The sequence below is a fragment of the Amycolatopsis sp. VS8301801F10 genome, from assembly GCF_046195355.1.
In the GTDB taxonomy this organism is placed as follows: Bacteria; Actinomycetota; Actinomycetes; order Mycobacteriales; family Pseudonocardiaceae; genus Amycolatopsis.
The window spans coordinates 6,231,855-6,288,143 of record NZ_CP176065.1 but is presented as its reverse complement, the minus strand read 5'-3'; the positions used below and the strand labels follow the sequence as shown (position 1 = coordinate 6,288,143).

Annotated in this window: 52 protein-coding genes, 1 tRNA gene and 2 pseudogenes (2 of these 55 running past the window's edge); 23 read left to right on the top strand and 32 right to left on the bottom strand. The window is 70.5% G+C overall.

What is annotated here, in order from left to right; all coding sequences use genetic code 11:
• A protein-coding gene (locus F9C11_RS29700; protein ID WP_409180650.1) for a hypothetical protein crosses the window boundary here: on the bottom strand, nt 1–94 show its beginning. Its footprint begins 836 nt before the window's first position; the window shows 94 of its 930 coding nt (coding positions 1–94); the start codon lies at nt 92–94; its stop codon lies beyond the left edge, outside the window.
• A gap of 610 nt (nt 95–704) precedes the next feature.
• A complete protein-coding gene (locus F9C11_RS29695; protein ID WP_409180649.1) occupies nt 705–1,043 on the bottom strand; it encodes a hypothetical protein in 339 nt (112 codons plus the stop codon).
• Between the two features lie 366 nt (nt 1,044–1,409).
• Here F9C11_RS29695 and F9C11_RS29690 point away from each other — a divergent pair.
• From F9C11_RS29690 to F9C11_RS29680, 3 genes and pseudogenes are all read left to right on the top strand, one after another.
• Nucleotides 1,410–2,610 (top strand): annotated as a pseudogene (locus F9C11_RS29690) (helix-turn-helix domain-containing protein).
• Entirely contained in the window at nt 2,526–3,614 is a 1,089-nt protein-coding gene (locus F9C11_RS29685) for a hypothetical protein (RefSeq protein ID WP_409187001.1), read from the top strand. The pseudogene F9C11_RS29690 and the gene F9C11_RS29685 overlap by 85 nt, the downstream one beginning before the upstream one ends.
• A 183-nt stretch (nt 3,615–3,797) precedes the next feature.
• Nucleotides 3,798–5,006, top strand: coding sequence for an MFS transporter (locus F9C11_RS29680; protein WP_409180648.1), 1,209 nt, complete (start codon nt 3,798–3,800; stop codon nt 5,004–5,006).
• Nucleotides 5,007–5,232: 226 nt separating this feature from the next.
• On the opposite strand, the gene F9C11_RS29675 is transcribed toward F9C11_RS29680, so the two are convergent.
• Nucleotides 5,233–6,543 (bottom strand): hypothetical protein, encoded by a 1,311-nt coding sequence (locus tag F9C11_RS29675; protein WP_409180647.1) that lies wholly within the window; start codon nt 6,541–6,543, stop codon nt 5,233–5,235.
• A 1,080-nt stretch (nt 6,544–7,623) separates the two neighbouring features.
• On the bottom strand, nt 7,624–8,049 hold the full coding sequence (locus F9C11_RS29670; protein ID WP_409180646.1) for a hypothetical protein: 426 nt from the start codon (nt 8,047–8,049) through the stop codon (nt 7,624–7,626).
• Nucleotides 8,050–8,071: 22 nt separating this feature from the next.
• Between F9C11_RS29670 and F9C11_RS29665 the strand changes: the two genes are divergently transcribed.
• Nucleotides 8,072–8,806, top strand: a complete 735-nt coding sequence (locus F9C11_RS29665) for a hypothetical protein (protein WP_409180645.1) — start codon at nt 8,072–8,074, stop codon at nt 8,804–8,806.
• Here the strand turns inward: F9C11_RS29665 and F9C11_RS29660 are convergent.
• From F9C11_RS29660 to xsc, 6 genes are all read right to left on the bottom strand, one after another.
• Nucleotides 8,788–8,871, bottom strand: a tRNA-Leu gene (locus F9C11_RS29660). The two genes, F9C11_RS29665 and F9C11_RS29660, sit on opposite strands and share 19 nt — an antisense overlap.
• Nucleotides 8,872–9,182: 311 nt before the next feature.
• Complete coding sequence (locus F9C11_RS29655) at nt 9,183–9,902, bottom strand: sulfite exporter TauE/SafE family protein (RefSeq protein ID WP_409180644.1); 720 nt, start codon at nt 9,900–9,902, stop codon at nt 9,183–9,185.
• Between the two features lie 214 nt (nt 9,903–10,116).
• Entirely contained in the window at nt 10,117–10,863 is a 747-nt protein-coding gene (locus F9C11_RS29650) for a sulfite exporter TauE/SafE family protein (RefSeq protein WP_409180643.1), read from the bottom strand.
• Between the two features lie 186 nt (nt 10,864–11,049).
• Nucleotides 11,050–12,411 (bottom strand): amino acid permease, encoded by a 1,362-nt coding sequence (locus F9C11_RS29645; RefSeq protein WP_409187000.1) that lies wholly within the window; start codon nt 12,409–12,411, stop codon nt 11,050–11,052.
• Nucleotides 12,412–12,706: 295 nt separating this feature from the next.
• Entirely contained in the window at nt 12,707–14,071 is a 1,365-nt protein-coding gene (locus F9C11_RS29640; protein ID WP_409180642.1) for an aspartate aminotransferase family protein, read from the bottom strand.
• Nucleotides 14,072–14,278: 207 nt separating this feature from the next.
• Nucleotides 14,279–16,087: a sulfoacetaldehyde acetyltransferase gene (xsc, locus tag F9C11_RS29635; RefSeq protein ID WP_409180641.1), complete on the bottom strand. Its 1,809-nt coding sequence runs from the start codon at nt 16,085–16,087 to the stop codon at nt 14,279–14,281.
• A 144-nt stretch (nt 16,088–16,231) separates the two neighbouring features.
• On the opposite strand from xsc, the gene F9C11_RS29630 reads away from it, so the two are divergent.
• Genes F9C11_RS29630 through F9C11_RS29620 form a run of 3 tightly spaced genes read left to right on the top strand, consistent with a single transcriptional unit; the run spans nt 16,232 to nt 19,711 of the window.
• Nucleotides 16,232–17,077 (top strand): IclR family transcriptional regulator, encoded by an 846-nt coding sequence (locus tag F9C11_RS29630; protein ID WP_409180640.1) that lies wholly within the window; start codon nt 16,232–16,234, stop codon nt 17,075–17,077.
• Nucleotides 17,078–17,090: 13 nt separating this feature from the next.
• Nucleotides 17,091–18,035, top strand: coding sequence for an AAA family ATPase (locus tag F9C11_RS29625; RefSeq protein WP_409180639.1), 945 nt, complete (start codon nt 17,091–17,093; stop codon nt 18,033–18,035).
• On the top strand, nt 18,032–19,711 hold the full coding sequence (locus F9C11_RS29620) for a cobaltochelatase CobT-related protein (protein WP_409180638.1): 1,680 nt from the start codon (nt 18,032–18,034) through the stop codon (nt 19,709–19,711). Before F9C11_RS29625 ends, F9C11_RS29620 begins: the two co-directional genes overlap by 4 nt.
• Here the strand turns inward: F9C11_RS29620 and F9C11_RS29615 are convergent.
• From F9C11_RS29615 to ald, 5 genes are all read right to left on the bottom strand, one after another.
• Entirely contained in the window at nt 19,708–21,147 is a 1,440-nt protein-coding gene (locus F9C11_RS29615) for a sodium:solute symporter (RefSeq protein ID WP_409180637.1), read from the bottom strand. The two genes, F9C11_RS29620 and F9C11_RS29615, sit on opposite strands and share 4 nt — an antisense overlap.
• Nucleotides 21,141–21,380: a DUF3311 domain-containing protein gene (locus tag F9C11_RS29610; protein WP_409180636.1), complete on the bottom strand. Its 240-nt coding sequence runs from the start codon at nt 21,378–21,380 to the stop codon at nt 21,141–21,143. Before F9C11_RS29610 ends, F9C11_RS29615 begins: the two co-directional genes overlap by 7 nt.
• Nucleotides 21,377–23,041 carry an amidohydrolase gene (locus tag F9C11_RS29605; RefSeq protein WP_409180635.1) on the bottom strand — a complete coding sequence of 555 codons (1,665 nt, stop codon included), beginning with the start codon at nt 23,039–23,041 and terminating at the stop codon, nt 21,377–21,379. The genes F9C11_RS29610 and F9C11_RS29605 overlap by 4 nt, the downstream gene beginning before the upstream one ends.
• Before the next feature lie 107 nt (nt 23,042–23,148).
• Nucleotides 23,149–24,612 (bottom strand): PLP-dependent aminotransferase family protein, encoded by a 1,464-nt coding sequence (locus F9C11_RS29600; RefSeq protein WP_409180634.1) that lies wholly within the window; start codon nt 24,610–24,612, stop codon nt 23,149–23,151.
• Nucleotides 24,613–24,705: 93 nt separating this feature from the next.
• The gene (gene ald, locus F9C11_RS29595; RefSeq protein WP_409180633.1) at nt 24,706–25,821 is read right to left on the bottom strand and encodes an alanine dehydrogenase; all 1,116 of its coding nucleotides are present in this window, start codon (nt 25,819–25,821) and stop codon (nt 24,706–24,708) included.
• Nucleotides 25,822–26,025: 204 nt separating this feature from the next.
• On the opposite strand from ald, the gene F9C11_RS29590 reads away from it, so the two are divergent.
• Together F9C11_RS29590 and F9C11_RS29585 are read left to right on the top strand one after the other, a co-directional pair.
• Entirely contained in the window at nt 26,026–27,015 is a 990-nt protein-coding gene (locus F9C11_RS29590; RefSeq protein WP_409180632.1) for a phosphotransacetylase, read from the top strand.
• On the top strand, nt 27,012–27,689 hold the full coding sequence (locus tag F9C11_RS29585) for a phosphonatase-like hydrolase (protein WP_409180631.1): 678 nt from the start codon (nt 27,012–27,014) through the stop codon (nt 27,687–27,689). Before F9C11_RS29590 ends, F9C11_RS29585 begins: the two co-directional genes overlap by 4 nt.
• 14 nt (nt 27,690–27,703) lie before the next feature.
• Here F9C11_RS29585 and F9C11_RS29580 read toward each other — a convergent pair whose 3' ends face one another.
• Nucleotides 27,704–28,267, bottom strand: coding sequence for a TetR/AcrR family transcriptional regulator (locus F9C11_RS29580; protein ID WP_409180630.1), 564 nt, complete (start codon nt 28,265–28,267; stop codon nt 27,704–27,706).
• A gap of 72 nt (nt 28,268–28,339) precedes the next feature.
• On the opposite strand from F9C11_RS29580, the pseudogene F9C11_RS29575 reads away from it, so the two are divergent.
• Both F9C11_RS29575 and F9C11_RS29570 read left to right on the top strand, forming a co-directional pair.
• Nucleotides 28,340–28,777, top strand: a pseudogene (locus F9C11_RS29575) (FAD-dependent oxidoreductase); the annotation flags it as partial.
• Nucleotides 28,778–29,000: 223 nt separating this feature from the next.
• A complete protein-coding gene (locus tag F9C11_RS29570; protein ID WP_409180629.1) occupies nt 29,001–29,522 on the top strand; it encodes an FAD-dependent oxidoreductase in 522 nt (173 codons plus the stop codon).
• A gap of 82 nt (nt 29,523–29,604) precedes the next feature.
• Here the strand turns inward: F9C11_RS29570 and F9C11_RS29565 are convergent, their stop codons facing one another.
• The 3 genes from F9C11_RS29565 to F9C11_RS29555 all read right to left on the bottom strand — a co-directional run bounded on the left by F9C11_RS29565 (nt 29,605) and on the right by F9C11_RS29555 (nt 32,114).
• Nucleotides 29,605–30,243 (bottom strand): cysteine hydrolase family protein, encoded by a 639-nt coding sequence (locus F9C11_RS29565; RefSeq protein ID WP_409180628.1) that lies wholly within the window; start codon nt 30,241–30,243, stop codon nt 29,605–29,607.
• A 75-nt stretch (nt 30,244–30,318) separates the two neighbouring features.
• Nucleotides 30,319–31,245: a LysR substrate-binding domain-containing protein gene (locus F9C11_RS29560; RefSeq protein WP_409180627.1), complete on the bottom strand. Its 927-nt coding sequence runs from the start codon at nt 31,243–31,245 to the stop codon at nt 30,319–30,321.
• 35 nt (nt 31,246–31,280) lie between these two features.
• The gene (locus F9C11_RS29555) at nt 31,281–32,114 is read right to left on the bottom strand and encodes an alpha/beta hydrolase (RefSeq protein WP_409180626.1); all 834 of its coding nucleotides are present in this window, start codon (nt 32,112–32,114) and stop codon (nt 31,281–31,283) included.
• Nucleotides 32,115–32,271: 157 nt separating this feature from the next.
• Here F9C11_RS29555 and F9C11_RS29550 point away from each other — a divergent pair, with 157 nt between their 5' ends.
• Genes F9C11_RS29550 through F9C11_RS29525 form a run of 6 tightly spaced genes read left to right on the top strand, consistent with a single transcriptional unit; the run spans nt 32,272 to nt 36,720 of the window.
• Nucleotides 32,272–33,729, top strand: coding sequence for a 2-hydroxymuconic semialdehyde dehydrogenase (locus F9C11_RS29550; protein WP_409180625.1), 1,458 nt, complete (start codon nt 32,272–32,274; stop codon nt 33,727–33,729).
• Complete coding sequence (locus F9C11_RS29545; RefSeq protein WP_409180624.1) at nt 33,726–34,460, top strand: 2-keto-4-pentenoate hydratase; 735 nt, start codon at nt 33,726–33,728, stop codon at nt 34,458–34,460. Before F9C11_RS29550 ends, F9C11_RS29545 begins: the two co-directional genes overlap by 4 nt.
• A 2-nt stretch (nt 34,461–34,462) precedes the next feature.
• Nucleotides 34,463–34,891 (top strand): RidA family protein, encoded by a 429-nt coding sequence (locus F9C11_RS29540; protein WP_409180623.1) that lies wholly within the window; start codon nt 34,463–34,465, stop codon nt 34,889–34,891.
• Complete coding sequence (locus tag F9C11_RS29535) at nt 34,888–35,412, top strand: 3-hydroxyanthranilate 3,4-dioxygenase (protein WP_409180622.1); 525 nt, start codon at nt 34,888–34,890, stop codon at nt 35,410–35,412. Before F9C11_RS29540 ends, F9C11_RS29535 begins: the two co-directional genes overlap by 4 nt.
• Nucleotides 35,413–35,414: 2 nt before the next feature.
• Entirely contained in the window at nt 35,415–36,389 is a 975-nt protein-coding gene (locus F9C11_RS29530) for an amidohydrolase family protein (RefSeq protein ID WP_409180621.1), read from the top strand.
• A 34-nt stretch (nt 36,390–36,423) separates the two neighbouring features.
• Nucleotides 36,424–36,720 carry a hypothetical protein gene (locus tag F9C11_RS29525; protein WP_409180620.1) on the top strand — a complete coding sequence of 99 codons (297 nt, stop codon included), beginning with the start codon at nt 36,424–36,426 and terminating at the stop codon, nt 36,718–36,720.
• A 6-nt stretch (nt 36,721–36,726) separates the two neighbouring features.
• Here F9C11_RS29525 and F9C11_RS29520 read toward each other — a convergent pair whose 3' ends face one another.
• Together F9C11_RS29520 and F9C11_RS29515 are read right to left on the bottom strand one after the other, a co-directional pair.
• Nucleotides 36,727–38,064, bottom strand: a complete 1,338-nt coding sequence (locus F9C11_RS29520; RefSeq protein WP_409180619.1) for an NtaA/DmoA family FMN-dependent monooxygenase — start codon at nt 38,062–38,064, stop codon at nt 36,727–36,729.
• A gap of 16 nt (nt 38,065–38,080) precedes the next feature.
• Complete coding sequence (locus tag F9C11_RS29515) at nt 38,081–39,196, bottom strand: LLM class flavin-dependent oxidoreductase (RefSeq protein WP_409180618.1); 1,116 nt, start codon at nt 39,194–39,196, stop codon at nt 38,081–38,083.
• A 142-nt stretch (nt 39,197–39,338) separates the two neighbouring features.
• Here F9C11_RS29515 and F9C11_RS29510 point away from each other — a divergent pair, with 142 nt between their 5' ends.
• Nucleotides 39,339–40,196, top strand: a complete 858-nt coding sequence (locus F9C11_RS29510; RefSeq protein ID WP_409180617.1) for an aminoglycoside phosphotransferase family protein — start codon at nt 39,339–39,341, stop codon at nt 40,194–40,196.
• Nucleotides 40,197–40,243: 47 nt separating this feature from the next.
• On the opposite strand, the gene F9C11_RS29505 is transcribed toward F9C11_RS29510, so the two are convergent.
• Both F9C11_RS29505 and F9C11_RS29500 read right to left on the bottom strand, forming a co-directional pair.
• Nucleotides 40,244–41,023 (bottom strand): nitroreductase/quinone reductase family protein, encoded by a 780-nt coding sequence (locus tag F9C11_RS29505; protein WP_409180616.1) that lies wholly within the window; start codon nt 41,021–41,023, stop codon nt 40,244–40,246.
• A 17-nt stretch (nt 41,024–41,040) separates the two neighbouring features.
• A complete protein-coding gene (locus tag F9C11_RS29500; RefSeq protein WP_409180615.1) occupies nt 41,041–42,063 on the bottom strand; it encodes an LLM class flavin-dependent oxidoreductase in 1,023 nt (340 codons plus the stop codon).
• 101 nt (nt 42,064–42,164) lie between these two features.
• Here F9C11_RS29500 and F9C11_RS29495 point away from each other — a divergent pair, with 101 nt between their 5' ends.
• Complete coding sequence (locus F9C11_RS29495) at nt 42,165–43,136, top strand: zinc-binding alcohol dehydrogenase family protein (RefSeq protein ID WP_409180614.1); 972 nt, start codon at nt 42,165–42,167, stop codon at nt 43,134–43,136.
• Between the two features lie 2 nt (nt 43,137–43,138).
• Here the strand turns inward: F9C11_RS29495 and F9C11_RS29490 are convergent, their stop codons facing one another.
• From F9C11_RS29490 to F9C11_RS29475, 4 genes are read right to left on the bottom strand one after another with little or no spacing between them, the layout of a single operon-like run.
• On the bottom strand, nt 43,139–44,722 hold the full coding sequence (locus tag F9C11_RS29490; protein WP_409180613.1) for a dipeptide ABC transporter ATP-binding protein: 1,584 nt from the start codon (nt 44,720–44,722) through the stop codon (nt 43,139–43,141).
• Between the two features lie 3 nt (nt 44,723–44,725).
• Nucleotides 44,726–45,550: an ABC transporter permease gene (locus F9C11_RS29485; RefSeq protein WP_409180612.1), complete on the bottom strand. Its 825-nt coding sequence runs from the start codon at nt 45,548–45,550 to the stop codon at nt 44,726–44,728.
• On the bottom strand, nt 45,543–46,502 hold the full coding sequence (locus tag F9C11_RS29480; protein ID WP_409180611.1) for an ABC transporter permease: 960 nt from the start codon (nt 46,500–46,502) through the stop codon (nt 45,543–45,545). Before F9C11_RS29480 ends, F9C11_RS29485 begins: the two co-directional genes overlap by 8 nt.
• Nucleotides 46,499–48,076, bottom strand: a complete 1,578-nt coding sequence (locus F9C11_RS29475; protein WP_409186999.1) for an ABC transporter substrate-binding protein — start codon at nt 48,074–48,076, stop codon at nt 46,499–46,501. The genes F9C11_RS29480 and F9C11_RS29475 overlap by 4 nt, the downstream gene beginning before the upstream one ends.
• 324 nt (nt 48,077–48,400) lie before the next feature.
• Here F9C11_RS29475 and F9C11_RS29470 point away from each other — a divergent pair, with 324 nt between their 5' ends.
• Nucleotides 48,401–49,621 carry an MFS transporter gene (locus F9C11_RS29470; protein WP_409180610.1) on the top strand — a complete coding sequence of 407 codons (1,221 nt, stop codon included), beginning with the start codon at nt 48,401–48,403 and terminating at the stop codon, nt 49,619–49,621.
• Nucleotides 49,622–49,625: 4 nt separating this feature from the next.
• Here the strand turns inward: F9C11_RS29470 and msrA are convergent, their stop codons facing one another.
• Together msrA and F9C11_RS29460 are read right to left on the bottom strand one after the other, a co-directional pair.
• Nucleotides 49,626–50,126, bottom strand: a complete 501-nt coding sequence (gene msrA / locus F9C11_RS29465; protein WP_409180609.1) for a peptide-methionine (S)-S-oxide reductase MsrA — start codon at nt 50,124–50,126, stop codon at nt 49,626–49,628.
• A 38-nt stretch (nt 50,127–50,164) separates the two neighbouring features.
• Nucleotides 50,165–51,052 carry a LysR family transcriptional regulator gene (locus tag F9C11_RS29460; RefSeq protein ID WP_409180608.1) on the bottom strand — a complete coding sequence of 296 codons (888 nt, stop codon included), beginning with the start codon at nt 51,050–51,052 and terminating at the stop codon, nt 50,165–50,167.
• Between the two features lie 84 nt (nt 51,053–51,136).
• Between F9C11_RS29460 and F9C11_RS29455 the strand changes: the two genes are divergently transcribed.
• Both F9C11_RS29455 and F9C11_RS29450 read left to right on the top strand, forming a co-directional pair.
• Nucleotides 51,137–51,997 carry an EamA family transporter gene (locus F9C11_RS29455; protein ID WP_409180607.1) on the top strand — a complete coding sequence of 287 codons (861 nt, stop codon included), beginning with the start codon at nt 51,137–51,139 and terminating at the stop codon, nt 51,995–51,997.
• A 54-nt stretch (nt 51,998–52,051) separates the two neighbouring features.
• The gene (locus tag F9C11_RS29450) at nt 52,052–52,681 is read left to right on the top strand and encodes a DsbA family oxidoreductase (protein ID WP_409180606.1); all 630 of its coding nucleotides are present in this window, start codon (nt 52,052–52,054) and stop codon (nt 52,679–52,681) included.
• Between the two features lie 33 nt (nt 52,682–52,714).
• On the opposite strand, the gene F9C11_RS29445 is transcribed toward F9C11_RS29450, so the two are convergent.
• A complete protein-coding gene (locus tag F9C11_RS29445) occupies nt 52,715–53,203 on the bottom strand; it encodes an ATP-binding protein (protein ID WP_409180605.1) in 489 nt (162 codons plus the stop codon).
• A gap of 162 nt (nt 53,204–53,365) precedes the next feature.
• Between F9C11_RS29445 and F9C11_RS29440 the strand changes: the two genes are divergently transcribed.
• A complete protein-coding gene (locus F9C11_RS29440) occupies nt 53,366–53,821 on the top strand; it encodes a nuclear transport factor 2 family protein (RefSeq protein WP_409180604.1) in 456 nt (151 codons plus the stop codon).
• A 161-nt stretch (nt 53,822–53,982) separates the two neighbouring features.
• Here the strand turns inward: F9C11_RS29440 and lepB are convergent, their stop codons facing one another.
• Both lepB and F9C11_RS29430 read right to left on the bottom strand, forming a co-directional pair.
• Complete coding sequence (gene lepB, locus F9C11_RS29435) at nt 53,983–54,867, bottom strand: signal peptidase I (RefSeq protein WP_409180603.1); 885 nt, start codon at nt 54,865–54,867, stop codon at nt 53,983–53,985.
• Between the two features lie 307 nt (nt 54,868–55,174).
• On the bottom strand, nt 55,175–56,289 hold the 3' portion of the coding sequence (locus F9C11_RS29430; protein WP_409180602.1) for a glycosyltransferase family 4 protein. 19 nt of this gene lie beyond the right edge of the window; the window shows 1,115 of its 1,134 coding nt (coding positions 20–1,134); its start codon lies beyond the right edge, outside the window; it ends in the stop codon at nt 55,175–55,177.

Genomic DNA, 56,289 nt, shown 5'->3' with positions numbered 1-56,289 from the left:
TGGTGAGGATCCACGCCTCCCAGTTCGCGAAGTCGGTGTCTCGGTCGTCAACGTGAAGGCAGCCGACTCCGAGGTCGGAGCCAACCGCGTTCATCCACAGCGGCTCCTGCCTGGATCCGATGAACCCGACGGCGTAACAATGGTCGACCGTATTGCAAGCCGCTGACGGGCCCGCGGAAGTTGCCTGAGCTGATCCCGTGGCGAACAACGAGGAAAGGACAACTGAAATCCCCAGCGATGCTAGAATGCGCGTATTACTCGGCATTTATTCTCCTGTTATCGTGATGTATTACGGGCTGTCCAATTTCCTGTCTTCCTTCTTCCGTGCGGCAATCGAGGGATGGGGGCGTCGGCAAGCGGCGCTGGAGCGGCCCCTGGCAGGGCAGGTGCCGGAATCGACGGCCTGGTCCGCTCAGAGGCCGTGCGACCGCGAGTCGTGCCGATTTCGGATTCTGGAACTCGGGTCGGATCTGCTGGCTGCGGGGCGGCTGTGCGAAGGGTTGTGTCGCAGCCAGGAGCGTTGTCGCGGAGCGCGCGACGGCGGCTGCCGTTGTCGGTGAGGTTCCAGGGCGATCGGAGAGGTTGCTTCGGCTGTGGTCGCTCACACGGGGCCGAGTGCCATGGGCGCTGCGGCGGCGTGGTCCGGGAGCACCGCGCGGACCGCTCTGTTCCTGTGTCGTCCGGCATTCGTCCGCGTGCTGTGTTCAGCAGTTGAGGTACTGGCTGTCGATCCAGTAGAAGCTGGTGTAGTCCGGGCCCCACAGGTGGCCCGCCGACCAGTGTCCGCGGCGTTCGACGACGTCGAAGCCTTGGCCTTTGTTGACCCAGCCGGCGATGAGGTATTCGGTGCCCGGCCCGTAGCGGTAGTCGATGTTGTAGGCGTTGACGAAGCACACCTGGGCGGGCTTCGCCTGGCCGACTGCCGCGAGGACGGCTGGTGCGGCGGCGGAAGCGGCGGTCGGCACTGCGCCGAAACAGAATCCGGCGATGGCTGCTGTGCCGGTGATCCGTGCTGCGCGCCGGCGTGCGGTCTGGGACGGCATGACGATGGTCTCTCCGATCAGGTGTTGTTTCGAGCGGGATTTCGGATCGCCGCCGCGGCGCGGTGGAACGCGGGTTCTCCGGCGGAATCCGCAGGACGGTTCCAGATATAGCCGGTCGTTCATGTCCGGTGTCGCCGTGCGTCGCACCGGACAACAGTTCCGGACAACGACTCCCGGGCCTGGTCGGGCCGCGATCCCGTGGCATGAGCGCATAGACGCAGGAACGCCATGACGCGGCCGGGAGAGTGTTGCCCGAACGACAGGAAACTGCGTGCTGCGGGTTTGGTCCGTTCGGGGATGTCCGCCGGACAGCCGTTGCGCAGACGTCCGCAGTTTTGGGACCGTCGGTGACGGGGAGGGGACGCGATGCCGCGCGCGGAACAGCCGTTGCTCGACGATGGTTCGGTGCTGACCGAGTTCGCCCAGGCGCTGCGCCAGGTCCGGACTGCGGCGGGGAATCCGTCGTATCGGGCGTTGGCGGTGCGTGCGCATTATTCGTCGACGACGTTGGCCGACGCGGCGGGCGGAAAGAAGCTGCCGAGCCTCCCGGTCACGCAGGCGTTCGTGCGCGCCTGCGGCGCGGACACCGCTGAGTGGACGCGACGGTGGCAGGAGACCGCGGCCGCTCTCGCGGCGGAGGCATCACCGCAGGACGCGGCTGCCCGATGCCCGGACGATGACGACGCCGCGCCGTACCTCGGGCTGTGCGCCTATCAGCCGGGTGACGCCGCGCGTTTCCACGGGCGGGACGAGCTGGTCGCGCAGGTTCGTGCGGCGGTCGCGGATCACCGGTTCGTCACGGTGGTGGGTGCCTCGGGCGCGGGGAAGTCGTCGTTGCTGCGCGCGGGCCTGATCGCGCAGGCTGGCGAAGCCGGTCAGCCGGTCGTTGCCCTCACACCGGGTCGGTGTCCAGCGGAGGAGATCGCGGTCGCGTTGGCCGCGGTGTCCGGTGGATCGGCGACGACGTTGCGCCAGGACATCGTCAACGAGCCCGCCGGGCTGCATTACGCCGCCCGGCAACTGCTGGCGGGCTGTGAGGCCGAGATGGATCTGCTGGTGGTGGTCGACCAGTTCGAGGAACTGTTCACCGTGTGCCAGGACAGCGCCGAGCGCGCGGCGTTCCTGGCCGCGCTGATCACCGCCGCGACCGCCGAGACCAGCCGCGTCCGCATCGTGATGGGGCTGCGCGCGGACTTCTACGCGCACTGCTGCGCTCACTCCGAACTGGCGCGAGCGATGAACGGCACGCAGGTGGTGGGCGGGCCGATGACCTCCGACCAGTTGCGCGGCGGTCGCTGGCCCGGCGTCCGCCGCCGGGCTCAGCGTCGAGAGCGCCTTGTTGGCCGAGGTGACCGCCGACGCGCTGGGCGAGTCCGGGGCGCTGCCGCTGGTGTCGCACGCCCTGTTGCAGACGTGGCGGCGTCGCCGCGGCACTGCGCTGACCCTGAGCGGTTATCAGGCGGCGGGCGGGATCGCGCACGCATTGGCCCAGACCGCCGAGACGGTGTTCACCCGCCTCAGCTCCGCACACAGCAGCGCGCGGCGCGGGAGCTGTTCCTCCGGCTGACCGCGCTGGGCGAAGGGACCGAAGACACCAAACGCCGCCTGCATCGCAGTGAACTCGACCTGCCCGACAGCGATCTCGAGGCCGTGCTCGACGCACTCAGCATGGCGCGGCTGATTGTGCTCGACCGCGACACCGTCGAGATCGCCCGCGAAGCCCTTATCCGCGCCTGGCCCCGCCTGCGCGACTGGCTCGACGCGGACCGCGACGGACTGCGGCTGCATCGCCGCCTTACCGGCGACGCGAGCGACTGGGCCGACCTCGACCGCGACCCCGGCACCCTCTACCGGGGCCTGCGCCTGGCCGCCGCCTGCGACTGGGCACAGGACGCCGACGTCGGTCTCACAACGCGGGAGCGGGAGTTTCTCGACGCGAGCCGAGCAACCGAAGCACGCGAACACGCGCGCCGCCGCCGGTTTGGCCGTGCTGCTGGTCGCCGCGGTCGCCGTCGCGTTCGTCGCCCTGCGGCAGCGCGAACACGCCCTCGCACAGGAACGCATCGCCACGTCACGGCAACTCGCCACGGCTGGGCTTTCTGTTCTGTGACGGACGAGCAGACGACCGCCGAGGCGGTCACGTCCTATGTCACCGGCGGTCCCGAGCAACTGTTGGAGGCCATAACCAGAATCACCCTGTTCGAGACCGACGCACAGACCGAATTCGAAGCCGAGCCCGACGTCTACCGCTGGTTCTTCCATCGGCGCCTGAACGCGGTCGCCATCCGGCTTGTCCACGCGGTCGACTTGACGGCACCGCAGCACGCCGGAACTCTGATCTGGCACAGCCAACGACGACGCTCGCCAAGGCGGCGCTCAGGGCGTTCGACGCCCTCGTCGCGGACCTGGGCGAGGTCGGCTACGAAGCTCAGTGGGGCCGTTCCTTTCCCCGGCACGAACTCGAAGCACTTCGAGCGACCTGGCGCACAATCCGAGTCAGCGACGATTCGGCTGCGTCCTGAACAACCTCGCCGCCACGCCGCACCGCACGAGGTCGTCCGAAGACGGTAGTACGACGGCGTGCCAAGGGCTGGTTGCCGCAGCTGGGCAGCGTCGACGGGCAAGGAGTTCGTTGGCTGACGTAGCGGAGATCGCTCGGACTGTTGGAGCGCGGCTAGCGGTGTTCTTCTGGTGTTTTCCGTCCTGTGGCAGGAGTACACGATGATAGGAAGACCGGCGAAACGTGGATCGGGCATGATCCGGGACCGGGTGACGGTTTCGGCGATCTTCGTCATCCACGGCATGGTCCCTGGCACCCTCGCGACTCGTATACCGTTCATTCAGGAACGCGTGCACGCTGACATCGGCGGCCTGGGCATCGCGCTTCTCGCACCCTCCGCTGGTGCGCTTGTCGTGATGCCGTTCGCCGGTGCGCTCTACCGTCGAATGGGCGCGAGGTCCTTCACCGGACTCGCGATGGCGATGTGGGCAGCAGCGCTCGCGCTTCCGGCGCTGGCGACCAATCTGGTCGTGCTGTGCGGGTTGCTCGCCGTGTATGGTGTCGCGGCTGGGCTGTCAGACATCGCGATCAACGCGCAGGGCGCTGCGGTGGAGCAGGCCGTGGGTCGTCCCATCATGCCAGGACTTCATGGTCTGTGGTACGTCGGCGCGCTGCTTGCTTCCGGGGTCGGCGCATTGGCTGTCGGTCAGGACATTGACGGACGAGTCCATCTCGGTGGCATGGCCGTGGTTCTGCTGGCGGCGCTGGGGCCGATATGGCGGCGACTTCCGCTCCCCGTAACGGATCGGCTGCCTGACGAACCAGCTTCTCGTCGCTTGAGCTGGCCTACTCGCGCCATTCTGGGCATCGGGCTTCTTGGCTTCTGTGCGGTCTTCGCCGACGCGACCAGCACGAACCTGTCCGTCGTGTACATGGTGAAGGTTATGGGTGCCAACCCCGCGCTGGCGGCGGTGACTTTTACGATCTACAGCTGCGCACTCGCCGGCGCACGTATCTTGGGAAACGGTGTTGTCCGCAGAATGGGCGCCGTTAATGCGGTGCGTGCCGGGTCGGTCATCGCTACTATCGGCGGGGTTGTGCTCGTCGTGTCACGCACGCCTGTTCTGGGCATCGGCGGTTTCGTGCTGCTCGGTATCGGAATCGCGGTGACTTTGCCAGTCGTGTTCGCCACTGTCGGCGCACCGGGCCCGCACGCCGGAGCCGCCGTGGCGAGGGTCGCGACGTTGACCTACGGTGCGGGTCTTGCCGCGCCGGCTGCGATCGGCGGCCTCGCCCAGGTTACGTCGATGCCGTTGTCCTTCGTCTTGGTCGTGCTGGCTGTCGCCGCGGCGTTCTTTCTCGCGCCGCAGATGAACCGGTATCAGGAGATGACACGGAATCAGGAAGTTTTGGCCAAGGAGAGGCAGTCTGACGAAATGCCCGCAGAGCGCCCTGAGCCTTGATCGTCGTCGGCCGGTGGCGCGTTCGCGGACCAGCCTCCAGTCAACTCATTGCCGGAAGACCGAACTGTCCATGATTGTCGGTTGACGCGCACGTGTGCGTCCTTCTCATGCCGTGCCGGGGGCAGGAGCGACGGCGATCGTGCCGACTGACAGCGGGTTCATCCGCAGCCTGGCCACCCTTCGGAGGAGCTGTGTGAATACGGTGCGGAAACTGCTCGTACCGCGTTCAGGCGTTGCCTGAATCGTTGGTGTGCCGGTGGATGTGCACCCCGCCGTGGATGGTGGCGGCCTGGACGACGTGCCCGCCGGCGGTCCCGTCCACCCGGTTCGCAGTGGTCGTCGACGCCGCACCGGTGCTGCGCGGCCGCGAGGTCGGCTCACGGGCGGCCAGCACCTCGGTCGGCCAGGCCAGTTCCCGCCACGGCAGGAGCCCCTGGGAACCGACGGGCTCAATCCCGAATTCGCCGGCGGCCGCGACGAGCGCAGCGCCGAGATGCAGTTCCCGTTCGCAGTCGTCTATCTGCGTTTTCAACTGCCCGATCCGGCGCTGGAGCGCGGATATCTCGTCGGCGACCGCCGCCAGCCGCGTCACCACGTCGTGCGTGTCCGGGTAGCCGGCTGCGATTTTCGCAAGGGTGCGTTTCAATCGCTGAGGGACTTTTCCATGAATGCCGGCCGCGCCGAAGGCGCGGGCCAAGGCTTGCGCCGACGCCTGCTTCTCGGCGGTAAACTGCTTAGTGCCGGCGAGGTAGGACGCGACGCTGCGGCAGAGGGCGGCGTCATCTTCGGGCAGGCTTCCGGCGACGACGCTCAAGTCCTGTGCCAATCTGTCCAACTGCCGGTGCCAGTCCCAGCCGACCCTCTGGGCTTTTGTACGCAAGTCGCCGATCCGGCGCTGGTGGTCCTGTCGGGCTGCCTTTGCTTTCTCGAGTTCCGCATCCACCCTGTCGATCGTGGTGAGGACCGGCTCCAGCCCGATCCTGATCCGCTTCAGCAGCGGGTAGAGGGTGGGCGTGCCGTCGAGTGCGACGACGACCGCTTTCCGCTCCAGCAGGCAGACGAAGACCGCGCAGGGAAGTAGCGCCTCGGAGACGCCGAAGAACCTGCGCATCTCGCTGGCAGCGACGGTGAGAGCGTCGCGGTGGCCGGCCACCTCTCCGGGCAGGGTTGGGGCCAGGGCGATCTCGTTGCCTTGCCGCGTGTTCATAGCGACCTTTGAATACGCGTTGACCGCTGGCGTGTTCAGTCCTCTGCTGTCGCTCAGGCACTCCACCCCGCGGATGACAGGACTGTCCTCCCTGAGGTGGGGACTCTGGCTGTCGAGCCGGATGACGCTCGGAGCGGGTGTGATGACGGCCAGGTAGCGGCGCGTCACATCGTGCATGTCGGTCCATTCGGTGAAGAACCGCTCGTGCAGCGCGGGGCTGTCAGCCGGGCGCGCTAGAAGGAACACCAGGCCGGCGTAGCCGCCGTCGCTCAGACGCCGGAACCGGCGGCGGAGGAACTCGCTGACCGACATGTAGGACACGAATCCCATGCTGTCTCCCTGTCCGCTGGCTTGAGCGTGGTGTGCGTGCCGCTCCAGAGTGGCACACAGCGAGTGAGGCACAGCCTCGCGTCGCCCTGGCTTCCGGTCGCTTCACCGCCAAGCTCGCGTTGGTTGGTCGGCGATGGCTACCGGGCGGCGTGCATGCAGGTCGCCGTGCGACTGTACGTGTCCTATTCCGGGACCTCGACACCGTGGAGACGACTGACCTGGCCTGCTCTGTGGGATCGCTGCCCGGGCAACCGCACTCACTCCGGTGACGCGGGAGGCCATCCTCGAAGCTGGCTCTCTGCTCCTGAGGCATCGGTATTCCGCTGCGTGCGATTTCACCACGAGCTGCCGTAGACGTGAACGTCACTGACCCGCTACCTGGATTCCGGAGCACTGAGCCTGCGGACCATCCGCACGATTCTCGCGGAGCAGAACGGCCCTCTCCTTGTCGTGGGGACCATGTGGCTCGCAGAGTTCGACCGGTTCTGCCTCCCGCCTGCACAGGACCACCTGATGGATCCCCACGCCGACGCCGGGGCGATCCTCCGCCTCGCCACCCGGTTCGATCTTGCCCCTGCCTTCACGGAGTCCGAAATCCGGCGGGCTGGAGTGATCGGCGAACGGATCCTCGCGTCCGCGAGGCGATCGAACGCTCGGAGGACGCGGCGATTCCGTCGTGCCTGGCGTGCGCGCCGGAACTGATCCGCCGCTGGGAACAGCCGAGCGACCCGGGCGACGGCGTCCGGGGTGACCGTGCCGGTCAAGAGCAGCGCGCCCTCGTCGCTGCCCGGGCACCGGTTTTCGACGACGGCCTGGACGCGAATGAGGCGGCGGGCGCCGCCGGAAGCGACACTCGCGGTGACGGTCGGCCACGGCCCGGCCCAGTTCCGGAGCGCAACTATCGACGGACAGGACGATCTCTCCCGGGCGGCGGGTTCCCCGGGTGCGCGGCGGCGGATCTGCTCCCGCCGTGTTCTGTCGCGTGCGGACAGTCGGATCCGCCGGTCATTCGCCGGTCGTCTTTGCGCCGGGCTCGGAGGTCGGCGGGAGGTCGCGTGTCCCGGTGCCGGTCGGGCGCGTTCATCCCGCGACGACGGTCATCGCCGGGCGGCGCTCCAGCTCGGGCTCGGCCTCCGGGGCGGCGAGCGCTCGGCCGGGCCCGGGGAGGTGGACGGGGACCGCGGTCTCCGCCGCGACGCGTCTGCCGTCGCGGTGCACCACCGCGTCGCGGCGGGCGAGGAACCCGTGCCCGCCGGTGCCGACGCCGTGCCACTGGCCGGGTGTGCACCGGAACCGGACCTCGGCTCCGAGCCATGCGCCTGCCGCGACCAGGAGCGCGGACCGGTTCCTGGCGCGGCGGCTGAGCCGGTGCGCGATCGAGGGCGGGATCTCGCGGCACAGGTCGGGACCGAGGACGACGATGTCCACGCCGTCGAGCAGCGCACCGACGACGGCGGCCGGGTCCCGGCCCGGAGAGGGAACCAGGGCCAGGCGCTCGAGCGTCACTCCGAGCTCTTGGGCGGCCACGATGCCCAGCGACGGCATCCCCACCACGGCAGCCCAGGATCCTGCGGCGACCGGCGCCGCCAGCAAGCTCAGCAGCAGAGACGTCGAGCCGGCCACGGACACGGTGGTGCCGCGCCGGAGCCCGCCGAGCGCGGCCAACGGGGCCGCCACCGGCAGCGTGTTGCCGTCTGCCGCGGCCGATCCTCGTTCGCCGGCCAGGGCTGTCGCTTTAGTTGATCACCCGAAGAACATCTGCCTGCCCGAAGCGGCGTTGATGGAGCCGCTGAACAGTTACATCCATCGCGCATTCTCAGAAGACCAGCGCGACGCAACCGTGGACGCGATGCTGGGCGTCGCTGGCGACGTGAACGTCAACCCGCAACGCATGGCGGATGCTCAGCGGCGGCTGACTCAAGCAAAGACCCGATTGGCGAGGCTTACCCAGGCCATCGAGGCCGGTGCGGACCTGGAAGCCCTGATCGAACCGTTGAACCGCGCACGGGAGGAACGCGACGCGGCAGCAGAGGAACTGGAGAGAACTCCAGCCGGTTCAGAGCTGGTGAGAGCGGACGTCGAAGCGCTGGTCGACTCGCTGGCAGATGCCGGACGGCAGGTGATCAGTGCGAGCCCGGCCAGGCTGCAAGAGCTGTACGAGGAGATCGGCCTGGAACTGGTCTATAACGCAAAAGAGCGGATGGTCGCTGTGACCATCCGCCCACCCCGTAGGGTTAATACGTGTGTCCGAGGGGGGACTTGAACCCCCACGTCCGTTAAGGACACTAGCACCTCAAGCTAGCGCGTCTGCCATTCCGCCACTCGGACTTGCTGATGAAGAGAGTATACGACGGCGGGGCACGCCTTTTCAGGGGGGTGTGGAACCGCTCCGATGGACCGCATGAGATGATCATCTGTTCTTGACATTCGGCAGCGTGGCGGAATATTCGCAGGTCAGCGAGGTATCCAGGTCCGTACAGGGCATGGGCTCCCGCGACCGGGGCGGGCAAGCCGCCGATCTGCCAGGTCCGATCCAGCGGGACAGGGCTCCAGCTGAGGCGATAGGACCGGGAGCGGTGCAGGGGCTTGGCCGACGGCAGTCCCCAAAACCAACTGGCCAGGGGAGCGAGAACGCCGGGTCAGGAGCTGATCATCGTCACCACGCCGGACACCACGATCAACCCGACAATCGCCCGGTCGAACACTGTGCGCGGGACTCGGCCGATGAGGCGGCCGCCCAGGATGTTGCCTGCCAGGGCGGTCAGGACGAGGAGCGGGAGCTGCGGGCCCAAATCCGCGGTATGGAACTGGCCCGCGGTGAGCAGGAGCAGCAGGGACAGGCAGTTGGTCACCACGAAGTAGCCGGCCAGGTCGCCGACGAAGGTTCGGGGCGGGACTTTTGCCGAGGCGAGCAGGACGGCTGGGGGTGCGCCGTTCAAGGACGTCGTGGTGGAGAGGTAGCCGCCCAGGAGGCCGGCGATTGTTTGTTTCGCCGTGGTGGCTGGGTGTGGTTCGCGGGTGGGGCGCAGGAGCAGGCGCAGGCCGGAGAGTACGACGACGGTGCCTGCCAGGATGCGGAGCGCGTGGGGCGGGAGCAGGTGCAGGGTGAGGGCTCCCGCGGCGGCGCCGGGGAGGCTTGCGGCGCCCAGGACGGCTACTCGCCGCCAGTCGATGTGGTGTCGTTCGCGGTGGAGCACGGCGAGTCTCGTGATCATGGTGGCGATCAGGTTGATGACCACCACTTGCGGCAGCGGGAAGCCGATGAGCAGCAGCAGGGGAGTGCCGACCAGCGAAGCGCCGAATCCGGTCAGGCCGCCGATGAAGCCGGCGAAGGCTACGGCCAGTGCGCCTAGGATCATGCGGTCGCCAGGCCGGTGTGGGGCTTGCGGGGGCCCGGGCGGATCACGCGGCTGCCTGGCGGGTGCGGGGGAGTGGGGCGAGGGGCGATTCTTGGTGGGTGTGGCGGCTTCCTGGCCGGTGAAGGGCCCGCGGGGAACGAGCCCGGGCGGATGACGCGGTCGCCTGGCAGAGCAGGGGCTGGCGTGCCGGATGCGGGCGACGGCGTCTGGCATGTCACGCGACCACCGCTTGTCCCACCAGCGCCAGGGACAACACAGCGAGAATCCCCAGCACGATCCGGCGGACGTCGCCGCGGGCGTGGTGGTACAGCCAGGTTCCGGCGGCTACTCCGGCGAGCGCGACGGGGAGGAAGAGGGCGGTTTGCCAGAGGACCTCACCGGTGAGCAGGCCGCCGGCGGCCGCGGTCGCGACTGTCATCGAGTCGGCGGCCAGGAAGAAGACCACGAGGCTCGCCCGGCTCATGGCCATGGGCAGCGGGGAAGCCAGGTACATCAGGACAACTGGCGGGCCGCCCATGCCGCAGGCGCCGTTCAGGGCTCCGAAGGCGGTGCCCATGCCCGCGCAGGCGGCGCGGCCGGGCAGGCGGTGGGTTCGGCGGCTGAAAGCCAGCGCCAGCGCGGAGAGCCCGACTACCAGTCCGACGGTCAGCCTGGTCGCGCGTTCCGGCAGGGCCGCCAGGAACCAGATTCCGGTCGGCAGTCCGAGGAGCGCGCCGGTGAGCAGCCAGCGCACTGACGGGCGGTGGGCGTCCGGCCAGGACTTCGGCAGCAGGGTCACGCTGGAGGCTACTTCCAGCAGGAGCGTGCTCGGGATGACGGCGGGCGGCGGGAGCACCAGGCACAGGCAGCTCACCCACACCAAGGACGCGCCGAAGCCCGAGTAGCCGCGGATCAGGCCTCCGGCCAGCAGGGCGGCGACGGCGAAGGCCATCGCCGCGGGAGATAGGTGCCAGAAGGTCATCGGCGGGCTGGGGACGAGCGCGGCATCGGACCTCCACGGCGCGGGCGGGTCGCTCCACCTTGCGGCATGGCTGGTCGTGGCGGTAGGTCCAGAAACGCGGCATCGCAGGGCGCCAGACGGGCGGGCGGGGAAACCGGCGCGGCCCAGCCGGGCAGAGCGCCCGGCTGGACCGAAAAGGCCGAGTCGTCAGGGGGAGGCGACCCCGGCTTCACCTCGCGAAGCGTCCCTCTGCGCGGCCGCCTCGGGTCCGGGGCGGCGCTTCCGGAACTGGTACGCGATCAGGATCAGCGTCAGAGTCACCGCGCTGAGCCAGAACTGCGAACGGGTCGTCGGGAGGAACGCCATGGCCAGGATGACCGCGGCCATCAACGCGATGGTGGCGTAGCTGAGCCAAGGGAACAGCCACATCTTCAGGCCCAGCGCGCCGGGATCGGTGTTCTGCAGGCGCTTCCGCAGGCGGACCTGGGCCAGTGCGATGGCGAGGTACACGAACAGCGCGACCGCGCCGTAGGAGTTCACCAGGAACTGGAAGATCAGGTTCGGCGAGGTGTAGGCGGCGATGACGGAGACGTAGCCGATGACGGTCCCGGCGATGATGGCTCGGCGGGGGACGCCGCTGCGGGACAGTTTCGTGAACATCTTCGGGGCGTCGCCGTTGCGGGTCAGGGCGAAGAGCATCCGCGACGACGTGTACAGCGCCGAGTTCAGGCAGGAGAGCACGGCGGTCAGGACGATCGCGTTCATGATCGTCGAGACGGCGGGGATGCCGAGCACGTCCAGGACCGCGGCGTACGGGCTGACGGCGGTGTCCGGCGAATTCCAGGCCTTCACCGCGACCACGACGAAGACCGAGCCGACGTAGAACAGCACGACGCGGAACACGATCGAGCGCATGGCCTTGGCGATCGCGCGCCGGGGCTCGGCGGATTCGGCGGCGGCGATGGTGACGATCTCGGCGCCGGTGTAGAAGCCGACGCAGGGGACGACCGCGGCCAGCACCGCGCCGATGCCCATCGGGGCGAAACCGCCGTGCGAGACCAGGTTGCCGACGCCGCCGTGCGAGCCCGGCCAGACGCCGAACAGGTACAGGGCTCCGACCACCAGGAACACCAGGATCGCGATGACCTTGATGGACGAGAACCAGTACTCGAACTCCCCGTACGACCGCGCGGAGACCAGGTTCGTGGCGGTCAGCAGCAGGAGCAGCCCGAGGCTGAGCACCCACAGCGGCACGTTCGGCAGCCACAGCTGCAGGATCCGGCCGCCGGCGACCGCCTCGACGGCCACCACGATCACGAAGAAATACCAGTACATCCAGCCGACGGTGAAGCCGGCCCGGTTGCCCATCGCCTCCCTGGCGTAGACGTAGAACGAGCCGAGCGCGGGCCGCGCGACGGTCATTTCGGCCAGCATCCGCATGATGAGCACGGTGATCAGCCCGGCGATCAGGAACGAGACCACCGCCGCGGGCCCGGCCGACTGGATGACCACGCCGCTTCCGACGAACAGGCCGGCGCCGATCACGCCGCCCAGTGCGATCAGATTCATGTGGCGTTGCTTGAGGCCCGGTTTGAGGCCGCTCTCGGCGGCTGTTTCCGGTGCAGAACCCACGTCTCCTCCTTCCGGCGGCGCCGGGGGACCTCGATGTCCCCGCGCCGGCCGCCGCCGCGATGTCGCTGAGAGCTGCTGTGTGGTTCCCGTCACCGTAAGAAGGAACAGGCCCCGCCGCGAGAGCCAGATGCTAGCCATGCTCCGGTACCAGAACCGCCTGATCCCGGACAGCAGGACGGGCGCCGGGCACCCTCGGAACAATGAGGTACCCAGCGCCCGTCCCGGCCATCCGTCAGGGCTGGATCGCCTTCTCCACGTCGGTGAGCATGCCGTCGACGCCGTGCAGGAGCTCGTCCAGCACGTCCGTGCCGGCCACCAGCGGCGGCGAAATCATCAGCATGGTCGCGCCCCGGTCGTCGCCGCGGAGGATGACCCCGGTGCGGCGGAACGACTCCGGCAGGACCTCCCGCAGGACCGTCAGCGACTCCTGGTCGGTCAGCTCGCGGCCGCCGTCGCGGTCGGCCATCAGCTCGATCGCGTAGAAGAACCCGGTGCCGCGGACGTCCTTGACGCACCGGTGCGCGTCCTTCAGCGACTCGAGCGCCGCGTGGAGCTTCGGGCCCTCGGAGAGGACGTGCTCGGGCACCTTCTCGTCGCGCATCGCGCTGATGTTGGCTACCGCGATGGCCGTCGAGACCGGGTGGCCGCCCCAGGTCGCGCCGTGGGTGAAGACGCCGCCCTTCGGGGAGTCGTACAGCTCGGTGACCAGCTGCTCCCGCACGATCACGCCGCCGAGCGGGGCGTAGCCCGAGGTGGAGCCCTTGGCGAAGGTGATCAGGTCGGGGACCACGCCGGTCAGGCCGTGGCCGAAGAAGTGGCCGAGGCGGCCGAACGAGCAGATGACCTCGTCCGAAACGAGCAGGATGCCGTACTTGTCGCACAGCGCCCGCAGCGCCGGCCAGTAGCCGTCCGGCGGGACCAGCGCGCCCCGGCCGTTCTGGACCGGCTCGGCGAAGACCGCGGCGACCGTCTCCGGGCCTTCCTCGAGGATGACCGCCTCGATCGCGCGGACGCAGTCCAGCTGGTCGGCCGGGCCGCAGTCGCCGGTGAAGCCGAGGGTGTTCGGCACGTGCCGGACGCCCGGCAGCAGCGGGCCGAACGGCTCCTTGATCTTGGGCAGGCCGGTCACCGACAGCGCGCCCATGGTCGTGCCGTGGTAGGCCATTTCGCGGCTGATGATCTTCGTCCGCTCCGGGGCGCCCTGGCTGCGGTGGTACTGCCGGACGAACTTCAGCGCGGTCTCGACCGCCTCGGAGCCGGAGTTCACGAAGAACGTGGTGCCGAGGTCGCCGGGGGCGAGGTCGGCGATGATCCGGGCGGCCTCGATCGACGGCGGGTGCGCCGAGCCCCAGTTGCTGGCGTAGGCGAGGGTGCCGACCTGCTCGGCCGCGGCCTTGGCGATGTCCGCGCGGCCGTGGCCCATGTTGACGCAGAACAGCCCGGCGAGGCCGTCGAGGTGGCGGCGGCCCTCGGTGTCGATGAGATAGCTGCCCTCGCCGCGGACGAACACCGGGAAGTCGCTCTGCCAGGTGTCCTTGCGCGTGAAGTGCGGCCCGAGGTGTCGGCGGGCAGTGGCCCGCAGCTCCGTGACGTTCACCTGGCGACCTCCTGTGTGTGCGAGAACGGGAATGTGTCGACGATCGCAATCTTTCTGGCACTGGCCCAGAGCCAGAAAGCGGCCGGTCGCCGGTGCCAGATTCCGCGCGGGGCACGAAAAAGCCCGGCCGGGCGCAAAGGGCTCGGCCGGGCAGGGGGTCGTGAGTGTTCATCACGGTTCTAACCGTGATGAACACTCACGAGGCGATTACACGTAGTCCTGGTACTTCTCCAGGAACCGCACCGGCTTCGACAGCGCGTCGCGGCGGAACGGGTCGCCCAGCTCGCGGGTGCACATGATCTCGATGACCGTCGTGCGGCCCTCGTTCATCTGCGCGTCCACGGCCTTCTTCAGCGCCGGGCCGACGTCCTCGAGCTGGTCCACGACGATGCCGTCCGCGCCCATCGCCCGCGCGATCCCGGCGAAGCTCTCGCTTTCCAGTTCGCCGGCGACGAACCGGCGGTCGTAGAAGTCGACCTGGTTCTTCTTTTCCGCGCCCCACTGGCGGTTGTGGAACACGACCGCGGTCACCGGGATGTCATGCCGCACCGCGGTCATGACCTCGCCCATGCTCATGCCCCACGCGCCGTCGCCGGCGTACGCGATCGCCGGCCGGTCCATCGCCGCGGCCTTGGCTCCGATGATCGTCGGCAGCGCGTACCCGCAGTTGCCGAAGGACATCGGCGCGAAGAACGACCGCGGCTCCTCGAAACGCAGGTAGCTGTGCGCCACGGAGTTGATGTTGCCGATGTCGGTGGAGACCATCACCCGCGGCGGCATCGCCTTCTCCAGTTCGCGCAGGACCTGGCGCGGGTGCAGCCAGTTGCCCTCCTCCTGCTCCTGCTCGGCGATCATGTCGAGCGAGTACGGGTCCTTCTCGTGGGTCCACTCGGTGAGTTCTTGTTCCCACGCGTCCTTTTCGGCCTTGGTGCGCGCGGCGCGTTCGCCGCGGGTGGCGTCGCAGGCGAGGGTGCGGTCGGCGAGGCGTTCGGTCAGCGCCGCCGCGGCGGCCTTGGCGTCGCCGCAGATGCCGACGGTGATCTTCTTGACCAGGCCGAGCATCTTGTGGTCCGCGTCGATCTGGATGATCTTCGCGTTCTTGGGCCAGTAGTCCATGCCGTGCTGCGGCAGGGTGCCGAACGGGCCGAGCCGGGTGCCGAGCGCGATCACCACGTCCGCCTGCGAGATCAGCTTCATCGCGGCCTTGGAGCCCTGGTAGCCGAGCGGGCCGCACCACTGCGGGTGGCTGGCCGGGAAGCTGTCGTTGTGCTGGTAGCTGTTCACCACCGGCGCGCCGAGGCGTTCGGCGAGGGCCTTGCATTCCTCGACGCCGTCGGACATGACCACGCCGCCGCCGGAGATGATGACCGGGAACTCGGCGGTGGCCAGCAGTTCGGCGGCCTGGGCGAGGCTCTTTTCGCCGCCGGGGCCGCGGTCCAGCCGCTGCGGCTCGGGGATCTCGGTCTCGATCTCGCCGTAGAAGAAGTCGCGCGGGATGTTCAGCTGCGTCGGGCCGATCTCCGACAGCGCCCGGTCGAAGGCCCGCGCGGTGTACTCGGCCATCCGCTTCGGGTTGTTGACGTGCGCCTGGTACTTCGTGAACTCCTGGAACATCGGCAGCTGGTTGGCCTCCTGGAAGCCGCCCAGCCCGGTGCCCATCGTGCCCGCCTCGGGCGTGATCATCACGACCGGGCTGTGCGCCCAGAACGCCGCGGCGATCGCGGTGACGCAGTTGCTGATGCCCGGGCCGTTCTGCCCGATGACCACGCCGTGGCGGCCGCTGACCCGGGCGTAGCCGTCGGCCATGTGCGCGGCGCCCTGCTCGTGCACGACCGGGACGAGGCGGATGCCGGCCGGCGCGAAGATGTCCATCGCGTCCATGAACGCCGAGCCCATGATGCCGAAGATGTCGGTGACGCCGTTGGCCACCAGCGTCTCGACGAAGGCCTCCGACGGGGTCATCTTCGCCGTCCCGCTGACGACGGTGCGGCCGTCGCCCGTCTTCCTCTCCGCCATGGTGAACTCCTTCGACGCTGAAAGTCTTGGTTTTCGGTACGTGGTGTTCGTAAAACCTGAACGCGATGGACGATAGGACGCCGCGGACGGGAGGTCAACCGGCAGTTGATGGAAAACGAGACAGGATGTGCTAGTTTTCGGAACGTGAGTGAGTTGCGGAAGAGCGGCGCCGTGGAACTCGTGCGCGAGCCGGACGGCGCGGGCCTCGACGGAGACACCCCGACCATGCGGCTGTTCTCGCTGCTCGAGCTGATCGCGGCGAAGGACCAGCTGGTGACGCTGCAGAGCCTGGTCGAGGAGACCGGCCTGCCGAAGCCGACGCTGCACCGGATGCTGCAGCAGCTGGAGGGCGCGGGGCTGCTCGTGCGCCAGGCCGACGGGCGGCATTACGGCACCGGCGACCGGCTGCGCCGGCTCGCGGAGAACCTGCTGCTCAACGCCACCCACCACGGCGCGCGCCGCGCGGTGCTCACCCATCTGGTCGACGAGCTGGGGGAGAGCTGCAACATCACCGCGCTGTCCGGCAGCGAGATCGTCTACCTCGACCGCGTCGAAACGCCCGAGCCGCTGCGGTTCTACCTGCGGCCGGGTTCGCGCGTGCCGATCCACTGCTCGGCCAGCGGCAAGATCATCCTCTCGCAGATGAGCCCGGCGCAGCGGCGCAAGCTGCTCGCGCACGCCCCGCTCAAGCGGTACACGCCGAAGACGGTCACCGATCTCGACGCGCTCGAGGAGGAGTTCGCCCGCATCCGGCGCGACGGGTTCGCCCTCGACGACGAGGAATTCCTGCCCGGGCTCGTGTGCGTGGCGGTGCTGGTGCCCAGCCGCGGCGGGCGGTCGAACCTGGCGGTGGCGGTGCAGGCACCGGTCATGCGGCTCACCGCCGACAAGGCTTTGCAGGCGCTGCCCGCGTTGCAGCGGGCCGCCGAAGCGATCATGCGGGTCGAGGCCGAGGGCGCGGCCGACGACGCCGACAGCATCCCGTCCTGACGGAGGTCCCCCGATGAACCCGTTGTGCGGCAACGGTCCCGACGCCCGGATCGCCGTGCGCGACGCGTTCGGTCTCGACTCGGACCTGGTGGTCCCGGGCTTTGCCGAACCCGACGAGCACGTTCCCGAGATCGATCCGGCCTACCGGTTCAACCCGGACGTGACGCTCGCGTTGCTGGCCGGGTTCGCGCACAACCGGCGCGTGCTCGTGCAGGGACTGCACGGCACCGGCAAGTCCACGCACGTCGAACAGGTCGCCGCGCGGCTGAACTGGCCGTGCCTGCGGGTGAACCTCGACGGGCACCTCAGCAGGCTCGACCTCGTCGGCAAGGACGCGGTGGTGCTGCGCGACGGCAAGCAGGTCACCGAATTCCGCGAGGGCATCCTTCCGTGGTCGCTGCGGCGGCCGACCGCGCTGATCCTCGACGAGTACGACGCGGGACGGCCGGACGTCATGTTCGTCATCCAGCGGCTGCTCGAACGGGACGGAAAATTCACGCTGATCGACAGCAACACCGTGCTGCGGCCGCATCCGGGGTTCCGGGTGTTCGCCACCGCCAACACCGTCGGGCTGGGCAATCTCAACGGGCTCTACCACGGCGTCCAGCGGCTCAACCACGCGCAGATCGACCGGTGGAACATCGTCGCGGCGCTGGATTACCTGGCTCCGGAGGAGGAAGCCGCGATCGTGCGGGCGCGCGTGCCGCGGCTGTCCGGGCAGTTCGCCGAGGCGATGGTGGCGGTGGCCGGGCTGACCCGCGAGGGGTTCCGGGCTGGCGACCTGTCCGCGCTGATGTCCCCGCGCACGGTCATCACGTGGGCGGAGAACTGCGAGATCTTCGGCGATCCGGCGCTCGCCTTCCGGTTGACGTTCCTCAACAAATGCGACGAGGCCGAGCGCCCGGTCGTCGCGGAGTACTTCCAGCGCTGCTTCGACCTGGAGCTGGCCGCGGCGTGAGCACGCCGGAGACCCGGCATCGCCGGCAGGTCGAGGAGCTGTCCGCGGCGGCGATCCGGGCGGTCAGCGGGTCGGCGGACGCGCATTTCCGGGGCGGGCGCCTGCATCGCGGCACCCGTCCGGTGCCGATGCCCGCACCGCATTTGCGCGCCGAAGACGAGGATGTGCTGTCCTTTCGCGGCGCGGCGGACGGGATGGCGCTGCACCTGAGCCGGTCGGATCGCGAGCTGCACCAGCGGTTGCGGCCGGACGGCGGGGTCGAGCGGCTGCTGTTCGAGCTGCTGGAGCAGTTCCGGGTCGAGTCGCTGGTTCCGGCTGGATTGCCTGGCGTGACGGCGAATCTGCGGCGGCGGCACGAACGCTGGTCGCTTTCCGCGCACCACAATGGACTGACCGAGACCGCGCGCGGCGTGCTGATCTACACCGTCGCGCAGGTCGCGCGGGCGCGGATCACCGGCGAGCCGGTCGTGGAGGAAACCGAGGACCTGATCGAGGCCACCCGGGCGGCGATCGCGCCGATGCTCGGAGCGCACTTGGCCGGGCTTCGGCGGAATCGGGCCGATCAGGCGGCGTTCGCCGAGCATGCGCGGGCGCTGGCGGAGGCGGTCGCCGGACTGCTGGAGCCGGAGAAGTCCGAAGACTCCGAGGACGAAGAAGACACTGCGGCGTATGCGTTGCTGCTGGATTTCGACGACGAAACCGGCAGCGAGGAAGGCGGTACCGCAGGTCTCGGCGACCACAAAGGACCGGTGGCGGCCGGGTCGTATCGGGTGTTCACCACTGCGTACGACCGCGAGGACCGGGCGGGACCGTTGGTGCGTCCGGAATTGCTGCGGGAGTTGCGCGAACGGCTGGACGCGCGGGTGTCGAAGCAGGGCGTGAACGTGGCTCGGCTCGCGCGGGAACTCACTGCGGTACTCGCCGAGCCGGAACGGTCCGGTTGGGACGGTGCGCAGGAGGAAGGCCAGATCGACGGCCGGGCCCTCGCGCGGCTGATCGCGACGCCTGCGGACCATCGGGTGTTCCGGGTCGAGCGCACCGAGCCGGTCGCCGACGTGCTGGTCACCTTCCTGATCGACTGCTCGGGTTCGATGAAGGCGCACCGGGAAACCGTTGCGGTGCTGGTGGATCTCTTCGCTCGCGCGCTCGATCTCGCCGGGGCCAGGTGCGAAATCCTCGGCTTCACCACCGGTGCCTGGCACGGCGGGCGGGCGCGGCGGGACTGGCTGCGTGCCGGACGGCCGAAGCAGCCGGGGCGGCTCAATGAGCGTCGGCACCTGGTGTTCAAGGACGCGGCGACACCGTGGCGGCGCGCTCGGCGGGATGTCGCGGCGTTGCTCAAGGCTGATCTGTTCCGCGAAGGCATCGACGGCGAGGCGTTGGCTTGGGCGGCGGAGCGGGCGCGGGCCTGCGAGGCTCGGCGGCGGCTGGTTTTCGTGCTGTCGGACGGGAGCCCGATGGACGGGGCGACCGCGTTGGCGAATGAGGAGCGATACCTCGACCGCCATTTGGTGCAGGTGGCCGATGGGGTGGAGCGGGGCGGCACGGAGGTGTACGGCATCGGGGTCGGGCTGGATCTCAGTGCGTATTACCGGCGCAGCGTGGCTTTGGACGCCGCGGAAGGCACGGGGTTCCGTGCCTTCCGCGAGATCCTTGGCCTGATCGCCCGCCGCTAGGCCGCTGGCTGCGCGACCGGCGCCGCTCCAGCGGGTTCGCTGCGCTCCAAGGCGATCGGAGACCGCTTCGGGCCGGGCGCGAGCAGGCTCCAGCCGAATACGATCACCAGGTTGACGCCCATCGACACCAGGCCGGTGTTGAGGCCGCCCAGCTTCACGCCGGTGACGTACAGGACGACGGCGGTCACCACTCCGACCACCATCCCGGTCGCGATCGCGGCCGTGCGGACCCGCCGCGCGAAGAGGATCGCCAGCCAGCCCGGGACCACCTGGGCCAGCAGGTTGTAGGTCAGGTTCAGCACGGTGAGCATGAGCGTCGAGGCGGTCAGCGTGAGCACCGCGGCGAGCACCAGGAACACCGCCACCGCCACGACCGTCCAGCGCCGTTGTGCCGCGGGCCGGACGTTCGGGGCCAGATTGCGGCTGACCATGCCGCCGATCGCCAGCGCGGTCGCGGACAGCACCAGCACGCCGGACAGCGCGGCGCCGGCGGCCACGAGGCCCAGAACCGGTTCCGGGAGAAGACCTTTCGCGGTCACCATGAAGACCGTGTTCGGGTTTTTCAGCCCGGGGTGCTGCTTCAGCCCGTAGTAGGCGGCGAAGACGAGGAACGGGTAGATCAGCATGTACAGCGGCATCCACACCGTCGAACTCTTCACCGCCCGCTCCGAACGCGCCGGGAACACGTACGCGCCGCCGAAGCCGAGGTAGAAGACCACGCTCTGGAACAGGATCGTGGTCATCGCGAACCACAGGTCCTGGCCGCCCATCGTGGTCTGCGCCCGGGCCAGCGCCTCCGGCCCGGTCACGCCGGACGTCCCTCCGGCGACCAGCACCGCGGCGAGGCCGACGAGCACCACGCCGAGCAGCATGAAGACGTCTTTGAGGATCGACACGAACGCGGGGGAGCGGATGCCGGACACCGCGATGTAGGCGAACGCGATGATCCCGGCCAGCAGCACGCACTGCACGGGCGTCAGCTTCAGGCCGAGGTTGCTCAGCACCACTTGCAGGCCGATGAACTGGTACTGGCCCCACGGAACGAGCGCGATCAGCATCGTGACGCAGGTGATCAGCTCCAGCGTCCGGCTGCCGTAGTGGCGGCCGAAGACGTCCGGGACGGTCATCGCGTCGTGCTTGCGCGCGGCGCGCCAGACCAGCGGGGCGAGGAAGTAGCCCAGCGAATAGGCGAGCAGGATGTAGCCGAGGAACCAGATTCCGTAGCTCGCGCCGTGGGCGTAGATCCCGCTCGGGAAGCCGATCATCGTGCCGATGCTGTACACCTCGCCGACCGCCAGGAAGTACAGCAGCCAGGGCGGGAACGAGCGGCCGCCGACCAGGAACTCGGAAATCCCGCCGCCGCGCGACGAACGGCCCGCCCACAGCGCCAGCAGGATCGACAGTCCCATCACGACCGCGACGATGAGAATCAGCATTGCTGGTCCTCCTTCTTGGCGGGCGTGTCCGCCGGGTAGTGCTTGCGGTCGAAGAACCGCCAGCTGACCCACAGGCACAGGGTGGTCAGCGGGAAGCAGAGGAACATCCAGAAGAACACCAGCGGGAACCCGGCCACCGTCGCGGGCGAGCCCGCCACCAGCGGGATGCCGCCGAGGATGGCGACCGCGGGGATGCCGAGCCCGATGCACAGGCTCGGCCAACTCCGGATCATCGGACACCTCCCGTCTCGGCCGGATCGCGTTGCCAGACCAGCTGTCCGCCGATCACCGTGGCGTCGACGGTCAGGTCGCGAATGCGGCTCGGGTCCACTGTGGTCGGATCCTCGGACAGCACGATCAGGTCCGCGAGCTTGCCGACTTCGAGGCTGCCCTTGATTTCTTCCTCACCGGCGAGGTAGGCCGCGTCGATGGTGTAGCCGCGCAAGGCGGCTTCCACGTCGATCGCCTGCTCCGGCCCGAGGAGCTGGCCGCTGCTGGTTTGCCGGGCGACGGCGCACCAGATGCCTTCCAGCGGCGGCACCGGCGTGACCGGGGTGTCGGAGTGGAGTCCGAAGCGGATTCCGCGGGAGCGGGCCGACGCGAGCGGGCTGATCCGGCGCGCGCGTTCCGGGCCGAGGAAAACGTCCCGGTGCCGGTCGCCCCAGTAGTAGACGTGCTTGATGAAGAACGACGCGGCGATGCCGTTTTCGGCCATCCGGTCGAGCTGGTCCTCGCGGGCGGTCTGGCAGTGTTCGATCCGGTGCCGGCGGCCGGTGCCTTCGGGCGCGCCGAGGCGGGCGTAGCCGTCGATGATGGCGTCGATCGCCGCGTCGCCGTTGCCGTGCACGGCGACCTGCCAGCCCGCGGCGTCGAGCGCGGCGATGCGGCGGGACAGGTCGTCCGGTTCGAGCAGCATCATGCCGTGCTCGCCGGGGTCGCAGGTGTAGCCCTCGGCCAGGCATCCGGTGCGGCCCTGGATCGAGCCGTCCGCGACGATCTTGATGCCGTTCATGGTGAAACCGTGCGGATCGGCCGGATCGGGCGGTTCGGGCGTGCCCTCGGCGAGGCCGGGCAGGAGGGTGTGGAAGAGGTAGCCGTGGACGCGGGTGCGCAGCTTTCCGGCGCGGGTGAGCATCCGGTACGCGGCGAGTTCCTGCTCGCCGCCGATCAGGCCGATTCCGGTGTCGTGCACGGAAGTGACGCCGTTGCGCAGGTACTCGGCGTCGGCGAGGCGGAGGGCGTGGGCCAGTTCGTCGGGGCCTTGAGCGGGCATCGCGGAGTTGACCAGGAACGCGGCGGTCTCGATGAGCAGGCCGGTCGGTTCGCCGCGTTCGTCGCGGGCGATGGCGCCGCCGGGCGGGTCCGGCGTGGCCGCGGTGATGCCGACGGCTCGCAGCGCGGCGGAATTCGCCACGGAGAAGTGGCCGGTCACGTGGGTGAGCAGGACCGGGTTGCGCGGCGCCGCCGGGTCCAGGTCGTGCCGGGTGGGGTGCCGGTTGTCGGCGAGAAGCGTGTCGTCGTAGCGGAAACCCTTGATCCATTCGCCCGGGCCGAAGTCGCGGGCCGCCTGCCGGACGCGGTCGGCGATGTCGCTGATCCGGTCGTTGGGCGGGCTGCCCGCGTCGACCGGGGCGGCCAGCGCCATCCCGAAGAACGACGGATGGTTGTGCGACTCCACGAAACCCGGGACGACCGTGCGCCCGGCCAGGTCGAGCACTGTCGTCCCGGGACCGGCGAGGGCGGCGATCGCGCGGTCGTCGCCGATTTCGGTGATCCGGCCGTCGCGGGCGGCGAGCGCGGACGCCCGCGTGCCGCCTCGGTCCAGGGTCAGCACCGTGCCCCCGAGCACCACCAGGTCGGGGGCCGGACGAGCGGATGCGGCGGGTTCGCCCACGATGGGACCTCCTTGTCCACGTGTCCTGCCCCCAAGACAGTGCCGGGGGAGCCGGTCCGCGAACAGGTCCAGAAAGCGACGCGCGCGTGGGTCCAGCGCGGTGCCGGTCAGCTGTCCAGCAGTTCCCGGCAGAGGTCGCCGAGCAGCCGGATCCCCGGGTCGATCGCGGACGGCGGGGTGGCGGAGAAGCCGATGCGGAAGTGGTTGCGCGGCGGGTCGTCGCCGAGGAAGAAGATGTCGCCGGGTTCGACGAGGATGCCCAGTTCCTCCGCGCGCTCGACGAGCACCCGGCAGTCCAGTTCGGACGGTCCGGTCATCCACAGGCTGACGCCGCCGGGCGGGTACGGGCTTTGCGCCCACGGCAGGTATTCGGCGACCGCGGCGGTGGTGGCGGTCCACTTGCGCATCAGTTTCGTGCGGTAGCGGCGCAGTGAGCGGTGGTACTCGCCGCTTTCGATCAGCAGCGCCAGCGCCCGTTGCAGCTGGCCGGGCGGGTGGCGCAGGACGTAGCGGCGGGCCTCGCGCAGCGCGCGGACCAGCTCGCGTGGCCCGACCAGGTAGCCGAGGCGCAGGCCGGGGGAGAGGAATTTGGAAAACGTGCCGAGGTAGACGGCGTCGCCGGTGTTGTCGAGCGCCTTCAACGCCGGGGTGGGGCTGCCCTGGTAGCGGAATTCGCTGTCGTAGTCGTCCTCGACCACCACGGTGCCGGACGCCGCGGCCTGGGCCAGGAGCTGGCGGCGGCGGCCGATGCTGAGAGTCGCGTTGGTCGGGTGCTGGTGGCTCGGGGTGAGGTAGAGGAGGTCGATCCCGTCGAGCGATTCGGGCGGCTGCAGGCCGCGGGAGTCGACGTCGATGCCGGTCACCCGGGCGCCGGTGCGGAGGAAGATGTGCCGGGCGTCGAGGTAGCCGGGGTTTTCGATGGCCACGACCTGGTCCGGGCCGAGCAGCACGCGGCCGAGCAGGTCGAGCCCCTGCTGCGAGCCGACGGTGATCAGGACTTCTTCCGGGTCCGCCTCGATGCCGCGGGTGGTCAGCAGCTGCCGGCAGACCATCTCGACCAGCATCGGATCGTCCGAGCCGACGCTGTCCTGCAGGCTGTGGAAGACGTGCGGCCGGTAGAGCGCGTCGCGCAGGCAGCGCGTCCACGACCGGGCCGGGAACGCGGTGATGTCGACCTGCCCGGCGAGGAACGGGTACGGGTAGCTCGCCCAGTCGGTGCGCTTTTCGATGTGGGCGACGCCGGCGTCCGGGAACCGGCGCACCCGGCCCGCCCAGTCGATCCGCGATTCGGTGTCCCGGGCTTCCACCGCGCAGTGCGGGCGCATCTCGCCGTTGACGAACAGCCCGCTGCGCTCGCGGCTTTCGACGTAGCCCTCGGCGACCAGCTCCTGGTAGGCGAGGTTGATCGTGTTCCGGGAAACGCCGAGTTCGACGGCCAGTTCCCGCGAGCTGGGCAGCCGGCGGGCCGGGTCGAACGTGCCGATGGCGATCCCGTGCTCGATCGCCCGCCGGACCTGGCGGTACAGCGGTTCGTCCGACGAGCGGTCGATCTCGATCAACGTGCGGGGCAACTGCGCTCTCCCAAGTGGCCGGCGTGCAGCGGGGTGGGCTGAAACGTAACTCGCGGCGGTCGGTTTTCCCACCCCGCGCCACGCCGGTGCGGCTCAGGCCAGCGCGTCGGCGACGTCGGTGCAGGACAGGCCGTGCGCCCTGGCGACCGGCTCGTAGGTCAGCGTCCCGGCCACCGTGTTCACGCCGCCGCGGAGTTCGGGCGTGTCCTGTACCGCGGTGCGGAGGCCCTTGTTCGCGATCTCCAGCGCGTAGGGGAGCGTGACGTTGGTGAGCGCGTGCGTGGAGGTGTGCGGGACCGCGCCCGGCATGTTCGCCACGCAGTAGAACACCGATTCGTGCACCCGGAAGGTCGGCTCGGCGTGGGTCGTCGGGCGCGAGTCCTCGAAGCAGCCGCCCTGGTCGATCGAGATGTCCACCAGCACGCTGCCCGGCTTCATCCGCGAGACCGTCTCGTTCGACACCAGGCTCGGCGCCTTCGCGCCCGGGACGAGCACCGCGCCGATCACCAGGTCGGCCTCCAGTACGGCCTGCTCGATGGCGTACGAGTTGGCCGCGGCGGTCCGGATGCGGCCTTGGTACATCCGGTCGGCGGCGCGCAGCTTGTCCACGTTCTTGTCGAACAGCACGACGTCGCCCCAGGTCCCGGCCGCGACGGCGACCGCGTTCATCCCGGCGACGCCCGCGCCCAGCACGACCACGCGGGCCGGCGGCACGCCCGAGACGCCGCCGATCAGCACTCCGCGCCCGCCGTTGACCCGCATCAGGGTCTGCGCGCCGACCTGCGGGGCCAGCCGTCCGGCCACCTCGCTCATCGGGAACAGCAGCGGAAGGGAGCCGTTGGGCAGCTGGACCGTTTCGTAGGCCACCGAGGTGGTGCCCGCGTCGAGCAGGGCCTTCGTGCACGGCTCGCTCGCGGCGAGGTGCAGGTAGGTGAACAGGAGCTGGTCGGACCGCAGCCGGTGGTACTCCTCGGCGATCGGCTCCTTGACCTTCAGCACCATCTCCGCGGCGCCCCACACGTCGTCCGCGCGGTCGAGCAGCTTCGCGCCGGCGGCCGTGTAGTCCTCGTCGCGGATGGACGAGCCCTCGCCCGCGCCGCGTTCCACGAAGACCTCGTGGCCGGCCGAGGTGAACTCGTGCACTCCGGCCGGCGTCGCCGCCACCCGGTATTCGTGGTTCTTGACCTCGCGAGGCACACCGATCTTCATCGCCTGCTCCCATCTGCCGTGTCTGGTGCGACCGAGCGTGCGGGAGGACTGGCCACCGCGAAAGTGCCAGAAACCGCTCGGTCGACAGGTCCAGCTCTCCGCCGTTCTGGACCTGTCAACGGGCGCTGTTCTGGCTCTGTCCCTGGGGGCCAGCGGTCGGGATCCTGCTCGGGGAGCACTGCCGTCCGCGAGGGAGTTTGCGAGATGACCATGGCCCCTCTGGCCGAGACCTGGCGGGAACGCGTCGGCGACGCCCGCCCGCGCGTCGCCCTCGCCGACGGCGCCGACCCGCGCGCTGTCACCGCGGCCGCGCATCTGGTCGAGCGGGGCGAGGTCTCGCCAGTGCTCATCGGGCCCGCGGAGGAGATCGCTGCGGCCGCGGCGGAGCTTGGTTTTTCGGTGCCGCCTCTGCTGGACACTGCCGCGTTGGCTGCGGACGACGCTGTCCTCGCGCGGTTGGGTATGGCGTTTCCGGACCGGGTGGACACGGTTCGCACCGATCCGGTCGCCCTCTCTGCCGCGCTTCTCGCGCTGGGCCGGGTGGACGCGTGCCTGGCGGGGGCGACGCGGCCGACGTCCGATGTGTTGCGGGCCGGCTTGCGGATCGTCGGTCTTGCTCCCGGGGTGCGGACGCTGAGCAGCTGCTTCCTGATGTTGTTGCAGGACGGCCGATCGCTCACTTTCGCCGACTGCGCGGTGGTTCCCGAGCCGGACGCGGACGCGCTGGCCGACATCGCGGTCGGCGCGGCGGCCACGCACCGCGCGCTGACCGGAACCGAGCCGGTGGTGGCGATGCTCTCCTTCAGCACGCAAGGCAGTGCCAAGCATTCCGCGGTGGACAAGGTCCGGCAGGCGACTTCGCTGGTGCGGGAACGGCTGCCTGGCGTGGATGTCGACGGGGAATTGCAATTCGACGCCGCGGTGGTGGATGCGGTCGGGGTGGCGAAGGCGCCGCGGTCGACTGTCGCCGGGCGGGCGAACGTGCTGGTGTTCCCCAATCTCGATGCCGGGAACATCGCTTACAAGATCGCGGAACGGCTGGGCGGGGCGACCGCGCTCGGGCCGATCCTGCAGGGCGTGGCGGCCCCGCTGCACGACCTGTCGCGCGGCTGCAGCGCGGCGGACATCGAGACGATGGCCCTGATCAGCGCGGTGCACGCGGTGACCGGGCGGGAAGTGGAGGGGGTCCGGTGACGCGAGCGGTGGAACTGGTCGTGCTGGACATGGCGGGCACGACGGTCCGGGACGACGGCGCGGTCGAGGCGGCTTTCTCGGCGGCGCTGGAGGCGGTCGGGGTGCCTGCGGACTCGCCGGAGCGCGAGGACGTGGACGCCTACGTTCGCGACACGATGGGGCAGTCGAAGATCGAGGTTTTCCGGGCGCTTTTTCCCGCGGACGGGGTGGCGGAGAAGGCTAATCGGGTTTTCGAGACGGCTTTTGCTTCGCAGGCCATCGAGGTTGCTGCTCCTCTTCCCGGGGCGGAGGAGGCGATCGACAAATTGCGGGCGCAGGGGCGTCGGGTGTGTTTGAGCACGGGTTTCTCGGCCCGGACGCGGGACGCGTTGCTGAAGCGGCTGGGGTGGACGGATCTGGCGGATCTGGTGGTGTGCCCGGCTGATGCGGGCGGGCGGGGACGTCCATTCCCGGACATGGTGCTGACCGCGGTGCTGCGATTGGGAATCACGGACGTGCGCGCGGTCGCGGTCGCGGGGGACACCGGATTCGACATGCTGACCGGCCGCCGGGCGGGCGCGTCAGTGGCGGCGGGGGTGCTGACTGGGGCGCATGACGAGGCGACGTTGCGGGCTCATGGGGCTACGCATGTGCTGGGGTCGGTGGCGGAGTTGCCGGCGGTTCTTGAGCACTAACGCGGCGTCGGCGGTCAGGCGGGCGGAGCCACCGCAGCAGCGATCAACGCCCCCGCCGCGACTTCGATCCTCTCCTCGTCCCCCGTCACCATCCGGTCCAGGCACAGCCCTCGCAGGCCGGAGATCAGCAAGCTCGCCCGCGCGGCCGCCTCGGGCTCCGGGTGGCCCAGCTTCCGGTACACCGGCACCAGCGGCTCCACCATCGCGGTGATCGCTTCCCGGGCAACTCCCAGGTACCGCTCCGGCTGTGTCGGGGCCAGTGCCAGCACCTGGAACAGGATGTTGATCGGCCGTCGCTGGCGGCCGCGGGTGATCGCGTGCCACAGGGCGTGCGCGGCGGCGGCCAGGGAGTCCTCGTCGTGCACGGAGCGGAAGAGTTCGGTGATATCCGGGCGGCTCGCGGCGATCGCTTCGGTGATCAGGTTTTCCCGGCTGCCGAAGTAGTACAGCAGCATGCGCTTGCTCGTCCCCAGCGCTTCGCCCATCGGGGCCAGCGACAGGTCCGCGATGCCGTGCGTCGCCAGGTACTCCACGGCTTGCTGCAGCAGTTCGGCGCGGCGGCCGGTGCGGGAATCCACCGCTTGACTGTACCGATCGGTACGCCGTACCGTCCAACCGTGTACCGATCGGTACACGGGCGAGGAGGGGCCATGGCGCTTTCGGTGGCGGTCGTCGGCGGCGGGATCGGCGGGCTGACGCTCGCGCTCGCCTTGCGGGAGCGCGGGATCGGGGCGGAGGTGTACGAGCGGTCCGCCGAACTGCGGGAAATCGGGGCGGCGGTCGCGTTGTCCGCCAACGGGTCCCGGGTGCTGGCGCGGCTCGGGTTGCGCGACGCGCTGTCCGCGTGTTCGGCGGTGCCCACCGAGCTGGTCTACCGGCATTGGCGGGGCGGACACCGGGTGGTCGCGTATCCGATCGGCGACGCCTACGAAAAGCGGTTCGCCGGGCCCTATTTCGGGGTGCACCGGGCGGATCTGCAGCGGATTCTCGCGGACGCGTGCGGGAACGTCCATCTTGGCCGGCGGGTGACCGGGGTGGTCGCGGACGGGGCGCGGTACCGGCTCGAGTTCGCCGACGGCGCAAGCGAAATCGCGGACGTGGTGGTGGGCGCGGACGGGGTGCATTCGACGGTTCGCGCGTGGGTGGACGACACGCCGCTCGCCCGGTATTCGGGTTCGAGCGGGTTTCGCGGGCTGGTGCCGGTCGACCAGCTGCCGTCGTTGCCGGACGCCGGGGCGATCCAGTTCTGGATGGGGCCGGGCGGGCATCTGCTGCATTACCCGATCGGCGACGGGTCGGTGGTGAATTTCCTTGCGGTGCTGGACGCCGGAGACTTGGCCGGGGGAGTCGTGGACCGAGGACATTCCCCGCGAGTGCATCGACGCGGCTTTCGCGGGCTGGCATCCGGCGGTGCGCGAGATGGTCGGCGCGACGACGCTCCATCAGCGGTGGGGGTTGTTCGGCCAGCATCCGCTCAACCGCTGGCATCGCGGCGGGGTGGTGCTCCTCGGCGACGCCGCGCACGCGATGCTGCCGCACCACGGGCAGGGCGCGAACCAGACCATCGAGGACGCGGTGACGCTCGCCGAGTGCCTCGCGCGGGATTCCCGCGAGGCGGCGCTTGCCCGCTACGAGAAGCTGCGGCGGCCGCGGACCCGGGCGGTGCAACGGAGTTCGTGGGTGGCGAACGCGCTGTTGCATGTGCCGGACGGTCCGGCGGCGGACGCCCGGGATGCCGCGCTGGGACGGATCGGGGAGACGCTGGAGTGGATCCACGCGCATGACGCTGTGTCTATGGCGTCGGCTTCGCCGCCGCGCGCGGAGTCGCTGTGAGGTCGGCGTCTGGAGGGCGACGCGACCGCCTGGGGGGCGATCACGTCGCCCTCCAGACGCCGACGCGACTCCGCGGGTGGGGTCAGGGTTTCGCGGCGAGGGTGGTGAATTCGGCCGTGGTCAGCACGTCCGCGGTGGACTGGGCGAGCACGACCAGCGTGGCCGCATGGACCTCGGCGGCGGACATCGCGCCGTGGCCCAGGTCGGGGTGGTCGTAGGTGGCGCACGCGTCGGACAGCACCCCGGTGCGGAAGTCGCGGAACATCGCGTCGCGGACGGTGGCGTGCACGCAGTCCTCAGTGGTCACCCCGGCGGCGATCAGCGTGTCCACGCCGCGGCCGCGGAGTTGCATTTCGAAGTCGGTGCCGTAGAAGGCGCTGTAGCGGTGCTTGGCGATGAGCGGTTCGTCCGGGCGTCGATCCACTTCGGAGTACAAAGCGGCGCCGGGCGTGCCTTCGATGAGCGCGGCACCGGCGGCGATCGGCGGGTACAGGTCGGCGAACCGGCCCATGTCGGAGCCGTCGGGGCGGTGGACGTGCGCGGTGAAGAACACCGGGATGCCCGCGGCGCGGCAGAACCGGACGGTGTCGTTGACTACGGGGATCATGGCGCGTCCGGCCGGGGATTCCAGCGGGGCGCCGGGAGCCAGGAAGTCGTGCTGCAGGTCGATGACGACCAGCGCGGTGCGGGCCGGGTCGACTGTGGACAAACGGTAGCCCATGGAACGCTCCCTCCGAGCGGAGGTCCATGAGATATCACGGCTTTGCGCCGGTCGTCAAGAAAGCGACAGAGCGCCTCAGGCGTCCTCGATCTGCGCGGCGACGGTGTGCAGGGACTCGATCAGCGCCTGGGTGGCCGGGTTGAGCCGGCGTCCGGCGGCGAGGGTCAGGCCGACGCTGTGCCCGATGTTCTCCAGCGGCGTCGGCAGGGTGACCAGCCGGGGGTCGTCCATCCCGAGCAGCCCGGGCAGCGCGGCGACCATGGCGGTTTCGGTGAGCAGCTGCCGGACGGTGAGGAACGACGTCGCCTCGACGCGGTTGGCCGGCAGGTCGAGGCCGTGCTGGGCGAACAGGCTCTCCAGTTCCTGGCGCAGCGTCGTTTCGGTGCCGGGCACGATCCACGGGAACTCGGCGAGGTCCTCCAGCGACACGCTCTCCCGCGCGGCGAGCGGATGGTGCGCGCCGGCGACGACGCGGATCGACTCCTGGTACAGCGCGTGCCGCCGGGTGCCTTCCGTGCCGGGCCCGCTCAGCCTGCCGACGATCACGTCCACCCGGCCCGCGGTCAGCTCCACGAGCAGCGACTCCGGCGTTCCTTCCCGGACGACGACGGTGACCAGCGGATGATCTTCCTTCAGATGTGCGATCGCCCGCGGCAGCAACAGGTTCGAGCCCGCGAGGTGGATGCCCGCGACGACGCGGCCGCGCGTCGCGTCGGCGATTTCCACGACGTGCCGTGCGGCGTGGGTGAGCTGGGCGAGCACCGCGCGGGCGTGCTCGGTGAACGCGGTCCCGAACTCGGTCGGGGTGATCCCGCGCGGCCCGCGTTCGTAGAGCGGCACGCCGAGGATGGCTTCGAGATCGTGCAGGCCGCGCGTGACGACCGGCTGCGTGACGTGCAGGGCGGCCGCCGCGCCGACGACGCTGCCCTGCTCGGTGAGGGTGTCCACCAGCACGAGGTGCCTGAGCTTGAGCCTGCCGTCGAGCAGGCGGGGCATCTCCATTGCGGCGACATTACTGTCCGAATCGGATTCCGGCGTCACGAGAGGGCGAGCCGGACCAGCGCCTGGCTGAGCGCCGAAGCGGGGTCGGCCAGGTCGAGGAAGACGTCGTAGTGGTTCCGGCCGGGCACGAGCGACCAGGACGACGTCGGCCAGTGCGCGTGGAAAGCCTTGCTCTGCCGATGAAATCCGGCGGCTTCGTGTTCGGCGACCGCCACGTGCAGGGGCGCGGTTCCCGGCGGCAGCGAGATCGGGCTGAGGGCTTCCGCGCGCGTGAGGTCGAGGGTCAGCCAGGCGTTGGCGAACGACCCGACCAGCGGGCGGAGGTCGAAGAGGCCGCTGATCGTCATCGCGCCTTTGACGACGTCCTCGGGCAGTCCGGCGGCGCGCTGCCATCCGGCGACGGCGGTCATGGCCGCCAAATGCCCGCCGGCGGAGCTGCCGACGACGTGGATGCGCTCCGGGTCTAGGCCGTGCTCGGCGCCGTGGTGGTGCACCCACGCGACCGCGGCGCGGACCTGGCGCACGATCTCCTCGAGCGGTGCTGCCGGAGCGAGGGTGTAGTCGGGCACGACGGTGGCGATTCCGGCGTCGGCCAGCACTCTGGCCATGAACGCGGTGTCGTGCCGCGAGAGCATCCGCCAGTAGCCGCCGTGGACGGCGAGGACGACCGGGCGCAGGTGTCCGGGGGAGGTGCCCCAGACGTCCAGCCGTTCGTCGCTGAGCGGGTCGAAGGCCAGGTCCGCGGTGCCGTCGAGACCGGTGGTGGCGGCTTCGGAGGCGGAGCGGTAACGGGCCATCACGGCGTCGAACTCGGCCTTGGTGACCGTGGCCTGCGCGCTGTAGTCCCGGTCGACGTTCGGATGGTTCACGGCATCCATCCTTCGCCGCCGTCGCCATGCCTGGCCAATGCTCATTTCGGCGATGGCCATGCCGGGACAGGCATGGCCGGGATTATGCCCGGACAGGCATGGATACGGCGGTAAAGAGCATTGGCCAGGCATTCCTGGCGTCCTTACGGTCAGTTTCATGGCTGCGGAACTCCACAACGTCGTCGGCGGGACCCGGGTCGCCGGGCGGCGCACTTTCGAGAAGACCGACCCGGTCGACGGGTCGCTCGTCGCGCACGTCCACGAGGCCGGGCCGGACGTGGTCGACGCCGCGGTCGCGGCCGCGCGCGCCGCGCTGCACGGACCGTGGGGACGCGCCTCGGTGGCTGAGCGCGCGGCCTTGCTGCGCCGGATCGCCGAGCGGATCGAGGAGCGGTTCGAGGATTTCGTCGCCGCCGAGGTCCGCGACACCGGCAAGCCGGCGCACTTGGCGCGCGACCTGGACGTCGCGCGGGCAGCGACGAACTTCCGGTCCTTCGCGGACACGGTCGCGGCGGCCGGTCTCGATTCCTTCCTGACGGATCTGCCCCACGGCCGGAAGGCGCTGAACTACGCGGTGCCCAAGCCGCTCGGCGTGGTCGCGGTGATCGTGCCGTGGAACCTGCCGTTGCTGCTGCTGACCTGGAAGGTCGCGCCCGCGCTCGCGTGCGGCAACGCGGTGGTGGTCAAACCGTCCGAGGAAACGCCGTCGACCGCGACCTTGCTCGCCGAGGTGATCGCGGAGGCAGGTGCGCCGAGCGGGGTGTATAACGTCGTGCACGGCTTCGGGTCGGACTCCGCCGGGGAGTACCTCACCACGCACCGCGGCATCGACGGCGTCACGTTCACCGGCGAATCCCGGACCGGTTCGGCGATCATGCGCGCGGTCGCTCCGTCGGTCCGGCCGGTTTCCTTCGAGCTGGGCGGGAAAAACGCGGCGGTGGTGTTCGCGGACTGCGACCTCGAGAAGACCCTCGACGGACTCGCCCGCTCGGTTTTCCTGAACACCGGCCAGGTATGTCTGTGCACGGAGCGGGTCTACGTGCAGCGGCCCGTTTTCGACGCGGTCGCGAACGGGCTTGCCGAGCGGGCGAAAGCGTTGCGGCTGGGACGGCCGGACGATCCGGATACCACGACGGGGCCGTTGATATCCCAGCAGCACCGGAAGAAAGTACAGTCCTATCTGGACTTGGCGGTGGCCGAGGGAGCGACGGTGCTGACGGGTGGTTCGGTTCCGGAACTCGGGCCGGACCTCGCGGGCGGTTCGTGGATCGAGCCGACGCTGTGGACCGGAGTGGACAATTCCGCGCGGGTCGTGCGCGAGGAGGTCTTCGGGCCGGTCGCGGCGCTGATCCCGTTCGACGCCGAGGACGAAGCCGTCCGGCTGGCGAACGACACCGACTACGGGCTCGCCGCCGCCGTGTGGACGACCGATTTGGAGCGCGGCCACCGCGTCGCGCAGCAGATGCGGGTCGGGATGGCCTGGGTCAACACCTGGTATCTCAGAGATCTCCGCTCGCCGTTCGGCGGGGTCGGGCTTTCCGGCATCGGCCGGGAGGGCGGCCTGCACTCGATGCACTTCTACACCCAGCCGACGAATGTGTGCGTGCAGCTGTGACGACCGTCGAGGAACGAGCCGGACTGCTCGATCGGGCGACCGCCGCCGGGCAGGCGATCCCGCAGCTCACCAGCGCCGAACCGATGAGCCTGGAGACCGCGTACGCGGTGCAGCACGCCGGAATCGCGTTGCGCGAAGGGCGCGGGGAGCGGCTGGCCGGGGTCAAACTGGGTTTCACGAGCAAGGCGAAGGCCGAGCAGATGGGCGTCTCCGACGTGATCATCGGCTCGCTGACCGACCGCATGCGGATCGAGGACGGCGGGACGTTCGACGTCGGCCGCGGCGTCCATCCCCGGGTCGAACCCGAGGTCGCGTTCCGGCTCGGCCCGGACGCAGAACTGGTCGCCGTCGCTCCCGCGCTGGAGATCATCGACAGCCGGTACCGCGACTTCACGTTCAGCCTGGCCGACGTCGTCGCCGACAACACCTCGGCGTCGGCGTTCGTCCTCGGGCCGTGGGCACCGATCGGTCAGGTGGCCGCGCTGGCCGTTGATTTGCTCTTCGACGGCGAGATCGTGGCGACCGGTTCGACCACCGACATCCTCGGCGACCCGCTGCGCGCCCTTCCCGCCGCGCAGCGGATGGCTGCCGCCTATGGGCATCGCCTGCTGGACGGGTCGGTGCTCCTGGCCGGTGCGGCGACCGCGGCCGTGGCACTGAAGCCCGGCACGCACGTGGAGGCCCGGGTCGCCGGCCTGGGTTCGGTTTCCGTTCGCACCAAGGAGGGATGAGCGTGGCGCAAGCCCATGTCGTCGCCGGGAAGGCGACGCCGCGCGGGCGGTTCCCGCACGTCAAGGTCGTCGGGGACCTGGTGTTCGTCTCCGGCACCAGCAGCAGGCGGCCGGACAACACGTTCGCCGGCGCGGAAGCCGACGAGTTCGGTGTGACCACTTTGGACATCCGGGCGCAGACGCGCGCGGTGATCGAGAACATCCGCGACATCCTGGCCGCGGCCGGGGCGGGGCTCGAGGACCTCGCGCAGCTGACCGTGTTCCTGGTCAACATGAACGATTTCGGCGGCTACAACGAGGTCTACGGCGAGTTCTTCGACGAGAACGGCCCGGCCCGCACGACCGTCGCGGTGCACCAGCTGCCGCATCCGCATCTGCTCATCGAGATCCAGGCGATCGCCCGGATCCCCGGCAAGGAGGAAGAACGATGACCGCCATCCCGCCCGTGTTCGACTTCGCGAAGTGGATCGCCGACCACGAGGACGAGCTGAGGCCGCCGGTCGGCAACAAGCAGATGTGGGCCCCGATGGGCGATTTCATCGTGCAGGTCGTCGGCGGGCCGAACCAGCGCACCGACTACCACCTCGACCCGTACGAGGAATGGTTCTACCAGTACAAGGGCGACATGCACGTCAACCTGATGACCGAGGACGGCCCGCGGCGGGTCGACATCCGCGAGGGCGAGATGTGGATGCTGCCGCGGAACGTGCACCATTCGCCGCAGCGCCCGCAGGAGGGCTCGATCGGGATCGTCATCGAGCGCATCCGCGAGGAGGGGACGCTGGAGAAGTTCGTGTGGTTCTGCCTGGAGTGCGACGCGAAGGTGCACGAGGTGGAACTGCAGGTGCGGGACATCGTCGACGACCTGCCGCCGGTGTTCGAGCAGTTCTACTCGTCCGAGGAAGCCCGGACCTGCGGCAAGTGCGGCGCGCTGCACCCCGGGAAGGGCTGAGCGTGCGCGCGATCGACGTCCACAGCCATTTCGTCCCGCACGGCTGGCCCGACCTCGGCGAGGGAATGCCGTGGCTGCGCGCGGAAACCGAGCGCGAGGCCGTGATCATGGTCGGCTCGGAGGAGTTCCGCCGGATCCGGTCCGACTGCTGGGACGCGTCCGTCCGGCTGGCGGACATGGACGCCGACGGGATCGAGGCGCAGGTCGTCTCGCCGACGCCGGTGTTCTTCGGCTACGACGCCAGCCCGGGCCAGGCCGAGAAGATCGCCCGGGTCTTCAACGACCTCGCGCTGGAGATCTGCGCGCCCGCGCCGGACCGGCTGATCCCGTTCTGCCAGGTCCCGCTGCAGGACACCGACGCCGCGTGCCGCGAACTGGACCGCGCGGTCGCGGCCGGGCACCGGGGCGTGGAGATCGGCAACCACGTCGGGGACCGCGACCTCGACGACGCCGGCGTGGTGACGTTCCTGCAGCACGCGGCGTCGCTCGGCGTCCCGGTCTTCGTGCACCCGTGGGACATGCCGCTCGCGCCGCGGCTGGACCGCTGGATGGCGCGATGGCTCACCGGAATGCCCGCGGAAACGCACCTGTCGATCATCGCGATGATCCTCGGCGGCGTGTTCGACCGGGTGCCGCCGAGCTTGCGAATCTGCTTCGCCCACGGGGGCGGCTCGTTCGCGTTCTGGCTGGGACGGCTGGAAAACGCTTGGCATCAGCGGGCGGACATCATCGCCATGTCGGAGAAACCGCCGTCGGAGTATGTGGGGCGGTTCAGTGTCGATTCGGTGGTGTTCACCGAGGCGGCGTTGCGGAATCTGGTGGACACGCTGGGGGCGGAGCAGGTGATGGTGGGGAGCGATTATCCGTATCCGCTGGGGGAGCGTCCGGCTGGCGGGGTGGTGCGGAAGGCGGAGTTCCTCGGTGAGACTGAACGGGAGTTGTTGCTGCGGGGGAACGCGAAGCGGTTCTTGGGGTAAGGCAGCCGCTTGGCCGGATCAGGATAAGCGCAAGTTGCGCCTTGTCTCCGAGGGTGTTTCCCGGTTCGGCGTCATCCGCTGGCATTTCCGCGAAGAGCAAGCGGATCGCCAGGAATCACGGGCGAAGAGGCCGCCAAGGCAAGTCAGCGGCAGGCCGACCTCGCTGAACGAGGTCGGCGCGAAGAGCGAGCTGTTCTTCCTATGTCTGACTTATCTCCGATCCGGTAATCAGCTTGATCCGAAACAGTTGGAGGATGCCATTAACGTCACCGACCGGCCGGATACTTTCTGTTCGACCGCAGGGCAAGATCCGGGCATTGCGCGACGCTGACCCGGATCACAAACCGGGACCGGCCAGCCCGAGGTGGTCCCGCAGAGTAGGCCCGCTGTAGTCCTCCCGGAAAACCCCGCGTTCCTGCAGCCTCGGCACCACCTCGTCGGCGAACCGGTCCAGGCCGCCCGGCGTTACGTGCGGGACCAGGATGAATCCGTCCGACGCGTCGGCCTGCACCAGTTCGTTCATCGTGGCCGCCACCGTTTCCGCGGAGCCGATGAAGTTCTGCCGTCCGGTGACCTCGATGATCAGTTCCCGGCTCGACAGGTGTTTCGCTTCCGCCAGCTGGCGCCATTCGTTGGCGGTCGCGATCGGGTCGCGGTGCATGCGGACGCTCGCGCGGCCCTTCGAGATCAGGTCGCCGACCACCGGGTCGAACGACGGCAGCGGGCCGTTCGGGTCGTGGTCGCTGAGGTCGGTGTTCCAGAGCTGTTCGAGGAACTTGATCGCGGTCTGCTCGCTGACCTGCTGCAACCGGACCTCGTGGGCGAGTTCGTGCGCTTCGGCGTCGGTGTCGCCCAAGACGAAGGTGGCGGCGGGCAGGATGACCAGCTCGTGCGGGGAGCGGCCGTACTTCGCCAGGCGGCCCTTGACGTCGGAGTAGAACGCCTGGCCCGCTTCGAGGGTGCCGTGGCGGGTGAAGATGGCGTCGGCGGTCGCGGCGGCGAATTCGCGGCCTTCCTCCGAGTCACCGGCTTGGATGGTGACCGGGCGGCCCTGCGGGCTGCGCGGGACCGGGAAGCGGCCGGAGATCGCGAAGTGCTCGTCGTGGTGCGCGAAATCGCCGCCGCGGTCGGCCAGGAAGCGGCCGGATTCCTTGTCCGCCAGGACTTCGTCGCCGCGCCAGGAGTCGAACAGTTCCCACGCCGTCCGCAGGAAGGTTTCGGCCCGGGAGTAGCGCTGGTCTTGCGGGAGGAAGCCGCCGCGGCGGAAGTTTTCGCCGGTGAAAGCGTCCCAGGACGTGACGACGTTCCACGCGGCCCGGCCTGCGGAAAGGTGGTCGAGGGAGGCGAATTGCCGGGCCACCTCGAACGGTTCGTTGAAGGTGGAGTTGATGGTTCCGGCCAGGCCCAGGCGGTCGGTCACCGCGGCGAGCGCGGACAGGACGGTGAACGTGTCCGGGCGGCCGACGACGTCGAGGTCGTAGATCTGGCCGTTCTGTTCGCGCAGCCGGAGGCCTTCGGCGAGGAAGAAGAAGTCGAACTTGGCGCGCTCGGCGGTCTGGGCCAGCTTGACGAACGAGCTGAACTCGATGTGGCTGCCCGCTTCGGGATCGCTCCACACGGTGGTGTTGTTGACCCCGGGGAAGTGCGCGGCGAGGTGGATGTGCTTGGCAGTCATGGAAATCTCCCGGGACTCAGGCGGCGTAGCGGTTGGCCGGGCGCGGCAGGCCGAGCAGCCCGCGCAGGGTCGAGGCCTCGTATCCGGTGCGGAACGCGCCGCGGCCGCGCAGTTCGGGGACCAGGGCGCGGGTGATGGCGGTCAGGTCGTGCGGCAGGGCCCCGGGACGCAGCCGGAAGCCGGTCAGGCCGGCGGCGTGCCAGTCGAGCAGGAGGTCGGCCAGCCGGGCCGGGGTGCCGGTGAAGACGCGGGCGTCCGAGGTGAACTCGGCGCGGTCGTCCAGCCGGGCCTTGCGGTCGGCCGCGGCCTGTTCGGTTTCGTCGAGGAAGACCACAAGGTCGGCGAAAACCTGAAGCGGCGCACCGATTTCGTCGATGATCGACGCGGCGTGCGCGCGGTCGTCCGGGGTCACGTACACGACGTCGGCCTGGCGGGCGGCGAGGCGGTAGGCGTCGGGACCGTGCGCGAGCGCGGCGACGATCGGCTGGCCCTGCGGCGGGCGCGGCGTGATGGACGGTCCTTTGACGGAGAACCAGCGGCCCTCGAAGTCGATGTAGTGCAGTTTGTCCCGGTCGATGAACCGGCCGGTGGCGACGTCGCGGATCTCGGCGTCGTCCTCCCAGCTGTCCCACAGCCGGCGCAGCACCTCGACGTAATCGGCGGCTTCCTCGAACAGGTCGGCCGGCTCGGGCGGCGTGCGGCGGCCGAAGTGCCGGAACTCGTCCGGGCTCCCGGAGACCTGCACGCGGACCCCGGCGCGGCCGGTGCTGACGTAGTCGAGCGTCGCGATCGCCTTCGACAGGTGGAACGGCTCCGTGTGGGTGACGACGGCGGTCGGGACCAGGCCGATGTGCGAGGTCAGCGGCGCGATCCGCGAGGCGAGCAGCACGGCGTCCAGCCGGGTTTGCGCGCGGTCGGGGCGGGCGGCCGGTTCGCTGGGGTCGCGCAGGGAGAGGAAGTCCTCGAAGGTCACGAAGTCCAGGTGCGCGGCCTCGGCCTCCTGGACCAATCCGGTCCAGTATCCGGCGGTGAGCAGGTCGGCCGGGCGGGCGTCCGGTTCGCGCCACGCGGCCGGATGCCAGCCGGCGCCTTCCAGCGCGACGGCGAGCCGTGGTCCGGTGTGCCCTGTCATGCTGCGTCCTTTCCCCGTGGATGCCAGCAGTGTGGCGCGGAAACCGGGGTGCGGGCGACGGTAACCAGCGTCTGGGACAGTCCGCGGGAACGGGAATAAACCGGTTGCCCGCCGTCGCGGCGGCGCGGTTTGCTGGATGCCGATGAATCGGATGCACACCGGCGAAGCGGAAATCGGCGACGACCTGGTCCGTCGCCTCGTCGCGGCGCAGTTCCCGCGGTGGGCCGGGCTGCCGGTCTCGCGGGTCGCCTCGGCGGGGACGGAAAACGCGATGTTCCGGCTCGGCGACGAACTGGTGGCGCGGCTGCCCCGGCTGGAACGCGGGGCCGCCGAAATCGGCCGCGAACGGCGGTGGCTGCGCTGGCTCGCGCCGCGGCTGCCGGTCGCGGTGCCGGAAGTGCTCGGCGAAGGACGGCCGGGCGAAGGTTTCGAGTGGGACTGGTCGGTGCTGCGCTGGCTGCCCGGCGTCAACCCGGATTTCGGTGATGCTCGGGTGGCGCGGGAGCTGGGCGCGTTCGTGAAAGCGTTGCGGGGCCTGGATACTTCCGGGGCCCCGGAGATCAGCCGAGGCCGCCCGCTGCGCACGCGGGACGCGCCGACGCGGGAGGCGATCGCGCAACTCGGCGGCAATCCGGCGTATGTCGCGGCGTGGGAGAAGGCGCTCGCGGTGCCGGAATGGACCGGGGAGCCGGTGTGGCTGCATGCGGATCTGTCGCCGGGGAACGTGCTGGTCGACGACGGCGGGTTGAGCGCGGTGCTCGACTTCGCGGGGGTCGGGATCGGTGACCCGGCGGTGGACGTGATCCCGGCGTGGAACACGTTCGCGGCGGCTGAGCGGGAGGTGTTCCGCGAGGCGGTGGGGGTGGATGCGGCGACGTGGGAGCGGGGGAGGGGCTGGGCGTTGTCGATCGCGTTGATCCAGTTGCCGTATTACCGGGAGACGAATCCGGTGCTGGCGGCGAATGCTCGGCGCACCATCGAGGCGGTGTTGGAAGACTGAACTCCAGGGGCAGCGTGGGGCCCGCATGGCTGGGCGACGGAACCGACCTACTCCAGGTCGATCCGGATCGTCAGCAGGTCGGTGCCGAACGCCTGCACCGCGGCGCTGTTCCAGCGTGGCAGCGACTTCAGCCGCGCGCGGGCGTCGTCGTCTGGGAGCAAGTGTGCGGTCCCGCGCAGCCAGCGGCCGTGCAGGCGCAGCCGGACATGCGGGTCGGCCTGGATGTTGCGTACGTACTGCGATCGTTCGCCGAATTCGGATACCAGCCAGAATGCCTCCCCGACACGGCGGCCGCCGATCGGGGTCGGGCGGGGGAGGCCGGAGCGGCGGCCGGTCGTCTCGAGCAGCGTTTGGCCGGGCAGCCGCGACAGGACGGGGTTGCCGAGCCGTCGTTGGAAAGTCGTCACGAGTCGGTGCTGCAGGTCGCCGGGGCGAGAGGCGCCGGCGACCTGGCGCAGCCGGGCCGGGACGACGAGTTCGTGGATCGGCGCCGCCAAAGCCCACAGCTGGCGGGCGGGGAACCGGTCGTAGCTGACTTCAGTGGTCCAGTACACGCGGTCGGCGTCGAGGTGCACGGTGTTGCGCGTGGTCATCAGCGGCGACGGTGCTTCGAGCACGACCCGGTCCGGCGTGGCCGAAGCGATGGTCCAGCCCAGCACTCGGTCTGGAGACAGGCGAGTGGGGAGGCCGAGGCCGAGCCAGCCCGTGCGCAGGAAAGCGCGCAGCGGCGGCGGAGCGTCCTCCCAGACCGCGCGGGCCCACGCGAGGGCGTCCCGCTGGTCTCCGGCTGGGCGGGCAATGTCCACTGTGGACGTGAAATCCGGCACCCTGCCACGCTAGCCCGTCAGGCCGCCGGTTTCCAGCCCAGCTCCGGGCCCAGCCGGGTGGCCAGGTCGGTGAGGATCTGCACGTAATCCTCGTGCTTGAAGGTGAACGGCAGCGCGAAGGCGACCTCGTCGATCTCGCGGAAGGCGGCGTGCCGGTACAGCTGCTCGGCAAGCTGAGCGGAGGTGCCGACGTAATCGCGCGAGAACAGCAGACCGCCCGGACCCTGCGGGGTTTTTGTGCGCGGCAGGCGTTTTGCCGCATAATCCTCGTACTTCGCGCGCTGCTCGGCGGTCGCGCTGTCGGTCGGAATCACCACCAGCCCTTGGGAAACCCGGGCCCGCGCGCCATCCGGATGGTGCGACCGGAACGCCCGCACGTGCGAGAGCTGGATCTTCTCGAAATCCGTCGAGCCTTCCTCGGCGCGGACGACGCTGCTGGTCAGGTAGTTCATCCCGGCCTGCCCCGCCCAGGTCGCCGAGCGGGTGCTCGCGCCGCCGTACCACAGGCGGCTGGCGAGGCCGGGCGAATGCGGCTGCACGCGGTCGGAGAACGTCTCGATGCCTTCGACGCCGCTGAACGTCGACGCGGGCTCGCCGCGGACCAGTGACAACAGCCGTGACACCCGGTGGTAGCCGAAGTCTTCGCGGTCGCCGGTGTCCGGGTACAGCGCGCCCCGCACGTCCTCGTAGTGCATCGGCGGGCCGACGCTCACGCCCGGGTTGAGCCGTCCGCCGGAAAGCACGTCGACGGTCGCCAGGTCTTCGGCGAGGCGCAGCGGGTTTTCCCAGCCCAGCGGGATGACTGCGGTGCCCAGTTCGATCCGGCTGGTGCGCTGGGTCGCCGCGGCGAGCACCGCGACCGGCGACGAGATGCCGTACTGCAGGTGCCGATGGCGGACCCACGCGCTGTCGAATCCGAGCTGCTCGCCGAGTTCGAGCACGCGCAGCGTCGATTCATGGCCCGGCCGCGGGTCGTCCCCGTCGAACAGGCCGATGGTCAGGAAACCCAGTTTGCGCAGCGGGTGCGTTTCGCTCGGCACGGCGAGTCCTTCCTCGGGTGAACTAAGCCGGAATAACCGCGGACCGGCCCCGGTTGTTCCGGCTCGCTGACACACACGCGGAACACTGGGGAGTACGCACGATGCGCGCTTTGTCCATCACTCGCTACGGCGGTCCCGAGGTCCTCGAAGAAATCGAGGTGCCCGAGCCCGTTCCGGGGCCGGGCGAAGTGGCCATCACGGTTTCGCACGCGTCCGTCGGGCTGATCGACGCGCTGATCCGCCGCGGCACGCTCGCCGAGTACGACTACGCGCCGAAGCCGCCGCTGGTGCCCGGGCTCGAGGTCGCGGGGACCATCCGCGCGGCCGGACCGGGCAGCGGCTTCTCGGTCGGGGACGAGGTCGTCACGCTCACGCTGCCCGGAATGGGCGGATACGCCGACGTGAAGCTCGCGCCCGCCAGCCTCGTCGTGCCGCTGGCGGGGACCGGAGTGGAGCGCGCCCAAGCCGTGGCCGGGCTGGCGAACACCGTGACGGCCTACCTTTCGCTCACCGAAGCAGTGCGGCTGCCGAAGGACGCGCGCGTGCTCGTGCACGGCGCGCTCGGCGGTCTCGCCTCGGTCTACCCGGAGGTCGCGCGGCTGCTCGGCGCGCGCGAGGTCGTCGGCACGGTCCGGCGGCCCGAGCAGGTCGAGGCGGCGAAGCAGCTCGGCTTCGACCGGGTCGTGCTGTCCGGGGAACTCGGCGAGCTGCGGGACGAGCGGTTCGAGATCGTCGTCGACCCGGTGGGCGGCGACCTGCGCATCGCCTCGCTGGACCTGCTCGCGCCGATGGGCCGGATGCTCGTGGTCGGCAGCGCGGGCAGCGAAACCGCGCCGATGGTCGATTCGAACGCCGTGTGGGGCAAGAACATCGGAGTGGTCGGCTTCAACGTCGGCGGCTTCCTGGCGGCCGATCCCACGCCCGCCCGTCCCGCCGCGGACGCGGTGCTGCCGCTGTACACCGACGGCCGCATCCGGCTGCCGGTCACCGTCCTGCCGATGGCGCAGGCGCGCGAGGCGCACCGGCGGATGGACGCGGGCGAGGCCGTCGGACGGCTGGTGCTCGCCAACTGACCTCACGCGCTGACCTGCTCGCCGCCGGGGATCGCGGCCAGCAGGTCGCGCGTGTACTGCTCGCGCGGCCGCCGCAGGACGTCGTCCGCCAGGCCGAATTCGAGCAGCTTGCCCTGGCGCATCACCCCGACCTGGTCGGCGATTTCCCGCACCACGGCCAGGTCGTGGGTGATGAACAGGTACGTCAGGCCGAGTCCGTCCTGCAGTTCCACGAGCAGGTTCAGGATCTGCGCCTGCACCGAAACGTCCAAAGCGGACACTGGCTCGTCCAGCACCACGAGGTCCGGCCGCAGCGCCAGCGCACGGGCGATCGCCGCGCGCTGCCGCTGGCCGCCGGACAGCTCGGCCGGTTTCCGGCGCAGCACCGACGACGGCAGCGCGACCTGGTCCGCCAGCTCGGCGACCCGTTCGGCCCGGCCGCCGACGCGGAACGCGCGCAGCGGTTCGCCGATCACGTCGGCGATGGAAAAGCGAGGGTTCAGCGAGGCGTACGGGTTCTGGTAGACGAGCTGGAACCGGCGGCGCAGCCGGCGCAGTTCGGCGGGCGGAAGGCGGGTGACGTCCTGTCCGGCGAAGCTGACCGTGCCCGCGGTCGGGGTTTCCAGGCCGACGACCATGCGGGCGGTCGTCGTCTTGCCGGAGCCGGATTCCCCGACCAGCGCCAGGGTTCGGCCGCGAGTGAGCTGGAACGACACGTCGTCCACGGCTCGCACGGAACCGGCGCGCGAGGAGGCGAAGGTTTTCGAGACCGACTCCACCGACAGCAGGACCTCCGGCCCCTCGGCGCGGCGCGGCCGGAGCGGTTCGCGGCTGAGGCTCGGCGCGGCGGCGAGCAGCCGCTGCGTGTAGTCCTGCGTCGGCGCGGCGAGGAGCTCGCGGGCCGGTCCCTCCTCGACCAGCCGGCCTTCGGACAGCACGGCGATCCGCCCCGCTCGGTCGGCAGCGACGCCCAGGTCGTGCGTGATCAGCAGGATCGCGGTGCCGTCGTCGGCGGCCAGCTTCGCGAGATGGTCGAGGATTTCCTTCTGCACGGTCACGTCGAGCGCGCTGGTCGGCTCGTCGGCGATGATCAGCCGGGGCCGGCCCGCGAGCGCGATGGCGATCAGCACCCGCTGCCGCAGCCCGCCCGACAGCTCGTGCGGATACTGCCGCGCCCGCAGTTCCGGCCGGTCGACGCCCGCCCTCCGCAGCAGTTCGATCGCGCGTCCGGCGGCTTCGCCGCGGGCGGCCAGGCGGTGGATCAGCAGCACCTCGGCCACCTGCTCGCCGATCCGCCGGACCGGGTTGAGCGACACCGTCGGGTCCTGGGGCACCAGCGCGATCCCGGTGCCGCGCACCCGCCGCCAGTCCTTTTCGGACAGTGCGGTCAGCTCGCGTCCGTCGAAGGCGATCCGTCCACGGTGGACTCGTCCGCCGCGCGGGAGCAGGCCGATCGCGGCGTGTGCGGTGGTGCTCTTCCCGGAACCGGACTCGCCGACCACCGCGACGATCTCGCCCGCTCCCACCCGCAGGCTCACGTCGCGCACCGCGGGCACCACGCCGCCCGAGGTGCGGTACGAGACCGCCAGCTCGCTGATCTCCAGCACTTGTCAGCTCCGTTCGCCGTCGAGAGCCCGGGACACGCGGTTCGCGGCCAGCACGACGGCCGCGACGGTCAGGCCCGGGAACGTGGTCATCCACCAAGCGGTGGCCAGGAAATTGCGTCCGCCGGCCACGAGCGCGCCCCATTCGGGCGTCGGCGGGCTCGCGCCGAAGCCGAGGAAGCTGAGCGCGGACACTTCGAGCACCGCGATCCCGACCGTCACCGTGGCCAGCACCAGCACCGGCCCGAGCGCGTTGGGCAGCACGTGCCGCCCGAGCACCCCGGCCCAGCGCACGCCCGACGCCCGGGCCGCCTCCACGAACACGCCGGAGCGCACCCGCAGCACCTCGGCCCGCATCAGCCGGGCGAACGACGCGAGGTGCGCGACCCCGACGGCGATCGCCACGTTCGTCGTTCCGAAGCCGAGCGCGGTCACCAGCGCCAGCGACAGCAGGATCGGCGGGACGGCCTGCAGCACGTCCACGATCCGCATCACGACCGAATCGAGCCAGCCGCCGCGGAAACCGGCGAGCAGCCCCAGCGCGGACCCGGCGACGAAGGCGACCAGAACCGCGAGCACGGTCGCGCGCAGGGACAACCCGGCCCCGTGCACGACGCGGGCGAACACGTCGCGGCCGGTTTCGTCGGTGCCGAACAGATGCCCGGGCGACGGGCCTTGAAGGCGTTCGGACGGGACGCCGGCGATCGGGTCCTGACCGGTGAACAGCGTGGGCGCGAAGGCCGCGACCAGCACCGCGGCGAGCAGGAGCCCGGAGAGAAGCAAGCCCGGCCGGCGGACGAGGAATCGTTGCGACAGCACCGCTTCAGACACGCGCGGGCACCTCCTTGCGCACGGAGACCCGCGGGTCCAGCAGCGGGTACACGAGGTCGACGACCAGGTTGAGCACCACGAAGAAGAACGCGGCGAGCACGATCACGGCCTGCACCACCGGCAAGTCCTGCGCGGTCACCGCCGCCGCGGTCACCCGGCCGAGGCCGTCGCGCGAGAACACGGTTTCGGTCACCACCGAACCGGCCAGCAGGTTGCCCGCGACCACGCCCACCAGCGTGAGCGCGGGCAGCCCGGCGTTGCGCAGCGCGTGTCCGAAGTGGACTCGGCGACGGCTCGCGCCCTTCGCCCGCACCACCTCGACGTACGGCTCGGCGAGCTGCGTCTGCAGGCTCTTCGCCAGCACCTGCCCGATGATCGCCCCGGTCGGCAGGGAGAGCGTGACCGCGGGAAGGATCAGCGACGCGAAGCCGGTCGAGCCGAGTGCCGGGAACAGCCGCAGCTGGAACGAGAACAGCTGGATCAGCAGCAGCCCGACCCAGAACGTCGGCAGCGAAGTCCCCAGTGGCGGCAGGGAGAGCAGCAGCTGGCTCACCCAGCGGGTGCGGGTGAAGGTGCCCAGCACGGCGATCCCGCCGCCGAAGACGATCGCCAGCAGCAACGCCAAGCCGGAGACGGCGAGCGTCGGCGGCAACGCGGTGAGGACCTGGTGCGCCGCGTCGTCTCCGGTCGCCACCGAGGTGCCGAAGTCGCCGTGCAGCGCGGCGAGGAGGTGCTTGCCGTACTGCACGAGGACCGGGTCGTCCAGCCCGTACTCGGCGCGCAGGGCGGCGATCTGCTCCGGCGACGCGCTGGGGCCGCCCTCGGCCGAGCCGAGTTTGGTCAGCACCGCGTCGCCGGGCAGCAGGTACAGGATGACGAACGACAGCGTGAACGCCGCCCACAGCACCACTACGGCCTGCAGGACGCGGCGAAGCAGCGGAAAGCCTTTCACGAGCCCGAAACCCAGGCGTCGAACAGCTGCAGCCGCGAGGAAGCCTCGAAGCCGACGTCATGCGCGTTCGGGCCGACGCCGAGCACCTGGGTCAGCTCGAACACCGGGATCGAGTAGGCCTGTTCCACGATGGTCCGCTGCGCCTTTTCCGCGGCGGGCTTGCGTTTCGCGAGGTCGACGGTGGCGGACTGCTCGGCCAGCGGCGCGTCGAGCGGGTTGTCCGCGGACAGCCTGCTCCGGTTGTTCGTCTTGGTGGAGAACTGCTGGCGCAGGATGTCCGGGTCGGCGCGGGTGACGTTGTACCAGAGGAAATCGTAGTCGCCGGCCTGCTGCAACCGGGTGACCTCGGCGTTGGTGTGCAGCTCGATCTTCAGGTCGAAGCCGATCTTGCGCAGCTGCTGCTGGATCAGCTCCAGCACGCTCTGGTTCTGGTTGAACACCGCGGAGAACAGCACGGACGCGGTGAGCCGCTGGCCGTTCTTCGTCCGGATGCCGTCCGGGCCGGGGAGCCAGCCGTCGGACTGCAACAGCGCCCGCGCGCCGGCCGGATCGTAGGCCAGTTCCTTCGACAGATCGGTGTACAGCGGCGTCGCGGAGCCGAGGATGCTCGTGGCGGGCTTGTAGTTCGGGGTGAGCACGGTGCTGGTGACCTCGGGCCGGTTCACGCCCTTCAGCACCGCCTGGCGCACCTTCTGGTCGGCGAGGACGCCGCGGGTCACGTTCGCGTGCAGGTTGAACACGATGCCGGGATTCGGCCGCACCGGTTCGGCGAAGCCGTTGCCGGAGAACTGCGGTTCGTCGACCGGCTGGACGTCGGTGATGGCGTCGAGCTGCCCGGACGTCAGGCTGCCGGACCGCACGCCCGGCTCCGGCACGACGCGGAAGTCGATCTTGTCGACGTACGCCTCGCCCTGGTGCCGCCACAACGGCGAACCCCAGCGGTAGCCGGTGCGCTTGCTGAGCACGATGTCCTGGTTCGGCTTCAGGCTGGTGAACACGAACGGCCCGGACCCGATCAGTCCGGCGCCCTGGCAGCGCTGCTCGGCGGTGTGCCGGAACGCCGCGGGCGCGAGCACGCCGAGCGACATGGTGGAGCTGGCCTGCAGGAACTGGGCGCTGGGCTGGGCGAAGTCGAGCCGGACCGTCGCCGGGTCGACGACCGTCGCGCCGCGGTAGGCGGCCAGGTAGCTCGACCCGAGCAGGGCCTTCGCGCCGAGCGCCTTGATCCCGTCGAAGCTGGTCTTCACCGCGGCGGCGTCCACCGGCGAGCCGTCGGAGAACGTCGCGCCGGAGCGGAGGTGGAAGGTGAAGCTCGTGGAATCGGGGCTGACCGTCCAGCGGTCGGCGAGCCAGGGCGTGATCGCGCCGGTCTTCGGGTCCTGGTCGGTGAGCGAATCGACCAGCTGGCGGCCGACGTTCACCGAGGCGTTCGTGCTGACCTGCTGCGGGTCGATGCAGTCCGGATTGGACGAGATGCCCAGCCGCAGCGTGCCGCCCGGGCGCGGGGGACCGGCGTCCTGCGGGCCGGCCCCGCCCGCCGTGCCGCAGGCGGCGAGCAGCAGCGGAAGGGCCAGTGCGAGGGCGGAACGGGACCGCGCGCGGGCAGGGCGCGCGGGCCGGGACGGGGTGTGGCGGGGCACGGGTTTCCTCCAGCGGGGACGGAACGGATGCGTCCAGCTCAACCGTTCGCGGCGGTTCGCTGAAGCCCGTCCCAGCAGGTGAACCGCTGTCCCGCGATCCGGCCGGGCGCGCGGATTCCGGTTGACGGGCAAGGGAAAGCGTGGCCCGCGCCCGCGTGATAACCGGAGAGGTTTTGTTCGGCGAGGAGGTCCGGAGAGCGGGAGGCCGGGCCCGGGTGCTGCGGAAAACCGGTTGCGCCGCGGAGGACACTGGCGGACATGGCGGGGCGGGGCGGGTGCGGAACGGCTTGGGTCCGGCTGCAAGCGGTGGCGGTGTCCGGTTCAACCTGTGAAGGGCTTTTGCTTGCCGCGCTGCCCTTGTTGGCCGTCTCGATCACCACTGATCCGCGTGCGGTGTCTTTGGTGAACGTCGCCGGGCAAGCGCCGTGGCTGCTGCTTTCGCTGTTCGCCGGAGTGGTGATCGACCGGGTACGGCGGACGACCGTGCTCGCTTCCGCGTACGCGGTGCAGATCGTCGCCGCGCTCGTGCTGGCGCTGCTGGGTTCCACCGGTTCGCTGAGCCTGCCCGCGCTGCTGGTGGTGGCCTTCGTGCTCACGACGGCGCAGGTCTTCGGCGACGGCGCGGCGGGCTCGGTGGTCCCCGAGGTCGTGTCGCCGGATCAGCTCGACCTGGCCAATTCCCGGTTGCAGGTGATCGACCGCGGCATGGTCCAGTTCGTGGTGCCGCCGGCGACCGGGCTCTTGATCGGGATCAGCGCCGGGCTGCCCGCGTGGCTGGCCGCTGCCGCCGCGCTGGTCGCGTTGCTGCTGGCGCGCGGGATTCCGTCGGCGAAGCCGGTGCGGACGCCCGCGCATCCGCTGAAGGACGTGACGGCCGGGCTGCGGTATCTGGTCGGCACGCCGCTGCTGCGGTCGATCACCATCACGGTCGCGCTGGGCTCGTTCGCGGCGGCCGCGGGCAACTCGATGCTCGTGCTCTACGCCACGCAGGAACTGCGTCTCGGGCCGGTCGGGTACGGCGTGCTGCTGGCCTGCCTGGCGGTCGGCTGGGTGGCGTCGTCGTTCTTCGTGGACCGCTTCGTGCGGCGGTTCGGCTACTCGGCGGCGATGCGGATCGCGCAGGCGTGCGCGGTGCTGAGCCAGCTGCTGATCGCGCTCGTGCCGCCGTGGCCGGTGCTGGTCGGCGCGGTGCTGATCTTCCTGACCGGGACGACGCTGATCTGGAACGTGTGCTCGCAGTCCAGCCGCCAGCGGTTCACGCCGTCGGAGCTGCTGGGCCGGGTGCTGACCAGCCACCGGGCGCTGGCGTGGGGCCTGACGCCGCTGGGTGCGCTCGCGGGCGGGTTTGTCGCGGTGCACTGGAGTTTGCGCGGCGTGTGGGTGATGGCGGCGGCGGTGCAGTTGCTGGGGACGTCGCTGGTGTGGCGGCAGCTGTCCCCGGCGGCGTTCCGGGAAGCTGAGGCCGCGATGGCGCGCTGAGGCGTCAGGCGCGTTTCGGGAGTTTCCAGCCGGGGCGCGGGAAGTGGCAGGTGTAGCCGTTGGGGTAGCGCTGGAGGTAGTTCTGGTGTTCGGGTTCGGCTTCCCAGAAGTCTCCGGCGGGGGTGACTTCGGTGACGACTTTGCCGGGCCAGAGGCCGGAGGCGTCGACGTCGGCGATGGTGTCTTCGGCGATGCGTTTTTGTTCGTCGGTGGTGTAGAAGATCGCCGAGCGGTAGCTGGTGCCGATGTCGTTGCCTTGGCGGTTTGTGGTGGTGGGGTCGTGGACCTGGAAGAAGAATTCGAGCAGGGTGCGGAAGTCGGTTTGGGCGGGGTCGTAGGTGACTTCGATGGTTTCGGCGTGGGTGCCGTGGTTGCGGTAGGTGGCGTGGGGGACGTCGCCGCCGCTGTAGCCGACGCGGGTCGCGGTCACGCCGGGCTGGTGGCGGAACAGTTCCTCCATGCCCCAGAAACACCCGCCGGCCAGAATCGCCTTCTCCGTGGCCATGCCGCCTCCTCCGTGCTCGAACCGCTTCGCCTGCCATGCTAGTCGCCCGGCAGCAGCTCCAGGACCAGGGCGAGCGGCGGCCACGCGTCGCGGCCCCGCCGGGTGCAGGCGAAGGCCCGCAGCCGGACGTCCGGCCCGGTCAGCGGCAGGACGGCGACGTCGGGCCGGGTCGGCCAGGATTCCGGCAGCAGGCCGACGCCGCCGCCCGCCGCGATGAGGTCCTGCACTAGGTCGAGGTGGTCCGCGCGGTGGGTGAACCGCGGCGAGAAGCCGGCCATCGACGCCAGCGTGCCGACGACCGTTTCGTCCGCGCCGTTGCGGGAGTTGCCGATCCAGTCGCGGTCGCGGAACGCGGAGAAGACCTCCAAGGTTCCCTTGCCCCGCAATGGTTTCGCGTCCGCGCGCGGCACCGCGAGCCCCCACGGTGCCGTCCACAGAGGACGGACGGCCAGCGACGGGTCGGCGGTCGCGGGCGCGAGGTTGTAGTCGTAGGTGAGCGCGAGGTCGATGTCGTCGGTCCGGAGCCGCGCCAGCGCTTCGGCGGGTTCGTGCTCGCTGATCACCACGCGGACCCGCGGATGCCGCTGCGCGAGAAGGTCCGCGACCGGGAGCACCGCGTGCCGCACGCCGGTCCCGAACCCGGCGACCCGCACGGTTCCGGCGGGTTCGGCTTCGGGATCGAGATCCACGCGGGCGGCTTCGACCGCGGCCAGGATCGTCACGGCGTGCTCGGCGAGCCGCCGCCCGGCGGGGGTGAGCCGCACGCGGCGGCCGTCCGGTTCGAGCAGCGCGACGCCGGTTTCCTTGGCCAGCACCGAGATCTGCTGCGAGACGGTCGAGGTGGTGGTTTCGAGCACGTCCGCGACCGCGCGCATCGAGCCGAGCCGCGACAGCTCGAGAAGGAACTGCAGCCTGCGGGTGTCCATCCCCTGATTGTTCAGGATATCCGGACGATACGTCCAGGATTGGCAGGTGGACACGAACGGTCCGGATGCGTTCTCCTGGACGGCGTGCTTCCCTCCACTCCCCGGACCGGCGCCGCCCTCGCCGTCGGAGCCATGCTGTCCGTCCAGCTCGGACTCGCGGTTTCGGTCGGCCTCGCCGACCGGATCGGGCCGACCGGCGTCGCGTGGCTGCGGCTGGCCTGGGCCGGCGTGCTGCTCCTGGTGCTCGTGCGGCCGCGGCCGTCGGCGTTCCGGCGTCCGGCGTTGCTGGCGTGCGTGGTGCTCGGCTTCGCCACCGCGGGGATGACGATCCTGTTCATGGTCGCCGCGACCCGGTTGCCGCTGGGCACGGCGAGCGCGCTGGAATTCCTCGGCCCGCTGACCGTCGCGATCGTGCGCGGCCGGAGCGGGGCCCGGGCGTGGCCGGTGCTGGCGGCGGCCGGAGTGGTGCTGCTGACCCAGCCGTGGCAGGGCGGGACCGACCTGGTCGGCCTCGGCTGCGCGCTCGCGGCGGCGGCCTGCTGGGGCGCGTACATCGTGCTGACGCAACGAGTCGGGGACGAGGTGTCCGGCCTGCGCGGGCTGGCGGTGTCGATGCCGGTGGCCGGTCTGGTGGCCACCGCGGTGCACGCCCCGGCGGTGGCCGGCGAGCTGACGTGGCCGCTGGTGCTCGCCGGGCTCGGGCTCGCGGTGCTCGTGCCGGTGGTGCCGTTCAGCCTGGAGATGATGGCGCTGCGCCGGTTGACGGCCTCGGCGTTCGGGACGCTGATGAGCCTGGAACCGGCGATCGCGCTCGTGCTGGGGCTGCTCGTGCTGCACCAGGTGCCGAATCTCGCGGCGGTGGCCGGGATCGCGTTCGTGGTGGCGGCGGGCATCGGCGCGGAACGGACCGGGGCGCGGGAGCCGGTGAAAGCGGGGGTCTCGTGAGTGGCAATCCCGGTTAGAACCGGCATTGCCGCTCACGAGCTCTACGCTGGCGGCATGCAGGTGGAAATCTGGAGCGATGTCGTGTGCCCGTGGTGCTACCTCGGGAAGGCGCGGTTCGAGAAGGCGCTGGCCGGGTTCGAGCACCGGGACGAGGTGACCGTGACCTACCGGTCGTTCGAACTGGACCCCGGGCGGACCGGGACCGAACCGCTGCTGGACATGCTCACCGCGAAGTACGGACCGCAGGCCGCCGAGATGGAGCAGCGGGTCGCCGGGCTCGCGGAGGCGGAGGGGCTCGGCTACCGGACGGACCGGGAGATCGGCAACACCTTCGACGCGCACCGCCTGCTGCACCTGGCCCGCGAAAAGGGGCTGGAGAACGAGATGGTCTCGGCGTTGTTCCGCGCGAATTTCGCCGAAGCCCGGGCAGTGTTCGCTTCGGACGTCCTCGCCGAGGTCGCGGAAGAGGCCGGGTTGCCGCGCGGCGAGGCGGAAGCGGTGCTGGCGGATTCCTCGCGGTACGCGGACGCGGTGCGGGCCGAGGAGCGCGAGGCCGCGGAACTGGGCGCGGGCGGGGTGCCGTTTTTCGTGCTGGGACGGCGGTTCGGGGTTTCCGGCGGCCAGTCGGTCGAGGTTTTCGCGCAGGCGCTGGAAAAGGCCTGGGAGGCTGCTGCCGGGCGCTGAGGACTTCGCGGCCCGGCAGTCCCTCCCGCGTGCTTACTCGGACCAGGTGCTCAGCCGGTTGAGCAGCCGTTCGAGCACCTGCGGGTCCGCGGTGACCGGTTCGCCGGAGACGGGTTCGTCCACGAGCGTGCGCCGGTCGCCCCGGCGCGGCAGCCGGACCTGTCCGGCCGAAATCCCGCCGGGCAAGGGCAATTCGCACCACGTGGTGCGGCCGCGGTCGCCGGTGCGCACGCCGATCCGCTCGTCGCGCGGCGGCGTCGGGGCGACGAGGTCGTCGTCGACCTCGACGACGAGCCGGTCGCCGCGCAGCTGGAGCCGGACGGTGACGAAGGCGGGCGCGGACGGGCTGCTCTGGTCGACCACGTCGCCGACGAGCCGGACCGCGGCGTTCGTGACCTGCTCCAGCATCGGCAGCAGGGACCAGTCGGTCAGGATCAGGCGGACGAACAGCTCGGTGCACGGGACCGCGCTCGGCTGCGCCACCAGCCGGAGGTCGTCCACCTGGGTAGTGCGCGTGCTCAAGCGTCACCTTCCTCCTCGGCGAGCGGTCCGATCGGCCGGGACCGTGCGGGCATCATGCCACCGCCGCCGGGCCGGTCTGCGGCGGGAGGGCGGTGCGAGCGAGAACCGCAGGTCACCGGGCCGGGCGGGCTTCCGGGCCGGCGAACCTCTTAGGCTGCCCGGATGTCGGCAGACTCGGCCCGGTGGGCGATCCAGGACCTGATCATGACCTACGCCGCTCTCATCGACGCGGGCGATCTGGCCGGGGTGGGCGAGCTGTTCCGCGAGGGCACCCTGCACAGCGGCGGCGGCCGGACCGGGCGGGAGGCGGTGGAGAACTGGTTCCGCGACATCCTGATCCTCTATCCCGACGGCACGCCGAGGACCCGGCACGTCACGACGAACGTCCGGATCACGGTCGGCGAGGACACGGCTTCCGCGCACAGCTATTTCACGGTTTTCCAAGCCGCGGCGGACTTTCCGCTGCAGCCGATCGCGGCCGGGCACTACGACGACCGGTTCGTCCGGCGCGGGGACGAGTGGATGTTCGCGGAGCGGACGCCGGTGCTGCAGCTGACCGGGGACCTGACGCGGCACCTCCGGCTGGATGTCGTGCGGGCGGCCGGTTCCGGCCGGTGAGCGGGTGGTCCGGACCATTCCGGCGAGCTGTCCGTGAGGGGAACCGGAGAGGGTGGTGGGGGAGCCTGGTGATCGGGTCGGGTGTGTGTCCGCTGGGCCGACGAGGACATCGAGATCGTCGCGGTGCCGCTCGACGCCGGGCTGGGAGCGGACCCGGCAGGTCAGTCCCGTTTGCTCAGCTTGCGCCGCAGGCCCCGCCCGGCCGCCAGCGTCGGGAACGCCAGCAGCGCGCCGGCGCCGAGCGGGATTCCCTGCTGCCACGCGGGGGCTCCGAGCGCGGCGGGCGCGGCTTGCGGGTCGTGGTCGCTGACGCCGCCCCAGCGCGACGGCGGCAGGACGATCACCCGCGCCTTGCCGATGACGTCGTCCACCGGGACGGTGCCGTTCACCCCGCCGCCGCCCTGGCAGCGGGAGTCGCACGAGTTCTCGCGGTTGTCGCCCATCACCCAGAGGCTGCCCTTCGGGACGGTGACCGGGGCGAAGGTCTGCCGCGCCGTCGGCGGCTGCTCGAGCCAGTGCACGTACGGCTCGTCGAGGGGTTTGCCGTCGACCAGGACGCGGCCCTGCGGGTCGCAGCACTGGACGGTCTGGCCGCCGACGGCGATCACGCGTTTCACGAAGTCGCGTTCGTCCGGCGGCGCGAAGCCGACGAGGGAACCGAGGCCGCGCAACGCCTTCGTGAAGACGTTGCCCGGCTCCTGCGGGGCGATCTCGTTCGCGTTCCACGACTGCGGGCCGCGGAAGACGATGACGTCGCCGGGCGCGGGATCGGTGAAATCGTAGGTGACGCGGTCGACGACGACCCGGTCGCCGAAGCAGCCGTCGCAGCCGTGCAGCGTCGTCTCCATCGACGCCGACGGGATCAGGAACACCTTCGCGACGAACTGCTGGATCAGGATCGTCAGCACCAGCGCGATCCCGATCAGGATCGGCAGCTCCTGCCAGAACGGACGCTTCCGCCGCGCTTTCCGGGGCGGTTCGCCCGCGCCGGGACGGTCGGATCCGGGCTCGCCGGGGGCGGGGACTGGGGGGATCGGGTCGGCCACGCCGCCAGGCTACCCAGATCCGCCCGCCCGGCGGCGGAGCGCGCGCGGCCACGATCGGGGGGTCGTGCCGGTGACCGGGACGGCAACCGGAGATTTCGCCCTCGGAGAAGGAAACCGGGCCGGGACCGGGGGCGGGGTCCGGAATCCGGCCGGGAGGCGGCGCGCGGGGGCGGATGCCGTCACCGCGAGGCCGGGGCTGAGCGCGGATCGAGGGCTTCCCATGGATCGGCTCCAAGCGAGTTCGTCGGCGTTTCCCTGGTGGAGTGTTCCCTGGAACCGGATCCGGCCGGGACGCGTCGGGCGAGCGTCACCGGGAGGCCGGGGTCGGGCGCGGATCGAGAGCGGTCAGCTGCTGCGTGAACTCCCTGACCCGATGGCCCCACGTATACCGGCTCCGCACGAGTTCGTAAGCGTTCTCCCGGATCGCGTGCGCCAACGCCGGGCTGCTTTCGAGGCGGTCCAGCTCTCCAGCCAGCGCTTCGGGCGAACCCGGCGTGGCGAGCAGTCCGGTGACGCCGTCGCGCACCAGCGCGGCAAGCGGGCCCACCGCAGTGGCGATCACCGGGACCCGGCTCGCCCACGCTTCGAGCAGTGCGGTCGGGAAGGCGTCGTTCGGGCTGGTCGGGCAGAGGACGAGCGACCGGGCACTGCGCAGCGCCCGGAATTTCGCGTCGCCGCCGAGGTTTCCGGCGAAGGTGACGTTTTCGGCGATCCCGAGCTTCCGGGCGAGGGCCTCGTACCCGGGACGCGCGGCACCGTCCCCGATCACCAGCAGGCGGGCGCGGTGCAGGCGCATCGCGTGCAGCAGCTGCGCCAAGCCTTTCCACGCGTGGGTCGGTTCCAGGCGGGCCAGGAAGGCGGCGGCGTAAGGGCGCTCCCCGCCGACTGGTGCGGCTAAGGCCTCGGGGGCGATGGCGTTCTCCAAGACCCCGACTTTGTCGCCGTAGCGGCGGCGGAACCGGTCGGCGACGTAGTCGGACACGCCGAGGATCAAGTCCGCCCGGCGCAGCAGGAAACCTTCGGCAACGGCATAGGCGCGTGCGACGGCGTTGAAGAGAGGGTGACCGTCCTTGGCCAAGGCGGCGGCGTGATAGGTCACCACGACCGGGATGTCTCCGGCGACCAGCGCCGCGGCGTCGGCGAGACCGGGCACCGGGGTGTGCACGTTGAGATAGTCGGCCCGCTCGGCGCGCAGGATGCGGCGGATCTGCCGTGGCCAGCGCGGATCGAGCGGGGTGTTGGACAGCTTCGCGAGCGCAGGGAGCAGGTAGACCGGGAAGGGGTCGCCGGATCGCGCTGAGGGGCCGGTGGTGATGACGACCGGCCGCCATCCGGGGACTTCCCGCAGCGCGGCGGCCAGGCTGTGCACGTAGGTTTGCACGCCGCCGACGTCCGGCGGGAAGTACGGCGTCGCGAAGACGA

Bases quoted from the DNA above. Each gene is read 5' to 3' on its own strand.
- F9C11_RS29470 (WP_409180610.1), top strand. From the start codon at position 48,401: ATGGCGGGGCGGGGCGGGTGCGGAACGGCTTGGGTCCGGCTGCAAGCG.
- F9C11_RS29550 (WP_409180625.1), top strand. From the start codon at position 32,272: ATGGCTGCGGAACTCCACAACGTCGTCGGCGGGACCCGGGTCGCCGGG.
- F9C11_RS29510 (WP_409180617.1), top strand. From the start codon at position 39,339: ATGAATCGGATGCACACCGGCGAAGCGGAAATCGGCGACGACCTGGTC.
- F9C11_RS29645 (WP_409187000.1), bottom strand. From the start codon at position 12,411: ATGAATCTGATCGCACTGGGCGGCGTGATCGGCGCCGGCCTGTTCGTC.
- F9C11_RS29590 (WP_409180632.1), top strand. From the start codon at position 26,026: ATGACCATGGCCCCTCTGGCCGAGACCTGGCGGGAACGCGTCGGCGAC.
- F9C11_RS29680 (WP_409180648.1), top strand. From the start codon at position 3,798: ATGATCCGGGACCGGGTGACGGTTTCGGCGATCTTCGTCATCCACGGC.
- F9C11_RS29695 (WP_409180649.1), bottom strand. From the start codon at position 1,043: ATGCCGTCCCAGACCGCACGCCGGCGCGCAGCACGGATCACCGGCACA.
- F9C11_RS29495 (WP_409180614.1), top strand. From the start codon at position 42,165: ATGCGCGCTTTGTCCATCACTCGCTACGGCGGTCCCGAGGTCCTCGAA.
- xsc (WP_409180641.1), bottom strand. From the start codon at position 16,087: ATGGCGGAGAGGAAGACGGGCGACGGCCGCACCGTCGTCAGCGGGACG.
- F9C11_RS29610 (WP_409180636.1), bottom strand. From the start codon at position 21,380: ATGATCCGGAGTTGGCCGAGCCTGTGCATCGGGCTCGGCATCCCCGCG.
- F9C11_RS29520 (WP_409180619.1), bottom strand. From the start codon at position 38,064: ATGACTGCCAAGCACATCCACCTCGCCGCGCACTTCCCCGGGGTCAAC.
- F9C11_RS29440 (WP_409180604.1), top strand. From the start codon at position 53,366: ATGTCGGCAGACTCGGCCCGGTGGGCGATCCAGGACCTGATCATGACC.
- F9C11_RS29535 (WP_409180622.1), top strand. From the start codon at position 34,888: ATGACCGCCATCCCGCCCGTGTTCGACTTCGCGAAGTGGATCGCCGAC.
- F9C11_RS29665 (WP_409180645.1), top strand. From the start codon at position 8,072: ATGCCCAGCGACGGCATCCCCACCACGGCAGCCCAGGATCCTGCGGCG.
- F9C11_RS29565 (WP_409180628.1), bottom strand. From the start codon at position 30,243: ATGGGCTACCGTTTGTCCACAGTCGACCCGGCCCGCACCGCGCTGGTC.
- F9C11_RS29460 (WP_409180608.1), bottom strand. From the start codon at position 51,052: ATGGACACCCGCAGGCTGCAGTTCCTTCTCGAGCTGTCGCGGCTCGGC.
- F9C11_RS29560 (WP_409180627.1), bottom strand. From the start codon at position 31,245: ATGGAGATGCCCCGCCTGCTCGACGGCAGGCTCAAGCTCAGGCACCTC.
- F9C11_RS29515 (WP_409180618.1), bottom strand. From the start codon at position 39,196: ATGACAGGGCACACCGGACCACGGCTCGCCGTCGCGCTGGAAGGCGCC.
- msrA (WP_409180609.1), bottom strand. From the start codon at position 50,126: ATGGCCACGGAGAAGGCGATTCTGGCCGGCGGGTGTTTCTGGGGCATG.
- F9C11_RS29625 (WP_409180639.1), top strand. From the start codon at position 17,091: ATGAACCCGTTGTGCGGCAACGGTCCCGACGCCCGGATCGCCGTGCGC.
- ald (WP_409180633.1), bottom strand. From the start codon at position 25,821: ATGAAGATCGGTGTGCCTCGCGAGGTCAAGAACCACGAATACCGGGTG.
- F9C11_RS29450 (WP_409180606.1), top strand. From the start codon at position 52,052: ATGCAGGTGGAAATCTGGAGCGATGTCGTGTGCCCGTGGTGCTACCTC.
- F9C11_RS29675 (WP_409180647.1), bottom strand. From the start codon at position 6,543: ATGGGATTCGTGTCCTACATGTCGGTCAGCGAGTTCCTCCGCCGCCGG.
- F9C11_RS29655 (WP_409180644.1), bottom strand. From the start codon at position 9,902: ATGATCCTAGGCGCACTGGCCGTAGCCTTCGCCGGCTTCATCGGCGGC.
- F9C11_RS29650 (WP_409180643.1), bottom strand. From the start codon at position 10,863: ATGACCTTCTGGCACCTATCTCCCGCGGCGATGGCCTTCGCCGTCGCC.
- F9C11_RS29615 (WP_409180637.1), bottom strand. From the start codon at position 21,147: ATGCTGATTCTCATCGTCGCGGTCGTGATGGGACTGTCGATCCTGCTG.